This window comes from Vibrio sp. AIC-3 (assembly GCF_013114515.1).
GTDB classification, from domain to species: domain Bacteria; phylum Pseudomonadota; class Gammaproteobacteria; order Enterobacterales; family Vibrionaceae; genus Vibrio; species Vibrio crassostreae_C.
The window spans coordinates 57672-115342 of sequence record NZ_VTXG01000011.1 but is presented as its reverse complement, the minus strand read 5'-3'; the positions used below and the strand labels follow the sequence as shown (position 1 = coordinate 115342).

Annotated in this window: 55 protein-coding genes (2 of these 55 cut by a window edge); 23 read left to right on the top strand and 32 right to left on the bottom strand. The window is 42.6% G+C overall.

Annotation, left to right across the window (positions count from 1 at the left end; translation table 11 throughout):
* On the top strand, positions 1-245 hold the end of the coding sequence (locus F0229_RS10285; protein WP_017062741.1) for a LysR family transcriptional regulator. The gene continues 652 nt to the left of window position 1, outside the view; the window shows 245 of its 897 coding nt (coding positions 653-897); its start codon lies off the left edge, out of view; the stop codon is at positions 243-245.
* Positions 246-387: 142 nt separating this feature from the next.
* Positions 388-2232 (top strand): bifunctional diguanylate cyclase/phosphodiesterase, encoded by a 1845-nt coding sequence (locus tag F0229_RS10280; protein WP_065583705.1) that lies wholly within the window; start codon positions 388-390, stop codon positions 2230-2232.
* A gap of 106 nt (positions 2233-2338) precedes the next feature.
* Here F0229_RS10280 and F0229_RS10275 read toward each other — a convergent pair whose 3' ends face one another.
* The 3 genes from F0229_RS10275 to F0229_RS10265 form a co-directional block, all read right to left on the bottom strand.
* The gene (locus F0229_RS10275) at positions 2339-3649 is read right to left on the bottom strand and encodes a peptidoglycan DD-metalloendopeptidase family protein (RefSeq protein WP_171732763.1); all 1311 of its coding nucleotides are present in this window, start codon (positions 3647-3649) and stop codon (positions 2339-2341) included.
* A 276-nt stretch (positions 3650-3925) separates the two neighbouring features.
* On the bottom strand, positions 3926-4225 hold the full coding sequence (locus tag F0229_RS10270; RefSeq protein ID WP_009845720.1) for an isoamylase early set domain-containing protein: 300 nt from the start codon (positions 4223-4225) through the stop codon (positions 3926-3928).
* Between the two features lie 124 nt (positions 4226-4349).
* Complete coding sequence (locus F0229_RS10265; RefSeq protein WP_017064322.1) at positions 4350-5003, bottom strand: hypothetical protein; 654 nt, start codon at positions 5001-5003, stop codon at positions 4350-4352.
* 32 nt (positions 5004-5035) lie between these two features.
* Between F0229_RS10265 and F0229_RS10260 the strand changes: the two genes are divergently transcribed.
* The 4 genes from F0229_RS10260 to F0229_RS10245 all read left to right on the top strand — a co-directional run bounded on the left by F0229_RS10260 (position 5036) and on the right by F0229_RS10245 (position 10274).
* The gene (locus tag F0229_RS10260; RefSeq protein ID WP_170926836.1) at positions 5036-5518 is read left to right on the top strand and encodes a GFA family protein; all 483 of its coding nucleotides are present in this window, start codon (positions 5036-5038) and stop codon (positions 5516-5518) included.
* 175 nt (positions 5519-5693) lie between these two features.
* Positions 5694-6368 carry a YoaK family protein gene (locus F0229_RS10255; RefSeq protein ID WP_017062746.1) on the top strand — a complete coding sequence of 225 codons (675 nt, stop codon included), beginning with the start codon at positions 5694-5696 and terminating at the stop codon, positions 6366-6368.
* A gap of 228 nt (positions 6369-6596) precedes the next feature.
* Positions 6597-7967 carry a YjiH family protein gene (locus F0229_RS10250; protein ID WP_017067418.1) on the top strand — a complete coding sequence of 457 codons (1371 nt, stop codon included), beginning with the start codon at positions 6597-6599 and terminating at the stop codon, positions 7965-7967.
* Positions 7968-8402: 435 nt separating this feature from the next.
* On the top strand, positions 8403-10274 hold the full coding sequence (locus F0229_RS10245) for a methyl-accepting chemotaxis protein (RefSeq protein WP_017062748.1): 1872 nt from the start codon (positions 8403-8405) through the stop codon (positions 10272-10274).
* A gap of 128 nt (positions 10275-10402) precedes the next feature.
* On the opposite strand, the gene F0229_RS10240 is transcribed toward F0229_RS10245, so the two are convergent.
* From F0229_RS10240 to ppiC, 3 genes are all read right to left on the bottom strand, one after another.
* Positions 10403-11809 carry an alpha-amylase family glycosyl hydrolase gene (locus F0229_RS10240; RefSeq protein ID WP_017062749.1) on the bottom strand — a complete coding sequence of 469 codons (1407 nt, stop codon included), beginning with the start codon at positions 11807-11809 and terminating at the stop codon, positions 10403-10405.
* Positions 11810-12364: 555 nt separating this feature from the next.
* Entirely contained in the window at positions 12365-13486 is a 1122-nt protein-coding gene (locus F0229_RS10235) for a nitroreductase family protein (RefSeq protein ID WP_171732762.1), read from the bottom strand.
* Positions 13487-13847: 361 nt separating this feature from the next.
* On the bottom strand, positions 13848-14129 hold the full coding sequence (gene ppiC, locus F0229_RS10230; RefSeq protein ID WP_367613538.1) for a peptidylprolyl isomerase PpiC: 282 nt from the start codon (positions 14127-14129) through the stop codon (positions 13848-13850).
* 281 nt (positions 14130-14410) lie between these two features.
* On the opposite strand from ppiC, the gene F0229_RS10225 reads away from it, so the two are divergent.
* Positions 14411-15325 (top strand): chemotaxis protein, encoded by a 915-nt coding sequence (locus tag F0229_RS10225; protein WP_017062751.1) that lies wholly within the window; start codon positions 14411-14413, stop codon positions 15323-15325.
* A gap of 94 nt (positions 15326-15419) precedes the next feature.
* Here F0229_RS10225 and F0229_RS10220 read toward each other — a convergent pair whose 3' ends face one another.
* From F0229_RS10220 to hutW, 4 genes are all read right to left on the bottom strand, one after another.
* A complete protein-coding gene (locus F0229_RS10220; RefSeq protein ID WP_017062752.1) occupies positions 15420-15980 on the bottom strand; it encodes an ATP:cob(I)alamin adenosyltransferase in 561 nt (186 codons plus the stop codon).
* A 113-nt stretch (positions 15981-16093) separates the two neighbouring features.
* A complete protein-coding gene (gene hutZ / locus F0229_RS10215) occupies positions 16094-16624 on the bottom strand; it encodes a heme utilization protein HutZ (RefSeq protein WP_004731858.1) in 531 nt (176 codons plus the stop codon).
* Between the two features lie 155 nt (positions 16625-16779).
* Complete coding sequence (hutX, locus tag F0229_RS10210; RefSeq protein WP_171732760.1) at positions 16780-17301, bottom strand: heme utilization cystosolic carrier protein HutX; 522 nt, start codon at positions 17299-17301, stop codon at positions 16780-16782.
* Between the two features lie 48 nt (positions 17302-17349).
* Positions 17350-18765 carry a heme anaerobic degradation radical SAM methyltransferase ChuW/HutW gene (gene hutW, locus F0229_RS10205; protein ID WP_171732759.1) on the bottom strand — a complete coding sequence of 472 codons (1416 nt, stop codon included), beginning with the start codon at positions 18763-18765 and terminating at the stop codon, positions 17350-17352.
* Positions 18766-18926: 161 nt separating this feature from the next.
* Between hutW and F0229_RS10200 the strand changes: the two genes are divergently transcribed.
* The 6 genes from F0229_RS10200 to F0229_RS10175 all read left to right on the top strand — a co-directional run bounded on the left by F0229_RS10200 (position 18927) and on the right by F0229_RS10175 (position 23791).
* Positions 18927-19718 carry a TonB family protein gene (locus F0229_RS10200; RefSeq protein ID WP_171732758.1) on the top strand — a complete coding sequence of 264 codons (792 nt, stop codon included), beginning with the start codon at positions 18927-18929 and terminating at the stop codon, positions 19716-19718.
* Positions 19719-19720: 2 nt separating this feature from the next.
* A complete protein-coding gene (locus F0229_RS10195) occupies positions 19721-20422 on the top strand; it encodes a MotA/TolQ/ExbB proton channel family protein (protein ID WP_017062755.1) in 702 nt (233 codons plus the stop codon).
* Positions 20419-20832: a biopolymer transporter ExbD gene (locus F0229_RS10190; RefSeq protein ID WP_017062756.1), complete on the top strand. Its 414-nt coding sequence runs from the start codon at positions 20419-20421 to the stop codon at positions 20830-20832. The genes F0229_RS10195 and F0229_RS10190 overlap by 4 nt, the downstream gene beginning before the upstream one ends.
* 148 nt (positions 20833-20980) lie before the next feature.
* Positions 20981-21868, top strand: coding sequence for a hemin ABC transporter substrate-binding protein (locus F0229_RS10185; protein WP_171732757.1), 888 nt, complete (start codon positions 20981-20983; stop codon positions 21866-21868).
* A gap of 103 nt (positions 21869-21971) precedes the next feature.
* The gene (locus F0229_RS10180) at positions 21972-23009 is read left to right on the top strand and encodes an iron ABC transporter permease (protein ID WP_017064312.1); all 1038 of its coding nucleotides are present in this window, start codon (positions 21972-21974) and stop codon (positions 23007-23009) included.
* Entirely contained in the window at positions 23009-23791 is a 783-nt protein-coding gene (locus F0229_RS10175; RefSeq protein ID WP_171732756.1) for a heme ABC transporter ATP-binding protein, read from the top strand. Before F0229_RS10180 ends, F0229_RS10175 begins: the two co-directional genes overlap by 1 nt.
* Before the next feature lie 395 nt (positions 23792-24186).
* On the opposite strand, the gene F0229_RS10170 is transcribed toward F0229_RS10175, so the two are convergent.
* The gene (locus tag F0229_RS10170; protein WP_004731875.1) at positions 24187-24648 is read right to left on the bottom strand and encodes a TetR/AcrR family transcriptional regulator; all 462 of its coding nucleotides are present in this window, start codon (positions 24646-24648) and stop codon (positions 24187-24189) included.
* Between the two features lie 541 nt (positions 24649-25189).
* On the opposite strand from F0229_RS10170, the gene F0229_RS10165 reads away from it, so the two are divergent.
* Positions 25190-25489 (top strand): YfcZ/YiiS family protein, encoded by a 300-nt coding sequence (locus F0229_RS10165; protein ID WP_017062761.1) that lies wholly within the window; start codon positions 25190-25192, stop codon positions 25487-25489.
* Positions 25490-25525: 36 nt separating this feature from the next.
* On the opposite strand, the gene F0229_RS10160 is transcribed toward F0229_RS10165, so the two are convergent.
* The gene (locus tag F0229_RS10160; protein WP_017064310.1) at positions 25526-25822 is read right to left on the bottom strand and encodes a YnjH family protein; all 297 of its coding nucleotides are present in this window, start codon (positions 25820-25822) and stop codon (positions 25526-25528) included.
* A gap of 103 nt (positions 25823-25925) precedes the next feature.
* Between F0229_RS10160 and F0229_RS10155 the strand changes: the two genes are divergently transcribed.
* Complete coding sequence (locus tag F0229_RS10155; protein WP_017064309.1) at positions 25926-26525, top strand: hypothetical protein; 600 nt, start codon at positions 25926-25928, stop codon at positions 26523-26525.
* A gap of 149 nt (positions 26526-26674) precedes the next feature.
* Here F0229_RS10155 and F0229_RS10150 read toward each other — a convergent pair whose 3' ends face one another.
* Positions 26675-27781, bottom strand: coding sequence for a 1-acyl-sn-glycerol-3-phosphate acyltransferase (locus F0229_RS10150; RefSeq protein WP_017062764.1), 1107 nt, complete (start codon positions 27779-27781; stop codon positions 26675-26677).
* 175 nt (positions 27782-27956) lie between these two features.
* Here F0229_RS10150 and F0229_RS10145 point away from each other — a divergent pair, with 175 nt between their 5' ends.
* On the top strand, positions 27957-28583 hold the full coding sequence (locus F0229_RS10145) for an AraC family transcriptional regulator (RefSeq protein WP_171732755.1): 627 nt from the start codon (positions 27957-27959) through the stop codon (positions 28581-28583).
* Between the two features lie 133 nt (positions 28584-28716).
* Here F0229_RS10145 and F0229_RS10140 read toward each other — a convergent pair whose 3' ends face one another.
* Complete coding sequence (locus F0229_RS10140) at positions 28717-29202, bottom strand: hypothetical protein (RefSeq protein WP_017064306.1); 486 nt, start codon at positions 29200-29202, stop codon at positions 28717-28719.
* A 27-nt stretch (positions 29203-29229) separates the two neighbouring features.
* A complete protein-coding gene (locus tag F0229_RS10135; protein ID WP_017064305.1) occupies positions 29230-29751 on the bottom strand; it encodes a nicotinate-nicotinamide nucleotide adenylyltransferase in 522 nt (173 codons plus the stop codon).
* A gap of 109 nt (positions 29752-29860) precedes the next feature.
* Between F0229_RS10135 and nadE the strand changes: the two genes are divergently transcribed.
* The gene (gene nadE, locus F0229_RS10130; protein WP_017062768.1) at positions 29861-30691 is read left to right on the top strand and encodes an ammonia-dependent NAD(+) synthetase; all 831 of its coding nucleotides are present in this window, start codon (positions 29861-29863) and stop codon (positions 30689-30691) included.
* Between the two features lie 106 nt (positions 30692-30797).
* On the opposite strand, the gene F0229_RS10125 is transcribed toward nadE, so the two are convergent.
* Complete coding sequence (locus F0229_RS10125) at positions 30798-32669, bottom strand: hybrid-cluster NAD(P)-dependent oxidoreductase (RefSeq protein WP_171732754.1); 1872 nt, start codon at positions 32667-32669, stop codon at positions 30798-30800.
* A gap of 209 nt (positions 32670-32878) precedes the next feature.
* Positions 32879-33643 (bottom strand): EAL domain-containing protein, encoded by a 765-nt coding sequence (locus tag F0229_RS10120; RefSeq protein WP_017062770.1) that lies wholly within the window; start codon positions 33641-33643, stop codon positions 32879-32881.
* 269 nt (positions 33644-33912) lie between these two features.
* On the opposite strand from F0229_RS10120, the gene F0229_RS10115 reads away from it, so the two are divergent.
* Both F0229_RS10115 and F0229_RS10110 read left to right on the top strand, forming a co-directional pair.
* Positions 33913-34878, top strand: a complete 966-nt coding sequence (locus tag F0229_RS10115; RefSeq protein WP_171732753.1) for a helix-turn-helix domain-containing protein — start codon at positions 33913-33915, stop codon at positions 34876-34878.
* 96 nt (positions 34879-34974) lie between these two features.
* Positions 34975-35985 (top strand): helix-turn-helix domain-containing protein, encoded by a 1011-nt coding sequence (locus F0229_RS10110; RefSeq protein ID WP_108110722.1) that lies wholly within the window; start codon positions 34975-34977, stop codon positions 35983-35985.
* 255 nt (positions 35986-36240) lie between these two features.
* On the opposite strand, the gene F0229_RS10105 is transcribed toward F0229_RS10110, so the two are convergent.
* From F0229_RS10105 to F0229_RS10075, 7 genes are all read right to left on the bottom strand, one after another.
* Entirely contained in the window at positions 36241-36504 is a 264-nt protein-coding gene (locus F0229_RS10105) for a hypothetical protein (RefSeq protein ID WP_017062773.1), read from the bottom strand.
* A 533-nt stretch (positions 36505-37037) separates the two neighbouring features.
* A complete protein-coding gene (locus F0229_RS10100) occupies positions 37038-37778 on the bottom strand; it encodes a LysM peptidoglycan-binding domain-containing protein (protein WP_171732752.1) in 741 nt (246 codons plus the stop codon).
* Complete coding sequence (locus F0229_RS10095; RefSeq protein ID WP_017059956.1) at positions 37775-38902, bottom strand: hypothetical protein; 1128 nt, start codon at positions 38900-38902, stop codon at positions 37775-37777. The genes F0229_RS10100 and F0229_RS10095 overlap by 4 nt, the downstream gene beginning before the upstream one ends.
* A complete protein-coding gene (locus tag F0229_RS10090) occupies positions 38859-39563 on the bottom strand; it encodes a hypothetical protein (protein ID WP_229647381.1) in 705 nt (234 codons plus the stop codon). Before F0229_RS10090 ends, F0229_RS10095 begins: the two co-directional genes overlap by 44 nt.
* Before the next feature lie 13 nt (positions 39564-39576).
* Complete coding sequence (locus F0229_RS10085; protein WP_171732751.1) at positions 39577-42378, bottom strand: CS1-pili formation C-terminal domain-containing protein; 2802 nt, start codon at positions 42376-42378, stop codon at positions 39577-39579.
* Entirely contained in the window at positions 42378-42911 is a 534-nt protein-coding gene (locus F0229_RS10080) for a hypothetical protein (RefSeq protein ID WP_017059959.1), read from the bottom strand. The genes F0229_RS10085 and F0229_RS10080 overlap by 1 nt, the downstream gene beginning before the upstream one ends.
* A 60-nt stretch (positions 42912-42971) precedes the next feature.
* The gene (locus F0229_RS10075) at positions 42972-43502 is read right to left on the bottom strand and encodes a hypothetical protein (RefSeq protein WP_171732750.1); all 531 of its coding nucleotides are present in this window, start codon (positions 43500-43502) and stop codon (positions 42972-42974) included.
* A gap of 467 nt (positions 43503-43969) precedes the next feature.
* On the opposite strand from F0229_RS10075, the gene F0229_RS10070 reads away from it, so the two are divergent.
* The 3 genes from F0229_RS10070 (at position 43970) to pyrC (ending at position 47621) form a co-directional block, all read left to right on the top strand.
* On the top strand, positions 43970-45955 hold the full coding sequence (locus F0229_RS10070) for a DUF823 domain-containing adhesin (RefSeq protein WP_253820985.1): 1986 nt from the start codon (positions 43970-43972) through the stop codon (positions 45953-45955).
* 286 nt (positions 45956-46241) lie between these two features.
* Positions 46242-46400: a YqaE/Pmp3 family membrane protein gene (locus F0229_RS10065; RefSeq protein WP_017059962.1), complete on the top strand. Its 159-nt coding sequence runs from the start codon at positions 46242-46244 to the stop codon at positions 46398-46400.
* Positions 46401-46592: 192 nt separating this feature from the next.
* Positions 46593-47621 carry a dihydroorotase gene (gene pyrC, locus F0229_RS10060; RefSeq protein WP_017059963.1) on the top strand — a complete coding sequence of 343 codons (1029 nt, stop codon included), beginning with the start codon at positions 46593-46595 and terminating at the stop codon, positions 47619-47621.
* 117 nt (positions 47622-47738) lie between these two features.
* Here pyrC and F0229_RS10055 read toward each other — a convergent pair whose 3' ends face one another.
* Positions 47739-48644 carry a DUF808 domain-containing protein gene (locus F0229_RS10055; RefSeq protein ID WP_017059964.1) on the bottom strand — a complete coding sequence of 302 codons (906 nt, stop codon included), beginning with the start codon at positions 48642-48644 and terminating at the stop codon, positions 47739-47741.
* Between the two features lie 175 nt (positions 48645-48819).
* Here F0229_RS10055 and F0229_RS10050 point away from each other — a divergent pair, with 175 nt between their 5' ends.
* Positions 48820-49746 (top strand): M14 family metallocarboxypeptidase, encoded by a 927-nt coding sequence (locus F0229_RS10050; RefSeq protein ID WP_017064294.1) that lies wholly within the window; start codon positions 48820-48822, stop codon positions 49744-49746.
* 205 nt (positions 49747-49951) lie between these two features.
* Here F0229_RS10050 and F0229_RS10045 read toward each other — a convergent pair whose 3' ends face one another.
* The 7 genes from F0229_RS10045 to F0229_RS10015 all read right to left on the bottom strand — a co-directional run.
* Positions 49952-51559 (bottom strand): BCCT family transporter, encoded by a 1608-nt coding sequence (locus F0229_RS10045; RefSeq protein WP_171732749.1) that lies wholly within the window; start codon positions 51557-51559, stop codon positions 49952-49954.
* 485 nt (positions 51560-52044) lie between these two features.
* Positions 52045-52617, bottom strand: coding sequence for a malate synthase (locus tag F0229_RS10040; RefSeq protein WP_017059967.1), 573 nt, complete (start codon positions 52615-52617; stop codon positions 52045-52047).
* A gap of 247 nt (positions 52618-52864) precedes the next feature.
* The gene (locus tag F0229_RS10035; protein ID WP_171732748.1) at positions 52865-53785 is read right to left on the bottom strand and encodes a cache domain-containing protein; all 921 of its coding nucleotides are present in this window, start codon (positions 53783-53785) and stop codon (positions 52865-52867) included.
* Between the two features lie 11 nt (positions 53786-53796).
* Positions 53797-55137, bottom strand: a complete 1341-nt coding sequence (locus tag F0229_RS10030) for a TRAP transporter large permease (protein WP_008215725.1) — start codon at positions 55135-55137, stop codon at positions 53797-53799.
* 37 nt (positions 55138-55174) lie between these two features.
* Positions 55175-55717, bottom strand: coding sequence for a TRAP transporter small permease (locus tag F0229_RS10025; RefSeq protein ID WP_017064289.1), 543 nt, complete (start codon positions 55715-55717; stop codon positions 55175-55177).
* A gap of 164 nt (positions 55718-55881) precedes the next feature.
* Positions 55882-56883, bottom strand: coding sequence for a TRAP transporter substrate-binding protein (locus F0229_RS10020; protein ID WP_017059971.1), 1002 nt, complete (start codon positions 56881-56883; stop codon positions 55882-55884).
* 117 nt (positions 56884-57000) lie between these two features.
* Positions 57001-57671: the final stretch of an FAD-binding oxidoreductase gene (locus F0229_RS10015; RefSeq protein WP_171732747.1), read on the bottom strand. Its footprint extends 796 nt past the window's final position; 671 of the gene's 1467 nt are visible here — the last part of the coding sequence; its start codon lies beyond the right edge, outside the window; it ends in the stop codon at positions 57001-57003.

The following is a 57671-nucleotide window of genomic DNA, read 5'->3' as shown; positions in this document are numbered from 1 at the left end:
CCAATCCAGAGGCTTTGTTTCATGCTGCGAAGCGAGGAATGGGCGTACTGTTAACCATCAAAGCGATGATCAAAGAGGATCTAAAGCAAGGGACATTAGTTCCAGTATTGCCAAATATTACCGCCGACGAAGTGATGGTTTACGCGTACTACCCTAAGCTTGATTACTCGCACACGCGAACCAAGCTCTTTTTGGACCATCTGAAAGACAGGCTAGACAAAGAGCGTAGCACGCAAGCTCTGTGAAATAAGTCACATTTTAATTTGAAAAGTTATACAACACGGCCAATAATAAACTTGACGCATATAGGTTATACAAGTTCGCACATATACAAGATAATACGTATACCGCTTACACAGTGAATCTGGTTAACTAGGGGTGGTGGCTATGACTCAACATACGCACAATAGCATGATAGACACAGAGCGCATTGGCCGTTTGCTGAAATTGGAAGGTATCGACCTTTTAGAGTCAGCTGTGCTTACTTTACATCAGACCTTTGATACTCAATACACTAGCATCATTGAGAAGAAGTACTTCCCTGACCAAACCGTTCCTTTGGTGATCGCCCATTCTGATCATGTATTACATGACAAAATCAATGCGCGCCATGGTCACATCTACCAACAAGCCGTCAATCAAAGACACCCAGATTGCTCATTTGCTCAGTACATCGTCCAGTCATTGCCAACATCGGCATTTAGGCAGGAAATCACCTCACAAAACTCCATCGCGATCCCGACTCGAACTCAAAGTGGCGAAGTGATGGGCGTGCTGTTTTCAACGTTCACCTCGCCTCTTAGCCCTGATCAGCAACAAGACGTGGTAAAGCACCATCAATTGTTCGCCGACATCATCATCCACACCTTGCGTGAAATGTGGTTTAACGATCGTTCCGAACAACTTGTAAATCAGCTTAGTTATGAGGTGTCACACGACAGCCTAACCGGGTTACTCAACCGAAGCTGTTTATCAGATACCTTAGAGTCGATTACTCAACAGAGCGTCACTCCGTTTACATTGGCTTTACTCGATATCAATAGCTTCAAAGCCATTAATGACATGCACGGCAATTATATTGGCGATAAAGTACTTCAATTTGTCGCAGAAACCTTGCGGAGAACCTTACCCGAAAGCAACCTGACTTTCCGGACTGCTGGCAACGAGTTCGCCTTCATCACCTACCATTCTGATCCGATAGCCGTGTGCGAACAAATACTGGCCAAAATTAAGCAGGGCTACAGTAGCGTTGATATCAAGATAGATTTCGACGTCAGCATCGGTATTGCCAGTTCGGATGGAGACAACAAAGACGTTGAGCAAATCATCTTCAATACCAGCTTGGCGCTTAAAGAGTGTAAACACAGCCAAGATACTCATATTCAATGTTATGACACTCACTTAAGAGTTCGTTACCAAAGAAAAACCGAGCTAGTCGCAGCGCTACGAAGTGAGCTGGAAAACCCAATTTCACAAAGCTATATCCCCGACAGCAATGGAATGTACGTAGTGGTACAGCCGATTGTGGGTCAAGGTGAAACGCAATGGGAATATTTCGAGGTACTGACTCGCTGGAAAACCGCCAGACATGGAGACATCTCACCCGTAGAGTTTATTCAAGTGGCAGAAGAGTCAGGGCTGATTGTCGAATTAGGTGAACGCATTATTGAATTGGTGTGCCGCGCTAAAACCACACTAGAGCAAGGCTTGGGCTACAAGGTTAAACTTGGAATCAACTGCTCTGCGCACGAGCTTACTGATTCGAAACGTTATATATCCTACCTGACTCGAACCATTGAACAGCACCATTTTAAGGCGAATGAGTTTGTTATCGAGTTAACCGAAACCGTTCTGTTATCGCCAACACAAGAGACAAAATCCGCGCTTAACTTTCTGAGAGGACAAGGCTTCACGATTGCACTCGACGACTTTGGTACAGGCTACTCCAGTTTGAACTACATCCACAGCTACCCTATCGATTGCATTAAAATTGATGCGACCTTTATTCGAGACTTGTTAACTAGTTCGACCTCAGAGAGCGTAGTATGGCTGATTGTTCAACTGGCCCATAGACTCGATGTATCTTTGGTTGCGGAAGGTGTTGAGAAGCGTGAGCAATTAGAAAAGCTGCACGCGATGGGATGTGACAAGATCCAAGGTTACCTCTACTCACCTCCAATGCGGCCTGAAGCTATCGTTAGCTATGTCGCGCACTCAGAGCCTTTAGTTTAAACCCTTACCGAACCTTCTATTGAGAACTAAAAAGCCGCAAGAGCATCACTTAACACTGACTGTGCTTTGTGATGCTCTTGCGGCTTTAAAACAGTTTAATGGCTAGCTACTTACTAGCATTATTAACCATTGCTAGATTGCGCGTTTCTAACGCTGCCTTCAATAGCTTGTCGGCTTCATCTCTCGCGGCTGTGAATGTCGCTTTTTCCTTTTTAGGCACAGAATCGGCCATTGGGATATTCGCTTTCATCGCATCAACAGGGCGACCACGTTCGATCAGTTCATAGTGCAAGTGAGCACCTGTCACTCGACCCGTTTTACCCGATAGGCCAATACGTTGACCACGAGATACCGTTTGTCCTTTACGAACAAGGATCTTGCTTAAGTGTAAGTAGCGCGTTTTATAAGTGCTACCGTGTTGAATCACCACATAGTTACCCGCATAAGGGTGTTTACGCGTCATGATCACTTTGCCATCACCCGTTGCTTGAACAGGTGTGCCAATTGGTGTCGCGAAATCCGTACCGTTGTGCGGTGAAATGCGGCCAGTCACAGGGTGTAAGCGCTTAGGGTTAAACTGAGAACTTTGGCGCCAGCTACTGCTCACTGGGTAACGTTGGAAAGCACGTTGTAAGCTATCGCCATTAGCATCGTAATATTGTCCGTCAGTGTGTAAGTATGCTGAAACAACGCGGTTACGATTCATGATCTTAATTGCTTCAATTTCACGTTTTCCGGTTGCAACACCATCAACATATTGCGCTTTTTGAAGCACTTCAAACTGATCGCCAGCACGTAGGTCTCGGCTAAAGTTCAGCTTATCTTTAAGAAGAGTCACAATATGGTCAATCTCAAGACTGCTCAGGCCAACCTTGTTCGCCGACATTGAGAAGCTGCCTTGAATATCACCCACTAAAGGTTTTTGCTTCCATTCACCAGGAATAGAGATGTCTTCGAATTCGTAGCTGCCGTCATCAAGCAGTCGGTAAACCACTTTGTCCGCGACGCTAAATTGAAGTTCCATTTTAGAAAGGTCGCCGGTCGCTTCATCACGCCAAAAGCGTAATGTATTACCCGGACGAAGCGTATCTAAAGCAAGGAAGTTCAAATCAGTTTCCATCACGCTCATCATCGATTTGTAAGAAAATCCAAGCTGAGTGAAGATGCTACTCAAGTTATCGCCAGATTGAATTTGATACTCAAATGTCGGCGGCTCAATAACGGTAACAGAAGATGGTGACAGAATTGACTCAATAACGGTTGAGTCGGGCAAATCAAGATCGATCGTTTTCGTCAGATCCGATTGTGACGATTGCAAAGCAACACCAATCGCAGCAATAAGTGGCAGTCCCAAAATAGCTACTTTTTTTACAGGTGAAAGCTCAGCAAACGGAGAGGGAAATATTTTTGAATACACGGTAAACAGGTCTTTCTACGATATAAAGGCATAGGATATGCTTTTCAAACGCATAAATCATCAATGCATTGTCATAATATGATGTGAATCTTCCCAACTTAGCCTAAGTCATTGAGTTGCCGTAGATGAAGAGCCACTAGATAAGAAATAAAATTAACCGCTAAATTTAAAAATAAAAAAGCAGAAACGGCTAGTTTCTGCTTTCTATTGGTTGACGTTATTCCGTTTCGAATAATTAATAAACGAAGCGAATTAGTCGCTGGTTTTAAGAAAAGATTATGCGTTTACCGTCGACACTAGGCAGTTGTCTTCACCAAATTCATTTGGGATGTAACGATCGGCATTCGCATCGTTCACCCATTGTTGGTCATCAACTAGGTAGCGGAATTGAAACTCGCCATCTTTAGGTAGACGAGTTTTAAACTTGTAAACCTTCCCTTTGGCCAGTTTTTTCATTGGGGTGGCTTTCCAATCAAGAAAGTCAGCAACGATGGATACAGAGTTCGCTTCCTGAGCTTCTAGCTCGAAGGTCACTTCAACTTCATCTTTCGTCTTAAAAAAACGTTTATTAATCATTCGCAAGCTCCATTTGTAAAAATAAGCGGACACAAAGCTAAGTGTGTCTAAATTTCATTCATCTAACTAAGATAATATGTAATTTGGCTCACATAAACAACAGATCCTTACATTCACGAAAACGTTATTGCTTACCAATTGATTGCGTATCAAAAGAAAAACTCATTAACACCTTTTCAGAAGGGGGTTCTGCAAATGATTGTTCCGCAGAATGCTGAGTAAAGCCGATAAAACCTTCCCCAGTAAGTTTATTCTGTGATTGCGAACCTGGCTGCTGAGCTACCTCCAATGTCTGAATTTGTATACGATCACCCAGTAAAAGTTGGTCGACTAACACCACACGGCTTCGTTGCTGGTCATGCTTAAACAGGCCTAGATAATAGAAAACACCGCTGCCTTGGTTAGATATCCACATCGGCGCGACAAAGAAACTCGCCTTGCCCAACGTGGCGGCTGAAAGATTATTGGTGTCTACCGTTACCACACCGCGCTCAACACCTGAGTCATAGCGTCCAAACGCGATGGCTCTAGGCTCATCAACTTCATTGATAAAAGCGTAGGCGTTAGTCTCAGGAACTTTAATTGTCCATGGATTGGTCGTCTTCAAATCAAAAACGGTTTCTACGACTGGGTCATAACTCACTTGAGAAGAAGGAAACTTCGCCAAGATCTCTTCATCACTTAAGCTAAAGCGATAAATACCCGCTACTATCACCACAACCAGCATGACAATTGGAATCAGTAGAATCAGAGGGATAGGTAAGATTTTCTTTTTCATGGGCAATTATATTCTTTTGTTTTCATCCAGTTGTGCAGACCATAAAGGGCTTTAGTATAATTATCAATACAGGGTTAACCAGAAGTGGAGCATGGATGGATATCAATCATATTAAAGATAGAAATATCAGAAGTTGCGAATGCCGCTGTGGAGCAGTCAACCTAGTATGCCGAGGTGAACCTCAACGTACATCTGTCTGCCATTGCTATGAGTGTCAGAAACGCACCGGAAGTGTGTTCGGCGTTCAGGCTCGGTTCCCAATAGAACAAGTTACACTCAGCGGTGAAGTGACCTCTTTTTCACGCATCAGCGATACGGGTAATGAAGTCACCTATCAGTTTTGTCCCAAGTGTGGCACCACCATGCTTTTGCAGTCGGTTGCCGCCGCTGATTTTTATATCGTCCCGCTCGGATTATTTAAAGAGCAAGACTTCCCACTGCCGAGCTTTTCGGTTTATGAAGAACGCAAACACGGTTGGGTTAAGTTCGACCACCAAATGAGCCATTACAACTAGTTCGTCAATGAGCGTTATCTTTATCTCGTTATTGACCGTTATCTTTATATAGCAACAGTATTAAAACAAACTGCAATACTGTTGCCTAAGATCAAATATCAACGCTTCACAGCGCTAGCGTATCTTTTGTCTAGCGTTATAATCTTGCTCCTCTATTTAACCCAGGGTGAACCACATGATTTCTAAGTTACCTCGCTGGGTTGAATACGGCGCCCTTTTGTTAGCTGGTCTTGCTGGCAGTGTTAATGCTATCGGCTTACTTGGCTTCCAACATCAAGCTATCTCCCATATCTCCGGCACCATGTCTTTGCTAGGCAGTAGCCTGCTTACACCGACCTCGGCTTCTGTTCACCTCCTATTGGTGATCATGAGTTTCATGTTAGGTGCGGCGTTCAGCGGGTTCTTTATTGAAAACCAAGCATTGAAGTTAGGACGCCGTTACGGTGTTGCACTATGTATTGAGGGTGGATTGCTGTTTTTGGCGCTGTGGACACTGTTGCAAGGCTATACTTCAGGTCAGTATTTCGCTTCAGCCGCGTGTGGTTTGCAGAACGCGATGATCACCACTTACAGCGGGGCAATCATTCGAACAACACACATGAGCGGGATCATTACCGATCTTGGGATCATGATTGGCGCTCGCTTAAAGGGGATGCCTTTTGACCGCCGTAAAGCCAAACTGCTAATTTTCATTGTGGTTGGCTTCCTGTTTGGCGGCTTAATTGGCGCTTGTCTGTTCCAACGCTTCGAAATCTTGGCATTGGCTTTCCCTGCCTCTTTTGCTTTCATTATTGCGTTTAGCTACTGGTTATACTTGACCTATCGAACTGAAACCCCAGTCAATTTATAAATACCTGGCAATATAACCTCAAACTACGTAACATCCGCAACACTTTATTCTAAACTCTTAATACGTTGCAGAATAACCAGTATGAATATTTAGCGATATTTGATGAATAGTATTGCAAGCGATATTAATACTGGGTAATCTTGCACCCAATGAGAAAATACGGACGTTTAGTGAATAAAAATGCCAAGGATGTGGCTTTTTTACGTGTAGAAATTCGAGAACAATAACATGTCTAACAACAAGAATACTGCTCAAACAGAGAAATCTAAAGGCAGTTTCTGGGTTTTCTTAATCCCATCATTGATTGGTTTATTCCTTTTCATGGCGCCAATCAGCTATCAAGGTGATCTAACCATCCCTGTAGCTATCTTAGCCAAATCAATTCAAGCGGTTTTCGGTGAATATCTAGTCCCTATCATCACTGCGATCGTTGCTTTCATGTCTGTAGCTTCAGTTTTAAGCACCATTTTTAAGCCTACATTCATTACATCAAATTCATTTTTAAACGGCCTTTTCAACCCATCTCCACTGTGGTTGCTGGTTCGTTTAATTGGTGGGGCTGCAGCCGTTATGGCTTTCTTCCAAGTTGGCCCTGAGGTTATTTGGGAAGAAAATACTGGTGGTCTGGTTCTAGAAGGCCTGCTTCCGACACTGTTCTCAGTATTCATCTTTGCTGGTTTGCTACTTCCGCTTCTACTTAACTTTGGTCTACTAGAGCTGTTTGGCACGCTACTAAGTAAAATCATGCGTCCAATCTTCAACCTACCAGGCCGCAGTGCTATTGACTGTATGGCTTCTTGGTTGGGTGACGGCAGTGTTGGTATCCTGCTTACAAGCAAACAGTACGAGAAGAAATTCTACACTCAGCGTGAAGCTGCGGTTGTTGGTACGACTTTCTCAGCAGTATCTATCACATTCAGTCTTGTGGTTATTGCTCAGGTAGAACTAGAGCACCTGTTCCTACCTTTCTACGCAGCAATCTGTTTAGCGGGTATTGTGGCAGCGGTGATCATCCCTCGCCTTCCACCACTAAGCATGAAGAAAGATACTTTCATTGATGGCAGCAAGCCGCACAAAGACGCTGACGCGATCCCAGCAGGTCACTCAACGTTCTCTTGGGGTCTTGAGCTAGCGGTAAATAAAGCATCTCAAGTAAAGTCAGCTAAATCTGTATTTGGCGAAGGCGTTCGTAACGCCGTAGATATGGTATTTGGCGTACTGCCTGTTGTTATGGGTTTAGGTACAATGGCACTGGTTATTGCGGAATACACGTCTGTGTTCTCAATCCTAGGTCAGCCTTTCATTCCATTCCTAGAGCTACTTGGTGTTCCTGAAGCGGTTGCAGCATCTGAAACGATTGTTGTTGGTTTTGCGGACATGTTTATCCCAGCAATCCTTGCGGCTTCTATCGACAACGAGATGACTCGCTTTGTTATTGCAGCAATGTCGGTAACTCAGCTGATCTACATGTCTGAGGTGGGCGCTCTACTTCTAGGCAGTAAGATTCCAGTGAACATCTTAGAACTGTTTATTATCTTTATTCTACGTACGTTAATTACGCTTCCAGTTATCGCTGGTGTAGCGCATCTAATATTCTAAATTAGATACTACTTATGTAACTCAATAAAGATTCAGTTTATAAAGCCTCACTTTTGTGGGGCTTTTTATTTGCGAAAATATATACACAGTATTATTTGGAGTTCAATTAATTTATAAGCTCTGCATGTCATTTGATTTCATATCGTTTGTTCACCCCGCCTCTTTTTAATAGAAAACTGAACGCATAACTATCAAATTAATACATTCTTAATTCCTCCTTAAACTCCGTCTAGCCCCATTCCCCAACTCATTGAACTAAATACTAAAAGCAACAAATATGCGCTTTAGTGAATTTTGCATTGTTTAGGTTGTTGTATTTTTGTAGTCTATTTTGTGAAATTACATTCAAGTAAAATCCAATCTAGTCGATATATATAATTACAAAAACACGATTAACTTTAGTCTTCGCAAAGCCTGTGAGAAGGGGAAAACTCAATGAAATTTAGCCATAAGGTGGTTGCTGCATCATCAGCCTTGCTGCTAGTGACAGTATCATTGCTTTCAATACAACAACTTTACACTGTAAGAAGTGCAGTAGAAAACCACGTCAATGCGAGCCTGAAAGAGATGGTCTCGGGCGTGAAAAATACCGTCGTATCGGAGATGAACGCCAAGAAAGCGTTGGCTCAATCGACGACTGAAGTCATCGAGATCAACCCTGAAGATCGCGCTTACGTTAAAGAAATCTTAGAAAAGCCAAAGCTTAAAAACAGCTTCCTAGCGGTTGGTTTTGGTTATGAAGCAAACGGTTTCGTTATTGAAAATGATGATGGTTGGGATGCCGGTCCAGACTACGACCCACGAATTCGTCCTTGGTACATTGATGCTAAATCCAAAAACAGTTTAGTTGTTACCGCTCCTTATGTGGATGCATCAAGTAAGAAAGTCATCATATCAGTAGGTACTCCAGTTAAAGACAACGGCCGCTTTACTGCGGGTATGTTCTACGACCTAGAATTGACGAACCTTGCTACCTTGGTCAACCAAGTGAACTTGTTTGATGCGGGTTACCTGTTCCTAGTAACAGCCGACGGCACCACGATTGCTCACCCAAATGCGAAAAACAACGGTGAAACGCTATCAAGCTACATGCCACAAGCGACTATTCGTGAAGGCTCTCAAGAAATTGAAGTCGACGGCAAAATGTTCCTAGTTAATTTCACCCACATCCCTAGTGAAGATTGGTACATCGGTGCCATCCTGGATGAAGAGATCGCTTTCCAAACCGTTGAAGAGTTGAAGAACAGCTCAATGATCTACTCTTTGATTGCGGTAATTCTCAGCATCATTGCTCTAACAGTTCTAATTCGCGTGTTAATGCGTCCACTGGATGCGCTTAACCAAGCCATTCAAGATGTGGCGAGCGGTCAAGGTGATTTAACTAAGCGCCTAGATACCAACACAGACCAAGAGTTCTCTGACCTAGCGAAAGGTTTCAACACCTTTACTGAAAACCTGCAAAATCAGATCATTCAATCGAAAGCGATTGGTGTTGAAATTAAGCGTGGTACTGAAATCACGGTTAAAGGTGCAGGCGAATCAGCGAAAGCGATGAATACCCAACTGGAAGAGCTTGAACAGTTAGCGACTGCAATGAACGAGATGGCGGTTACTGCAACTGAAGTTGCAAACAATGCTCAAGGCGCAGCAGCGGCAGCCCGTGAAGCAGACGAAGCAACGCTAGACGGCACATCTGTCGTAAGTGACACCACTCAAGCGATTGATAACCTTTCAGCACGTATCGACCAAGCGGTTGCCGAAGTACAAGTACTTGAATCAGCAACAGCCAACATCGAAACAATTCTAAAAGTAATCAACGATATTGCAGACCAAACCAACCTACTGGCATTGAATGCGGCTATTGAAGCGGCGCGTGCTGGTGAATCAGGCCGTGGTTTCGCAGTCGTTGCCGATGAAGTTCGTACTCTGGCACAACGTACTCAAGAATCAACTACGGAAATCCGCAACATGATCGAGCAGCTCCAAGCGGGTGCAAGCTCAGTATCGAACGCGATGAACCAAAGTAAAGACACAGCCACTGACGCCGTTGAACGCGCTCAGCAAGCGAACTCTTCACTTGATCGTATCCGTGACGCGATTCAACGCATCTCAGATATGAACATCCAGATTGCTTCAGCGGCAGAAGAGCAGAGCTTAGTAGCGGAAGAGATCAATAACAACACTGTTAAGATCAAAGACCTTTCAACACAAGTATCAACAGCGGCCCAAGAAGCGAATACCGCAATGCAGCAGCAAACTGACAATGTTCGCCAACAAGACGAGCTATTGAATAAGTTTACGGTTTAACCAAGGTTTGGCTCAGTTGCCGTTTGGCTGAGTCGCCATTTGGTTTAGTTACCGAGCAATAGCTTAAAATAAAAAGCCCCGATTACTGATTGCCAGTAAGCGGGGCTTCTCTTTCTAGTCTATCCAAGTTAACTCGTGACAGGCTTCAATTCATTCGTCGTTAACATCATGCATTGGTTCGATTCCACCTTGATGGTTAAATCCTTACCAACACATTCAAACACATCATCCGACAGTAAATCGGTTACCGCACCAGTCCAATTTAATGAGGCTGTTTTGCTTCGCTTCGACTTGTTGATCACCACAATGCCTTTATCGCCACGGACAAACACCAACAAATCATCATTCGCTTCAACCACACGCATCGCTTCGCCATGAACATGGTTATGGAATTGAATCATGCTTTTCATGTAAGGCGCTTGCCAGTCGTTAAGCCAACGAGGCTGACCGCTCTTGTCCAGAATACCGCTGGTGCTCAGTTCACTGTAAACAAGCGGCACACCGCCGTCTCGACCAAGAATGAAAGCATGAGCCAATCGCTCATCCACTTCATCCATCACATGCTCCAAAAACACCTCGTTATTGGGAATATCATGAGTGACCGCAAACGTGATCGCTCGCATATTCGACAGAGCCTGACCAAAACAGTATGGGTTAATCAAAGACTTAAAGCTGCCCTGCTCTTCAAATGCTTTGAAGATGGTGTTGAACAACGGGAAATCGTAAGCGCCTAAGCGAGTGTGTTTAAGATAAGGCTCAAGGAACAGCTCATACTCTTCTTCTGTCGCGCCGCCATCGGTAATGATCTCACCGAAGATGTGCATTTCTTCGCAGATGTCATCCGTCCACACCTTGCGTAGGTGTGCCAGTGTCATATGCTTTGCCGCATCAATGCGAAATCCTTTCACACCAATCTCTTTCAGTGCTTTTAGGTAGGCTCTTTGCTGTGCCACCACATTATCGTTATCAAGCAGCGTTGGCAGGCCAGGGTCGCTCGCGCCACCGGTAATACGCCCGTTTTGCACTTCCCAAGTGTCTTTCCAGTTCTTGATGCCAAACGCCTCCACGAAGTCGTTCTCATCAAATAGAGGCTCAGAAAGGTCACCAAACAAACGTATGGATTCATAATAGTCAGCATCTTTTTGATAAGACGCCATGTCTTGCTGATTGGGATACGTTAGATCACCGCGGATACCCGATTCGTTGGCCATGTGGTTAAACACCACATCCACATAAGTACGAAGCCCATGTCGCTTTAACGTGTCGACCATCGCTTTAAAATCTTGTGTGTCACCCAACTGATTATCGATCACACGATAGTCTTGGGGCTGATAGCGTTGCCACCATTGAGTGCCAGAATTTCGATCGCAACCTTTAGGGCCGCGCAGCGATTTCATCGCCGGTGATACTAAAACAGATTTATAACCCAACTCTTGGATCAGTGGGGCGTTCTTCATTACGTCAGCGTAGCACCAGTCAAAGGCATGCAATATGACATCTGTCGCTGGTTTGCTTAACATAGCTGAACTCTCCATGTTGTTCTCCTACCAAACTCGTTTACAGCTTTTTAGAAAAGGCAAAGGCTAAAAGGCAAAGCTGCATAAATTTCCTTAAGAATGGCATTTATTATATGAGTTACTCATTAAAAACCCTCCTCCTCCCAACGATTAGTCACGGCGGATAGTTAAGGGCGTAGCGCTAATTATCGCATAACGTCCGGGATGAACACTCAACCGTATTGCTTTAAAACGCGCAAAAAAGTCACAAAAAAGGAGCGTATATACGCTCCTTTTATTCAATCTATCACATATTTATTGCTAAGTTCTGTAAAGAACCTTAGTACATGTTCATTTCAATGCACTATCTCGACGCTTGATGCGAAGATAATGTTTAAGACGCTCGAAAGTCATCTTACTATGTCTACGCAGACTGTAAGTCATCATGTCCTGTAAAGGATCTTGTTTAATGCTCAACCAAAGCCTAGTAGAAGATTGGCGCGTGTGCCATTAACAATGGGTGGCACTTTATTTTGTTCTTTGCTTACCTCAAAAAGTCTATTAAATATCAATAAAATCAACAGATAACGGGGTTCAGTTAACGACCCAGCTGATGTCGTAGCGTGGCAACTCAGGAGCATCAGTAATAAGCGGCAGAACTTTAAAATAACCGCGCTTATTCAACGCTGCACAACCTATTTCCCAGTTAGCACACCAGATTCCAAGCGCAACCGGAGCATAATACCGCGAGTTAATGGACGCGTAAAAATCAAAACGGGTGAGGTTTTTTTCATCATTGTCCTGTTCTGTTATTGCTATACAGCGTGTAGTTTGTCCATTGTATGATGACGGCGCCCACTGACAAACCTCATAACACCGTCCATAAGCACCAAAGGGGTTAGTTTGAGTATCCAAAGGCTTATTGAATAAAAGATCAGAAAAAAACAGTTCTGATAACGGTAAGCGTTTACGCGTTAAACGATTAAATAAACGGATGAATAATGGCTTATACATAGATTCATAGCCGATGGCACAAACACAAATAACATGATCTTTTGTTGGGTCGATTTTATTACCTAGATGTTGCACTATACTTTTGTTATCAGCCCCAGGTCCTATCCAACAAGTTGCAATCCCCATACGAGTCGCTTCAATCACAACTTTTTGTAAACTCCGACCAACATCAATAACGGATAAACGGTTATATTCCTTCGGCGCAATGGCCACTAAAAATTCATGAGCACCAACAACTGGCCAAACGGTTAATGGTGCCTTGATATATTCGAGTCGAATCGTTTTTTGCCCAAGTAGTTGGTTTTCTCGAGTATGGAACTGAACGAATTTGAGTAATTCAGCATGATGTTCCGATGTTAAATTACGTGATTGAAATGAACGACAAGATTGACGTGAGCGCATTAAATCAAACGCATCAAGATGATTTTTATTAGGCGGTAATTTTTCAGCAGGGTGTAATCCATATTTAACCATGACAATGGATCCAACCAAAGCAACGCTTAATAATGCCGCTAAACCAAGAGGCAACCAAAACAGCAAAGCTTGCCAATGCCCAATTAACCAACCAACTCCAGCAATGAGTAATAGTAAAAAAATCCAAATTGCATGAATAATGTATTGTAACCAACCACTAAACTGAAGCTTCAGTTTAAGCTTCCATATTCTGCTATCTTCAAATGACCATTGTTTTTCTAATGGCATATAAATATCCTATTCATGTAAATCTTTTTGAATCAAGTCAACTTGGCATAGTAAGCTAGACAGCCATTGATAATCAATAACATATCGACCTTCTCAACTATGTACAAGTGAACATGCTTAATTAAGTAGCCCGTGGCGTTTGGTGATGTGCTTGGAAGGTTGATATTCGTGATACTTGAGTATTTTCGGCTTAACTTACCGTTTTTGAGCCGTCATTATGCAACCATTTAAAGATGATCGTTATTGAGAGTTTAGCTTTAGTAACATGTTCATTTCAATGCACTATCTCGACGCTTGATGCGAAGATAATGTTTAAGATGCTCGAAAGTCGTCTTACTATGTCTACGCAGACTTTAAATCATCATGTCCTGTAAAGGATCTTAACCACATGCCAACCAAATTTTGTTTTCACAAGGTGTGGTACAAGCGTCTCGCCAGAGAAACAAACCTTATCAAACTGAGGCACCATTTGACCTTTTTTGAACTCACCTAGGTCGCCGCCCTTTTTACCAGATGGACAGGTTGAATGTTTCTTCGCTAGCGTTTGAAATTTAGCGCCCTTTTTAAGCTGCGTCATGATGTCTTCTGCTAGTTCTTTATGCTTCACCAAAATATGAAGCGCTGCTGCTGTTCTTGCCATGATAATTCTCAGTTTGTTGCTGCCAGTTTACTTACGACGATTACTTAGAACATCGCGAATGAACTGACTGTTGTAAATCTGTTTGCCGCTAACGGCTTATCGACATAAATTCATCGACAGTCAGCGTTTAGCGTGATTTTAACCCAAGAACCGCTATTCTTCACTCTATAACCGAAAACAACTGCCTTAAAGGCCATTAAAAACCGCATCGCGACTTGCTGCGGCTTCCATTTCCCTTTAAATTAATCCTTATAAATTAAGCGCGTATTAAGTAGGAGCCACTTATGGCCAAACCGATCAGTAAAGCGAGTCAGTCACAGGGAATGTTGATGTTCAAGTTGTCCCTCACTCAAAGTTTTGCGATTGGCACGCTTAAGGTCAGAGAAATCGTCCCTTTTCAGCCGATGACTCAGATCCCCTACTCCCATCATCACGTGATTGGTACAGTGACTATCCGCGACCTTACAGTTCCTGTGATTGATATGTCCGCTGCGATTGGCTTCCGTCCGATAACACCCGCTGAATACCAAGATTGTGTACTCATCGTTACTGACTGTTTGAGAACAGTTGTGGCGTTCTTGGTTCGTTCAATTGATAAAATCATTGAATGCGACTGGAAGAGCATTGAATCTCCACCCACCAGTGTGGGTCGCAATGTGTTTGTAACGGGTATTACACGTTTTGAAGACCGTATTGTGCAAATGCTCGATGTGGAACTGCTGCTTTCTAAGATCTACCCAGCTTATGAGAATGCTCATATCCCGATGCTGACCGATGTAGAAAGGGAACGCCTCAAAGCATTGAACATCTTATTAGTGGATGACTCTTTGATTGCACGTAAACAGTTATCTGATGCCTTAGACAGTATCAACATCCCTTACAGCATATGTAACAACGGCTTAGATGCCATCGACCTAATGCGACGCCAAGCCAGCGCTGGCAATGCCATTGATCTTCTGGTGAGTGATATCGAGATGCCGGGATTAGATGGTTATGAGCTTGCATTTGAAGTGCAAAACGACAGCGCTTTAAGTCACGCTTACTGTATTTTGCATACCTCACTGTCCAGTGAGATCTGTGTCGACCGTGCTAATCAGGTGGGGGCGCATGAAGCGCTTGAGAAGTTCAACGCGGGTGAATTAATCGAAGCTATGCTACGCGGCGCAAAAGTCTTAAACGGCGCCTCTACGGCTGCTTAGGCTCTGTTATAGAAGCTAAACCTGGCATAGTGCTCAATGGTTTAGCTTCTTAGTCTCTTCTTTCTTCAAATCTTAATAAGAATAGAGCTAACCGTTAGTCTTTGTTTTCTGGCATAGACTTTTTCGGCATAGAGTAGCTCTTACTCACAAATTCCACTTCCTCGACTTCATTCACATGATTGGTAAAAGAGGCCAATGCATAGAGAGTGTTCGCGACTAGGTTGGCGTATTTAAAAAGAATCGGGTCTGGCGACTTTTTGCTTTCATGATGTTCAATACTCACCAAAGCTCGCACAACTTTCTTAGCCTGACAACGACACAAGTGAAGTTCACTAGACACTCGGTGTCCACCGGGTAAGACAAAGCCTTTAACCCCCCCTTCTAACTGCTCACGGATACGATGATAATCTTGCTTGAGCTCGACCAATTCAGACTCGGTGATGGCAAGCTTACCGCGCACAGAGCCATTCAAATGGTAGATGTTTGGCTGCAAGCGTTGCAGGATCTCACGAACCTGAGGCTCTAGCTCTAAAGACAACACCAATCCAACTCGGCAACAAAGTTCATCCGACAAAATCTCAAAATCACAGATAGGACTGTCTTCATAGATAAACGGATAACAAAACTCGTCCCAATCTCGACTTACTGGTTTCACGTACCGATCCTTACACATAAATAGTCATCAAACGCCAATATACCAAACTCTTTGATTTAGACATAAAAAAGCCCTCACATTGGAGGGCTCCTGAAGAAATCGGTTAAACGAGATTATTCGTTAGACACTTTTTTGTGGCCTTCTTGTAGGTGAACGAAATCCACCAGATCGTCGCCTGACACTTGGTATGCTTGACCAAAGCCTTTAACGAATAGGCCGTTCTCTGCTTTAAGGTTGAATAGAGAGAAGTCTTGAAGTTGGCTCAAACCATCAATGATTTCACCAAAACGCTCTTGCATCTGGCCAATCACTTGAGTCCAAAGTTCCGTTTCACGCTCCACAACACTTGCTTGAGCATCAAACGTTAAACGTTTACGTGCGTAAAGTTGCTTCGAGCTCTCTTCGTCTTCAATCATCATCAAAGAGACCTGAGGGTTCGCTTTCAAGTTGCGAGCATGACGAGCAATATCAGAAATTAGAACAAAGTAACCTTCTTGGTTCTGAACGAAAGGTGCGTAACTTACGTTCGGGCGACCTTCTTCATCAACCGTTGCAAGTTGAAGGGTACGGCGCTCTTGGCGAAACTCTTTGATTTCTGGACCTAGGCGACCTTGTAGACGTTCTTGTTTTACTTGCTGTTCCATGGGTAATTCCTTTCTTCACTTTCTCTGATTTATTATTTTTGCCCAAGGTTGAGCGATCATTAGCGAACTAAACGATCCTCGAGCATTGATGTCTTGTTTAAGCCAGTTGGCAACCCTATGTAAGATTGCTGCTGATTATTTACTGTAAATTGAACTTAAGCTTGTTCTTTTAGCGCTTTGAAGCGTTCTACTTGGTCGGCAATAAGCTCACGCTTTTGGTTGCGGCCTAGGTAAATCTTAAAAATGTTCTCACCGGTTTCACTGAAGAAGCCGAAGTAATGACTTTCACGACCCATGAACGCCTTGCTCACCAAACCGATATGTTTAACGTTATCAAGTTTAAGGTGACCATGAAGCTCGCCCTCTTTGCCCATTAGGTTGTAGTAACCACGCGCTACCTTACCTTTCGGGAATGGCGCTTTAACTTCAAAGATAGAACCAAATGAATGCACGATAGTGGTCACAGGGCCCCAACCCACTAAACCTTCTAGAATCTCTTGAGCACGGCTGCCATCTAGCATTACCGCCATGTCGTTTGGAAAAGCAGCAACCACTTCAACCTCTGAAACACCTAGCTTCTCAGCAATTGCTGTTGGCAGTAGTTTTGGCTCTTCTTCTAAAATTAGAGCTACGCGTTGTTCTAGAGTTTCTGTCATTTCTAATGTTGTATCTGTCATTGAATATGTTCCGTATAAACGAGTAAGTTATAAACTAAAAATTCGATATTAAGCGTGCTTCAAACTTGCATGCGGGTGTACGCCCGAACCTGACGCTTTAGGCGCTGGGTGCATAGCTTGGTATTCAGCGTTAAGCACTTGAATCACACTCTGCGCTAGGCTTACCGCCCAAAAGCTGCCAGCAATAGTCAGGCTCAGATAATCTTCCGAAAGCTCAACTAAACCGTTATTTTCCCAATGTGCGAACAAAGGTTTTAGGTAGTCGAACGTATCTTGCCCCATAAATCTCGGTAGCGTACTTCTTCTAACAACACCAGAATCGAAACCTGCCTTTAATGTTGAGAAGATAGGCTCTAATGAGCTTTGCTTAGTCATCATGGCAATAGGTAATTGACCTTGCTTTATAGACTCCATGTAGCTGTCTAAAGTTCGATGCTGCATCACACCATGACCGCCGATGTTGCCACCAGCGCCACAACCAATGGGTAGAACTTCGGCATAAGTTTTCGCTAAGCTGTTGTAAATGCTGCGTTCGCGGTTATCACGAGTCCAGTGGTTTACGCTCAGTTGCTTGACCTTATTTTTTGCCATGAACTCCACACCCGCCAAATACATGCTCGCCTTATCTGGCGTATTCGCAGGCGGTGGGATTTTTCCTTTCTCAACAAGATTAAGCATAGGTGCATTGCCCGCAACAATCAGTTGGTAGAGGTCAATGCCGTGTGCGCCAGTAGACATGTAGTCTTCTAAATCTTGTTGGAACACTTCCATAGATTGGTGTGGTAATCCGTATAACAGATCAAGAACGATTGGCGCTTGCTCGGTGCGGGTGCGGCTTAGTGAACTGATACGTTCTAGCACAACCTCTCGGTCATCTAGGCGCTTAGCACTACGTCGAACCTGAGTATTGAAACTTTGAATACCGAACGAGAAACGATTGAAGCCACCTTCAAGCGCACGATCAAACATCTCGTCACCAAATCGATTGATGCGCCCTTCCAATGTCATCTCAACATCGTTTGCTAGTGGGAAATATTGACGAATCGCTTTACCCAGCTGCTCAACTTGTTGAGACGACAAATCGGTGGGAGTTCCGCCACCAATATAGACGGCGTGAAATAGTCCAGACTGAGCCCAAGGTGTTTTGGCTTTCTGCTTTAGCTCGACCATCAGTGCATCGAAATACTCATCCACCAATTTACGGCTTGCGGCATTTTGGAAGAAATTGCAAAACGTACAACGCACACGACAAAAAGGAATGTGGATATACAAGCAACGCTTATCCTGTTTTTTCCCTTCACTCAGCATCAGTTCGTCAAAGAGTTCTAACTTCTTACTGGGGTCGACCGGAATTGAACTTCCTCCGGCGTGTGCAGAATGCTTTTTCGCAAACGCAAAACGAAGCGGATCAGGGCTAGAAACGCCCAAGATTGATTCGTCAAATTTATAAATATTAAGACTCATATAATCTCTCTAAACACTTACATAGCAAAGTCTGGAAGACTATTCGCTAAAAACTGAGAGAATCATAAATACACGTAAATGATAATGCAATTGATAATTGATCTTATTTAGATTATAAGCAATAATCCGATACAGAATTTTGATTTGGTAAAGGATTGATTGTGAACGTTCCTAGATATGTTATTGCAGGCGGTGCATCGTTAGTGATTCATGCCGCGTTGTTGTTTGTCGCTCAAGAATCCAAAGTATTTGCGATGCCTGCAGGTAGCCAATCGAACACGGTATCGATCAACTTCACTCCTAAGAGCGTTCCTTCACAAGCTCAGCAAAAAACAATCACAGAGCCAGTTAAACCTGAGCCAATAAAAGAAACCGTCTCACAAGCCGAACCAAAAACGGTTGAGCCAAAGCAAGCTAAGCCAATCCCAAAGAAAAAAGCGATCACCAATAAACCTCAACCAAAGAAAGTTGAGAAAAAAGTGATTGAGCAAAAGGTTGTCGAGAAGAAGCCGGTTCAAAAGAAACCAGTAACTGAGAAAAAGGTAGTTAAGAAAGAACGCCCAAAACCAGCCACTCAACCAGAGAAACTGGCCGACAAGAAAGTCGATAAGAATATGGACGAGTCTGCCAACCAGCCTCAGGAAGTAAATCAAGGCGTATCAAACCAAGAGCCGGTTTGGGTCACTAAACCTTCGTTCTCTGCGCGTCCTACCCCACCGAATTACCCTCGCCAAGCAAGACGCCGTGGCGTTGAGGGTGTCGCAACGTATGAGATCTGGCTAGACGCTGAAGGCAAACAAATTAAACAAGCATTAGTAAATTCATCAGGCGCGCTAATGCTCGATAACGCCGCATTAGATGCCATTAAACAATGGAAATTCTCACCTCACACTGTCAATGGTCGAGCGATTGCTCACCGAGTACAAATACCTGTTCGTTTTAGGTTGGATTAATCATGCAACAAATCAGTTACTTACAAGATCAACTTGGCTTAATGACTTGGCCTCTTCTTATCTGCTCAGCATTAACAGCAATGATCATCGCTGAACGTGTCTTCCAAGTCATGCTCAGCATTGGTGTGGGCAAACGTGCTATTCGTCGTGAGCTTAACCAAATTTCACCAACCAACAGTAAAGAGATTGAAGCGCTTGCTCAGTCGATTTCAGGTAAACGCCCGCTACTGTACAAGGGCGTGTCAATGTTGCTTGCTCACCACTCTTTCTCAAAAGGGCTACGTGAAGATGCTGCTGGAATCTGGCTACAAGAAAAACGCCACCAGCTTCATGCCGGTTTAAGACTGCTTGGTTTGATCGGCGTGATAAGCCCACTCATCGGCTTGCTTGGTACGGTACTTGGTCTTATTGAGATGTTTAAAGGCGTTGCCGCGACAACAGGCAGCATCACGCCTAATGATTTGGCAGATGGTCTTGGATTAGCAATGCGAACCACTGCAGCAGGTTTAATGATTGCGCTTCCAGCTATTTCTGGTGCTCAGCTACTCGGGCTATGGGCCGATCGAGTGCTAGCTCAATTGGAGCATACATTGAACTATGTGAATGTGTGGCTAGAAGGCATGTCGATTCAAACCAATCAGTCTGATGATACTCAAGGTAAGCCTGTCAACAAAACCTCTATCGGTGATGTGAGTCAAGCATGATTAAAACGCCCCACTCATCTCACACACAGAGCCTAGCGCCAGACTTAACACCGCTGCTCGACATCATTTTTATCGTGATGGTTTTTCTATTGCTTACGGCATCGGTAAAGCTGGAATCGCTAGAAGTTGAGCTGCCAAGCTCGGATGTTAAAAACGTTTCTGAAGTCCACAAGGATTCAATTAGCGTCAATATTTTAGACCGCGAACCCTACTGGGCAATTAACGGCCAAGAATACATCGACTGGGAAAATTTCAAGATTGCCCTGTTAGAAGAGACTGGTTCAACGGATAAAAAACCGATCATCATTGGCGCAGATAAAGCCGCTAACGTGGAGAACCTAGTGAAGTTGCTTTCATTCCTTCAAGAAAACGGAATACCAGCGACTCAATTGCTCACGGACGATGGCTAGAGCGACACTCAATTTTCACGAGGTTTGGCTTCTGGTTGATAAAACTAAACAAGCAGACTAAGCCTCTCTATCGATTCGAACTCACAATGCGAACGGACTGCTCACTGAGTATCTTCGCGATACAAAAAGAAAATATAAAGAACTTATTATGAACAACTTAAACGTGCTCAATAAATTAAAGACCAAGACACCTCTTCTTTCATTAGCTGCAATCAGCCTGGCACTTAGCGCACCCGCAATGACCAACGACGCTGAACAACCTCGAATCATCAGTGCTGGCAGTGCCGTTACTGAATTGGTTTTGGCATTAGGTGCCGAAGAGCAGTTAGTCGCGATTGATGTGACCAGCCACTTCCCTCAAGGAGAAAACCTGCCAAAGATTGGTTATCACCGAAACCTGTCTGCGGAAGGCTTACTCGCCCTAGAGCCAACCACATTGATTGGCTCGGATGAAATGGGACCAGACAACGCTATCTCTCAATTAAAATCGGCAGGCGTCGATGTAGAGATTGTTAACACTGAAGCAAACGTGGAAGGGCTATTAAAGCGTATCGACCAAATCGCAAAGATCACCCATACCGAAGACCACTCGCAGCAAGTGAAAACCGATGTGAATCAAAAGATCGCAGCACTGAAAGCGAACCAAGTACCAAGCAACGAAGCGAAGAAAGTTCTATTCCTGTTGCTGCATGAAGGTCGCCCTGCCAACGTTGCTGGCGGTGAAACATCACCAAACGCAATCATCGAGTTAGCTGGCGGTATCAACCCTGCCGCTCAGAGCTTAACGTCTTACAAGCCACTTTCAATGGAATCACTCGTTGAGATGCAACCTGATGTCATTTTAGTAAGCGGCCGTAGTTATCAAAAAATGGGCGGCGCAGATGCCATCCTGAAATCACTGCCTATGCTAGCGGCAACGCCTGCAGGTATGAACAAGCAAATCATTACCGTAAATGGCAGTGCTTTGGTTGGGGGGCTTGGCCTAGAAAGCCTCTCTGAAGCAAAGCGTCTAAACGCACTTATCTACCCGCTATAACTCAACCACCCTATTTCTGCTATCGCTAATTCGCTTCCCTCACCAACTGACTCACGCTGTTGTTGAAGGAGGTCGAAGTTAGCGATAGATATTGAGGCCCTTTATGTTGTTACGCTCCGTCCCACTGAAAACGTCGATGTTAGCTCTAGGTGCAACCCTAGCTTTTGTCGCGCTGTACTCGATAACTGTTGGGCCAATGAACATTAGCTTAGCGGACAGCGCCACAAGCTTAATTAAACCAAACAATGACTTAGCACCTCACATCAACTTAGTGATTCAAGAGATCCGCTTACCTAGAACCATCTTGTGCATGCTGATTGGTGCGATCCTCGCCTTGTGTGGTGCAGTGATGCAGGGTTTGTTTCGAAACCCACTTGCAGAACCTGGCATCATAGGTGTGTCTGCGGGCGCAGCATTAGGTGCTGCACTGGCTATCGTTTTGTTCTCTGAGCTATCGCTTCAATACCCTGCTTTCATGAACTTTGCTGCGGTTCCTGTGTTCGCTTTTCTTGGCGGCGCTTTAACCACGCTGCTGGTGTATAAGCTGGGTACAGGTAAATTCGGCACCTCTGTCACCATCATGTTGTTGGCGGGTGTGGCGATCAGTGCGCTCTCTGGCGCAGGTATTGGCTTCTTGAATTTCATTGCTGATGACCAAATGCTGCGCGATCTTTCATTGTGGTCGATGGGTTCATTGGCGGGCGCTAAGTGGTCAGGAATTTTGCTGGCAGCTGTCACGCTCGTTGGCTTGTTTGTTGTTTTCTACCGCCAAGCGATGTCTCTAAATGCTCTATTACTGGGCGAGTCAGAAGCGCAACACCTTGGTATCCCAGTTCAAAAGCTGAAACGAAAGCTGATTCTACTGACGGCTGCGGGCGTTGGTATCACAGTTAGCCTGTCTGGCATGATTGGTTTTATTGGATTGGTTATCCCACATTTAGGTCGCATGTTGGCAGGCCCTGACCACCGAGTTCTGTTGCCACTATCAGCGGTACTAGGCGCACTGCTGCTAACCGCCGCAGACATGTTCTCACGTGTGGTACTTGCTCCGGCAGAGCTACCTGTAGGTATTGTCACTGCGATTATCGGCGCCCCATTCTTCTTATATCTACTATTTCAACAGAAAGGGAGAATCCTTTAATGTTTCCTTCAGCTTTAAAAGCGACCGATATCGAAGTGAAGTTCGGCAGTAAAGTGATATTAGATGGCGTTTCTATTGAGATTGAAGCGGGAAAGGTAACTACACTGCTTGGACCAAATGGCGCAGGTAAAAGCACGCTGCTTAAAGCTTTATGCCAAGAGATATCAAGCAACGGCGATATCCAGTATTTTGGACACAGCAAAGACAAGTGGCCTTCTCACAAGTTAGCTAAGCACCTTGCTATGCTTCCTCAACACAGCACCTTGACCTTCCCATTCTTGGCACATGAAGTTGTCGAGCTTGGTGGGATTCCTCTGCAAGAATCCAACAAAAAACTAACTAGCATTGCTAGCCAAAAAATGGATGTTGCTGATGTGACTCACCTGAGTGAAAGGCTTTACCCTTCACTATCAGGCGGTGAAAAGCAGCGAGTGCACTTGGCTCGAGTGTTAACTCAGCTTCACCACTCTGGTGACCAATGTATTTTGATGCTTGATGAACCAACCTCTGCACTGGATCTTGCCCACCAGCACAACACCTTAAAGATTGCGAGAGAATTAGCCGATAACCACAATGCCGCGGTTATCGTGGTTTTGCATGATCTCAACTTAGCCGCGCAGTATTCCGATCGATTGGTGGTATTGAAAGATGGCAATTTGGCGTGTGATGGCAAGCCTTGGGATGCACTGAAACCTTCGATGATAGAAGATGTGTATGGTTACAAAAGTATCGTAGAAAAACACCCAACCATGAGCTTCCCTCAGGTTCACCCCGCACAATAAGTCCGATTAAGGAGCGACTCGTTTTGAGTATTCGTTCTTGATAACAATGACGTAATCCTAAGCCTCGATTTGTTCGGGGCTTTTTATTGGCTCACAGCCACTATCTCGGCTTAAACTCAATTTTATTAATAACCACAGCAGCAAGCACCAAAACGACTCACCTTGAGCATTTGAGGCTCTAGAAATGAACACTACCCGTTAGGGTTACTTAGCTTTTAACACTGAAGAGTAAAACAAGCCGCGAGCGTAAGCATATAAAAAGAAAGGAAATAACATCATTCAGCATCAATCAACAAGACTGCGACATCGATGTGGGATTGAGAGAAAAACGTACAAGAAGTGAAACGGCAGGCACAAAAAAAGCCCCCGTAGGAGCTTCTTTTATTGAGTGCTGATTATTGGCTCATACGAATCAATGATTTACCAATCAGCCACTCTAGTTCTTTACCGCTAGTATCGCCAAACTGAGTTTCAGTCAGCTTGTATAGACGATCAATACCGTTTGCAGCGAACTCATGTGCGCTCTCAGCAGTAACGATATGATGGAAAAGTAAACGTAAGATTGCTAGGAACTCAGCGTCTTCAAGTGCTGCAACCCAGCTAGCTGAAAATGCGTCAAGGCCATTTTCGAAGTCAATGTGTTCCATGAACATCTTGAAAATACGACCGTCTAGAGCAGCAGTAAAATCCGTTTTCTTTGGAAAGTGATGACTTATACCTGTACGAGAAACACCCGTTTGTTGACTCAACGTCGTGTATGACATCTTGTCGTAACCCAATCTTAGTAGCTGGTCTACAACGGCATCCATGATTTTCTGGATCGTGATTTCTGTATCTTCTTTACTACGCTTTGGCATATTCAGGCTCTTCTCTTTGTAAATCCATCTAACTCAATCAAATGAAGTCAGAATGAAGTCAGAATGAAAATCGTTATCAGCATTATGTGAGCAAGGTATTTTTTCGCAAGTATTTATAACTAAATTCACACAAATACTATGTACGAACAATTTTACAGTGATGCCTCTTTGGACACTTTGTCTAATTATTCTTCGAAAATCACCTTACAATCCTAAGTCGATAAGTTTAAATAACGACTTAGAATATGAAATACCCAACGAAAAATTCATTGTATAAATACCTATCAAGCGATAGATAGTCTTATAAAATCATTCCTGGCGCAACTAAGTGAATGATATTCTGACATATTAATAACATTCCTTTTCAACAAAACGTGAGGTAAATCACATACATATTTGCCGGCGCGAATATAGATATTCATCAAACACCTTAACAAACAACATAGCATACCAGTATAAATTAGTTCAAAGGTTTTAATTTTTGTAGATACAGTTCAAATTGCTCGTTAGAATAACCTCAGACTTTGTAAGAGGATTATTTATGAGCCAAGATATTGGTAACAACGATGTATGTGAGGCTTGCGGCTGTGCAGGCGAAATCGGGTTCATCATTAAAGAAGGCGACGATGTTGCTGAAGTAACGGTTTACGGAAACTCAAAAGCACTGATTGAAGCTGAGTTTGCTAAGTATGTTGAACTTGCTAAACAAGTGTCTAGCAACGTTGAGTTCGAAGCATCAGAGATGACTGAAGAAAGCACAGAGTTGCACGCTCGCTTTAAATTTGAAGTTAGCGCTGAGAAGATTATTTTTGAACTTAAGACTCGCTCTCTAGCGCGTTAATATAAGCATTTATATGCTTATTAAAAGACGAGTGAATTACTCGTCTTTTTTTAATTGAACCCAAGCCAGTGACCCATTTTTCTCAAAATCGTTTTCTGCAGCGCACTGAATCACTACGCCCCCCACCTCTAACACTGCCCCAATGCTATAAGCCTTGTCATCGTAATAACAAACTCGTTGCTGTTGACCGCCTTGTGTCACCACCACCGCAGCTTTACCGGGCGTTGAAATTACTTTATTGGCACTCGCAGACATTGAGCCAAACAATGAAGCGGCTATCAGAAAGACCTTAATAATTCGTATATTTACTCTAATCATTGATTTACCTATCATCTTTGCTCCATTCCTCGTTAATCTACCGCCAAATGGGTAAAACACTATGCGAGATTAATTTTTCCATTATAGTGTAAGCGTCTATCGTAATAAGAAGCCTGTTATGCTCAGAATAATTGCACTTATTATTGGTTCCTTAACCATAACAAATGTCAGTGCTGAACCACTCGATCACTATCAAATATTGAACCATCTCGATAATTACGGAAACTTATATCTACGAAATAAGCCTTATAGATCACTTCCAACTGGCTTGGTGGTAGATGGTAATCTCAATATAGAGAATACTGCGATCACACGCCTACCCAAAGGGTTAGAAGTGAACGGCAGCCTTAAAGGCTCTAACAGCCAACTCGCTCGAGTCCCGAGCGGGGTTAAGATAAAAGGTTACGTCGACTTGATTGGCAGCCAAATCACCAGCTGGCCAAGAGGTGTAAGAGTGGGCGGCTTTATCAACCTCACCGACACTCCACTGGAAAGGCTACCGAATGGCTTTAGAGTAAAAGGCGATCTGAGCGTGATCCGCACTCCTTTAACCGAGTTACCCAACGGGATCGTGATTGACGGCGACCTTTATATAGGCGGTTCTGGGATTACAACATTCCCCGAGACCATGACAGTCAAAGGCAACATCTATCTGGGCGGTAACACTGTAACCACATGGCCAACCAATCTAGAGCTCGGTGGCGCAGTCGCTCGCTAATTCAAGCTATTGCTCTAATGCTCTAATGCTCTAATACGTTAATGCTCGATCGCAGCAACAAATGGTGATTCAGAAACAAAAAAGGAGCCCAAGGCTCCTTTTTCAATTCAATCAAGTTGCTAATCAACTAGCAAGCTAACTAACGCTCGTTAACCAATGTTCTTCACTGGGTTGGCGTAGCTATCGATCAAGTACTGACGCGCACCTTGTGGCAGGCTCGACAGTTTAGCTTCAAACTCTTGTTTAACGGCCGCTGTAATCGACTCATCTTCTTTTTCTGCTGCCAGCAAGTTTACTGGGAACAGTTTGTAGTTATCGTGGATCTGACGATCGATCTCTTCAGCAAGCGCTTCAGGCGTATCAAAATCTTGGTCGATAACCTGACCGAAACCAACGTGAACGCGTCCTTTATCACCGATGATGCCTTGAATGATACTTTCGATATCTTCAAACTCACCCTTTTCGTAACTGCCGTTTACGTCTTTTTCGAAAAGCTCTATCGCTTTAGCCGTGTCACATGGGTCGTTCTCGTAAGAAATAGCCACAGGAACAATCTTCAATGACTTCACGTATTCAGGGAAAGCAATTTTTTGCTTACGTCCTTCAACGTGGAACATTTTCAAAATTGCTGGCTCAGTAAAATCGTTACCGTCTTTCGCACGACCTTCCTTTTGAGCGATCCAGATTGAGTTGCCCGTTTCTAGAGAGTGCTTAATGTAAGAAGACAACTGCCCTAGCGCTTTCATCATCTCACGCGGTCCTTTCAAAGAACGCTTTACGATGAAGCTCTTGTTTAAACGCATCAATTCAGTCGCACATGGCTTTTTCAACAGGTTGTCTCCGATAGCGATACGACAAGTCTGATGATTATTTTGATGCAGAGCGTAATTTACTAACGCAGGATCCATAGCAATGTCACGATGGTTTGATACAAACAGATAAGCTTGGTTCGCATCCAGTGACTCGATACCAGTGTACGTCACACCGTTAGTGGTTTTCGCTAACGTGTCGCGTAAGTACTTTTTCACTTCAATCTGAATGGATTCAACGCTAGTCAGCTTGCTCCACTTCATTTTTAAGTACACACGCAAAATCGGGCTCATTAATGCTTTGAACCAAGACGCATGGTTTGAAAAACGGTAGTGCAAGATTGCACTGATAAATTCTTCATCATTAATAAGACGGTTTAGTGCCGCTGGAATTTCATCATCGCCGTAAGGACGAATATCAACATATGGATCGGTTGGAGAGGTCATTTTTTAATTCATATAATAAAAAGCTGGCTCATTCTACGCGTTGTTTTGACTTCTCGCAGCTACAGAGCCCATACTTTTGACAAGGTCAGACCAGAAACATTGAAAATCCCCTGTTATTGTTGGCATTCTTTAAAATTAACGGTAATCTTGACGCCCCAAAATTAAGGTACTATCTATGAACTTCGCTATTGAATATACATCGGCTTACTTTTCACACTTGGTGATCACACCACGCAAGAAAGTACTTAAACATAGCCTTGTATCGGTTCAAAGTGGCTTGGTTTTGATTAAGTTAGGCAAACAAGAGTATGCCGTTGAACCAGGACAAAGCGTCTGGATTCCACACGACTGCCTAACGTCACTGACCTACTTTCCAAACACTCAGGTTAACCGTGTCGATTTTTCTGTTCGTTTGACGGATTCATTCCCAAGACAAGCGGGTTACATTACGCAAACCAACCTCTCTTCGGCACTACTAGAAAAGCTAGAACAAACCAAAGCTCGCGCTTCTAATGCCAATACTACGGAACAAGCGTTTAAAGATATGCTTTCTGTATTGAAGCAAGAAGTGTTGTCGTTTAAACCCCTGCTTTGCGAAAGTGCTCTTTCTCAGCGATTCAATCAATGGAACATTGATGACTCAAACTTGCCACAAGAGCACACTCTGGTGATGGTGATGCGAGAAGCGAAGAAGCGCATGCAGTCAGGTCAAAAACGTTCACTTGTGATTGATGATCTGTTCTCAGGTAAAGAAGAAGAGTTCGAGCAACTGTGTATGCTTGTTTTTGGTGAAGATTTATAGCTTGGCGGAAAGTGAGTGCTGGTATTAAAACTCGCAAGCCAGATACTAAAAAGCCGCAAAAACTGAGTTTTTGCGGCTTTTTTAATTTTTACTATTTAGACGTAGATAGCAATCTATCTGTGTATCTGCCTGTCTAAAATGGCAACTCAACCTGCATCATTAGGTCGGCGTCACGTGAGTCGTGCCAACGATAATCAAAGCGCATACGCGGCTGCCCTTCGACTTTCTCGCCAAAACCGATGCTGAGTTGAAGACCATGATTCATCAACCACTCTTCAGTCGACATATCATACTGCTCATCTTCAAGGTCTTCTGGAAACCACATACCCAAGCCAACATAGTTTGACTCAATGCTTTGTGTCAGCAATGGCGAGTCTTTGGTTTGAAGAACCCAGTCAGACCAATAGTCCGGTGTGCTTTCCGGTTCATCATCGCTCAGCCCACTGATTTCCATCATACGTTGGCCAAAAGACTCAATGCTGGTCGAGAAATCTAGACAATTGTCATCTTCATCAGAAGTCAGCATGATTGAATCTAAGCTAAAAAAATCACACTCAGCATACGCAGGCATACTACATGCTGCCATGATCAACGTCGCTGGTATCGCGCTCTTTAGCATAGTCCTCTGACCTCTTGATTAGTGAACTTACATTATCTGATACAGTCCACTATCTTGCAACATCTTTGTAACTGACTTTGTACTCAGTTTTGCCACATCGCTTCCACTTATCAGTGCATTACGTATGTCTGTACTGCGAATTTTCACTTTTTCAGGGCAAGCCATTACAGACCACTGCTCAGTAATCTCATCTGATTTATAGAAAGATGAGAACTTAAAGAAGTTATCTGGGCCAATAACAAACGTCAGTTCAGCGTCACGATGTAACTTTTGCAGTTCACTGAGTACAGCAAAAGTCGTCACGCTTTCGCCGGGTGTAAATAAGCTCTTTTCGATCAACGAAAGCTCAACTTGATCCAGTGAAAGATCACTGATAAATGCATTAACTAACTGACATCTCGTATCAAAGTCTAGCATCTCTTTTCCCCAAGCATGGGCAATACTTGGAACGAGTAGAATTTTGTCAAAGTGAGCCAACGAATCAATCACACTTTTATGCCCTAGGCTCGGTGGATTAAACGCACTACCGAAAATGGCTATTTTTTCCATTGTTTATTACTGCCTTCTCTTTCTAAGCTTGTGCAAAGAGGTTTTTAAATCGGATGATTTAGGTATGATAACACTAGATTTTTAATTTGCTTGCAGGAAAGGAATACGAATGGAACAGTTAATTCGTGACGAAATGCGCGTACTACCTTCAATTGACCCTCACTTCGAAGTGACTCGTCGTGTGGACTTTATTAAAACGAAACTTCAGCAGTCAGGCTGCAAGTCTCTGATCCTTGGTATCAGTGGCGGTGTAGACTCAACGACCTGTGGCCGCTTGGCACAAATGGCCGTGGATAGCCTGAATGAAAACTCTGGCAGCAACGACTACCAATTCATTGCGGTTCGCCTACCTTACGGCGAACAAAAAGATGAAGATGAAGCACAACTTGCTCTCTCTTTCATCCAGCCTTCTCAATCTGTTTCTGTAAACATCAAAGCGGGTGTTGATGGGCTTCACGCAGCATCTCACGTTGCACTTGAAGGTACAGGTTTACTACCAACAGACTCAGCAAAAATCGACTTTGTTAAAGGTAATGTGAAAGCTCGCGCTCGCATGATCGCGCAATACGAAATTGCAGGTTACGTTGGTGGTCTTGTGATTGGTACTGACCACTCAGCAGAAAACATCACTGGCTTCTACACCAAACACGGTGACGGTGCATGTGATTTAGCGCCTTTGTTTGGCCTGAACAAGCGTCAAGTTCGTGAACTTGCAGCAACGCTAGGTGCGCCAGAGCTATTGGTTAAGAAAGTGCCTACTGCCGACCTAGAAGAGCTTGATCCACAGAAAGCCGACGAAGCAGCATTGAACCTTTCTTACGACCAAATCGATGATTTCCTTGAAGGTAAAGAAGTCCCTCAAGACGTGTCAGACCGCTTAGTAGGCATCTACAAAGCAACACAGCACAAGCGTCAACCGATCCCAACGATCTACGATTAATTGTTTGAATTAATCTTAGAATCAAAAAGGCCGGAAGTTCATTTCAGTGAACTTCCGGCCTTTTCTATTCAATGTGCTTTTCTTTCTAGCCTTCCGACCTACCGAGTTAGTCTACAACTTCGATATCAGTTTGAGGCACACTGCAACACGCCAGTATTTGCCCCATGTTGCGTTCATGCTCTTGCAACGCCGGTACATCAGGTTGATGAACTTGCCCAGACTCAAGGGTCACTTTACAAGCACCACAGAAACCCGCGCGACAGCTTGATGCGATAGACACACCTGCCGACTCAGCTTGCTCTAGTAGTGTTGATTGGTTGTTGCCTTCGAACAGGTAGCCGTTAACGCTCAACTGCAGTTGCTTCACCGCTTCTTCCGTTGATTGAGCAACACCAAACGCTTCTTGATGATAATGCTGAGGATTCAGCCCCATTTGAATCAGCAATTTCTTGGCATTATCCATAAAGCCGTCAGGGCCACACACGAATGCTTGGCGCTTATGAAGGTCCTCAATTTTGGCGACATGAGACACACTCAAACGCCCAGACAAACCATCCCACTCTTTGGTTGGTTGGCTTAATGAATAGATCACACGAAGACCCGCGTGCTCACTGGCGATCTTATCAATCTCAGCTTGATAAGGGATATCTTCTTCGCTGCTGCATTGATGATAGAACACCACATCATCAATCTGACCATGGTCGGCTAAGTAACGAAGCATCGACAACATAGGGGTGATGCCGCTTCCCGCTGATAACAGCAGTAATGGATGTGTTGGGTTATCTTCTAAGTAGAATGCGCCATCTGGATTCTGAGCAACTAGCGTGTCACCGACTTGGAAGTGATCATTGAGCCAGTTTGAGATTTGACCATCGTCCACTCGCTTCACGGAAATCGCCAAACGACCTGCGCGTGAAGGGCTAGAAGATAACGTGTAACGACGAGACACTTTCTCGCCATTAATCACCATTTCAATCGGTAGATGCTGCCCCGGCTGATAGCTTGGTAATAAATTGTTCTCTTTCGCTGGCTCTAGCCAAAAGGTTGTGAAGTCGCGAGCGATCTCTTCACGCTCGACGCAAGTTAAGTGCAGTGACTCGACCCAAGAGTCTTCGTAGTGTTCTTTCTCTTTGGTTTCAAGTACCTCAACCACATCACCCGCTTTCACCAGACCTTCATTTTTCGCCACAAGGTTCTGACCAAAGAAAACGCCACCACGTTCATTGGCTCTGAACGTAGAAAAGGTATTGAGTGGCTCTTTTGTTGCTCTGAATTCGCCGCTCTCAACATCGACTGTCGTTAGGATACAGCGCTCACAAGGCTTCACCGCTTCGAATTCAACCTCACCAATTCGAATGCGCTTCCAACCATCTTCAGCAAACGCTTCAGTGTTTGAGACGACAAAATTGGTGCGGAACTGATCCATGGAATGCGTTTCAGGACTACGGCGATTCAACTCATCAAGCGAAGCTTGGCTGATGATTAACATCGGGTAACCATCGGCGAAACTGACATTCTGACCAAGCTTTTCTCGAACACGATTAGATTGCTCACCACAGAACAGAAGTTCTACGCGAACACCAAGCACATCGCTAAACCAATCATCCGCCTCGTCGTTGGTGGTATACGCAGTGAAGCTATCTTTCCACACTGTTGCAGGCGCTTCTTGCATCTTGAAGTTTGCATATTTTAGGCGCAGCGGTTCTTTGCCTTCGTAAGTAAAAATCAAACCGTCTGGCTGCAAGCTAGAAGACACCTTGACCATTTTAGGGTACTTACGCGCCGTCACCATTGAGCCGTCAGCCAAGGCCAACATAAAACGTCTGTCGAAGGTAAGGCCCTGTTTTTCGACCCAAGCAGAAGAGAGTGCAATCCCACCTACTGATTTAACCGGAAACACATTAATTTGAGATAAGGAGGGCTGTTGACCTGAAAGCTCTTGCTCCAAAGCCTTTTGATCCAAAGGTGACTGCGACATAACGATTCCAATGTTTTGTTGTTTGTCCCAATGCTAACAAATGGTTATAAATAGATAAACTGGCAGGCATTAAACACTTGATACTAAGTAGGCATGATTAAACTAATAGAATGGCATTATGTTCCGGCAAACCTAAAACTCTTGAAACTAACGATGATGCTTTACACACTAAAAGTAACCCGAATTTATTCACGCTATTTTTAAGTAGATCAGCAATATGCTGCACCTTGTTTCGACAATTGACTCAATGAGCCAGGTTTGCCTAAGTGATAGCCCTGAAAATAATCTATGCCCTGCGATTGTGCAAAACGTAAATCTTCATGGTTTTCTATACCTTCAGATAACAATTCAATCTGATACTTCCGAGCTAAAAATCTAAGACGCTCCCAAAAGGTCGAATTATCACTCCGGTTTCTCATTAACGACCGATCTATTTTCACTATGTTCGGTTTAACAACCCTAATCAGTGCTTCACCAGTGTTATAACCACTGCCATAGTCGTCTATCGCGATTTTAATTCCAAGACCACGACATACTCCAAACTGGGACATCATCCTTTTCTCGTCAATGCCAACCGGGTATTGTTCATTCTCAGTAAGCTCAATCCATAAGGTTATACCTAACTTGTTGCATGCTTGCCAAATTGGGGAAATATCACGTAGAAAAGTGAAACTTAAAACGTGATCAGGGGAGATATTAATAGTCAGAAAATCAATCATTTTCTTCTGAGACAATAATTCCTCGGACACTCTTAACAAGAATATTTGAGTAAACCATGCAATCTTCTTAGAGTCTAACAGACAGCGAATTGACGATTCAACATCGTGCCCTTTTTCCCAACGTAACAAAACCTCAGCACCGACAGTTCCATTGCCATTAGTTATCGGTTGAAAAACAGGATAAAACAATCCCTGATTAACATCGTCAATAAGTGCTTCGGCTTGTAAATTTTCAGACAACATATTCGTATTCATAAACAAACCTCTTTTTGTGATTAATCCATACTACAGATCAATAACTAGCAAGGATTAGCATGAACAAATCATATGTAGCTTTACATGCCTACTTCTTAACCGTGAAGACAAACTGCATAAGTAGTTAAACGAACTCCTGTACAAATACACAATGCCGTTTCAAAACGGTAATCTCGAGTCTGTTACTTTTAGATAGGTTATTAAAAACGCCATAAACTATCATAGATGACTATACTTCAATTAGATCAAATTACGCTTAGGGATAATGTATGTTTGGTGACTATTTAAAGGAATTGAGAGTCTCACTAGGTCTTACTCAGAGTGAGCTTGCTGTTAAGTTAAACCTTGCAAATGAAGAGTTTCGCTCTGTAGACGTGGTAACTCTCAGTCGTTGGGAACGAGGAAAAACCAAACCAACACTTGCAAAATGCCTAAGAATCTTGCGTTGTTTACAGGTTGACCTGAGTGACTTTTATGAATTAATACCTAATCCAAACGAAACAAAGCTACTAGACGAGATTGAACAACTTCGTTTTAATAACAGGGTAACGAAGCTTTCATCATTAAGTTATGAAGAGCCACAAGAGCCACAAGAGCCACAATCAGCTTTAATTACTGAGATGCCACTTCTTTTGAAAGATGATGACGAGATACTATCTAGCCTTAAAATCTTTTACGAAACAGCCATCCATACACCGAAGGGTTTTTTCGACATTAATCTATATGACTACCAACAAAACAAACGAGCTATTTTAAAAAGATTTATAACAGAAAGCGGGCAGTTGGTAGGTCACTCACTTAGTTTTATATTCGAAAGTGACTATTTTGACAAAGTTACTCATTCAAAAATCATTGATATCGACCTGACAAAATCTGTCAGTTATAAAAATTCGACTAAGTTATCGGTTTGTAATTATAATCGTTACTCTTCTAATTTCCAGATATTTCGATGTATGTTAGTTTCTCAATTTATAAACCTAATTCACTATTCAAATGTTCAACGTTATTATTTCTTTAATGCATGGCCTGAAAGCGGACAAATTTTAGAGCAACTTGGATTTAAGAAAATAGCATTTGATATTGAGTCAGAAAAAGGAGGTTTTAAATTAGGCAACCGCTCATTCGAACATTGCTTATACGAAATTGATACAGCGACACTTCTTTCTCAACCCGAAATAATAACCCTCATAAAAACAACCCAGTGGGATAACCAATACTCAATCAAAAATCATTAGGCATAGCCAAACAGCCTTTAAATTAAGATGCCTACCATCTTAAGTTTCTACACATAATAATACTTCGCCTTATGCAAAAGATTGGAGAAAACTACTGTGTTTGGCGAATACTTAAAAAAATATCGAATCGCGAATGAACTAACACAAAGTCAAGCAGCTACAAAGCTCAACTTACTCGGAGGAGATCTATCGAATATTGATACCGTTACACTTAGTCGATGGGAAAGAGGAACAACTAAACCAACTCTTAGCCGTAGTATTCGTGTTTTGCGAGAATTTACCAACGATCTTGAGCCTTATCTATCTAAAGTTAGTCATTTACAACATCAAGACCCTAGTTCTAAAAATAGAGTTGATCAATTCAATACTCTGATGGAAGAGAAATACCGTAGTTTAAATAACTTGATCGCCAGAGCAAATTATCAGTCAACATCGATGATCGAACACAATCCTGTTTGTGAATATCCGATTGGAAATTCTAATGATAGTGAGATTGTAAATTCTGTACTTGTTTTTCATGAGAAAACCTCTGATGAGAATATTAAGCATGGACTCTATAAAATCGATTTTTTAAACTATTGCAATGAAAAACGTTTCATTGCCTATAAATATGTCGACAGCGTCACAGGGGAGCTATTAGGACATAACATAGGCACTATATTCACGACTGAAGGTATGATCTCCGAAATTGAAACACTTTCTCAAAAGTCGATTGATGAAATAGATTTAAGAAAAACCGTTCCTTATAATAAAAGCCGAAAATTAGCTTATTTTGCGGTGAGCCAGCATTCGCTGTACGAGCGACCTTTTCGTCTACAATTAAATAGAGAATTCAGGTTTCTAGCAAAACACGCTAACATTACCGACTACTACACAACAGTTGCTATAAAGAGCTCAGCAGAAGTACTCGAAAAAATGGGATTTTCTGTTGTTTCGTACGAGAAAAAATCAACCAACGGTGCAATCAAAATTGGTAAACACTATTATTCTAAAGCTTTAATGCACATAAAAACAAGCCAGCTATTTACTCAACCCGAGTTCTTGAACTTGCTTACAGGCTGTCAAACCTGTTCAAACCCATGCTCAATTAGCTCTCAGTGTTGCTAAGCGGTCTCTTTCCGCGCACATTAACAGGAGTACCAATCCATCGAAAGATAGTTCTGATGGATGAACTCCTGCTTGCTTCAATCTTTCAAAACACAGCTCTACAGTTTTGACATTCGTATTCGATATTATTGAACCAATATACCTCATTATTTTCCCACTTAAATTATCAGCACAATCTATATACTATGTAATTAAGCGATTGAGTATCAAAGCATATGGTAAAAAGTTAGAATCTAATATGCTATGTTCGCTTGACTACATGTCAACCTCACGAACAATTACATCATCTACTTCATTGTTTAGTAATGTTACATAACTGCTCTGAGTCATGCCTCTTACAGCTTTCGTGTTTTGCATGCCATCCACATTCGTTAGACTTTTGTCAGAATAAATTGCTCGTATATCTCCATCGACTCGGCCTGAAAACGTGACATCATCAGCACTAATAGAAGCAATCGCTGAGGTTGCAAAAAATAAAAACGAACATAAAACGACCTTAATATTGACAAACGACTTCATAAACACCTCAAATGTAATTGGTTACATATGAGAGTTTAGCTTATTCGCAGGAAAAAAGAAGTCTAATGCCTACCAGCCACTCTTGCATCCGTGATGTTAGATTTGTAAACATTAATTTGTTCAGAAAAGTCCATTCATAATAATCATAATATAGCATGGATACAGCTACATCAATTCACCAGACTTATACATATTATGCGCTGGTTAGCTATTTGATGGCAGTTAAACCTTAGGGAGAGACCGAAGAGTAAAACGCTAATACATATCTTGCAAGTCTTCATAGTAGTTTAATGGTTTTACATTAAGAGAATTAAATTTTATCTAACTTCGTAATATTTAATACCTGAACCTAAGATCTGGAATGTAAACCATGATTCTTGGCAACACTTGATTATTCACATCAACGTAAGCTATGTAAGCTCATAGATGAATAGTTAGACAGATTTAATCGAGTGCAAAAAAAAAGCATCACCATACCTTATAAGAAATAGGTCTAGTAATACTTTAATATTGATCAGGTTACCGGTAAGAGCTTATTCTAATACTTGGCCAGGAATGATCAAATCAGGATTTTCAATATCATTACTCTCAATGATCTCTTCTAAATCGAAGCCGAACTTTCTACGTAGTTCATATAACCAATCACCTTCTTGTACGACATAAGGTAATGTCGGCTTAACAGCAACTTCGGATATACTGTTAGACATAGTATCGAAATCACAGTCCATATCATCTGGGTCAGATGTGCAATCCGGAGCTTTTGTAATTTCAAGCGAAGAAGGGCGAGGTTCAACTTGATCAGACTCAATCTTACGCTTGCTGTCATTGAAATAATAAGATAATCCAACCACGGCTTCTCGTTGATTTTGCCCAAAATCATCATTCAACGTTTGATTAAGTGCGATACTCGCACCGAAATATTCATTCAAAGCATACTGAGCAAGGTACTCTATTGTTGGGTATTTGTCTTCGATTCCAACTCCTACCTTTAAATCAAGAGTATCACCATCATGTATACTATAGAGCAAATCAAGGTCAGGTATGTACTCTGAATCACCCAATAACTTGTAGTGCTTTATACCTAGATTCAATTGAAGTCGGTTATATTGGTAGAGAAAATAAAAAGATTGAGAATTTTCATACATATCTCCATCAAAATTATAGCCATAGTTTGCCCCTACCCCCAAAATATGAGCAGTTGGCTTCTCAGCAACCGATGCACCGCTGGTTAGTACTAGAAACATAAAACAAATATTATTAATTAGTCGGTTCACAGGTTCACCTCATAAACAACATTAAACGACCCTTGGTAATTACCTGAACTGAGTGCATTTCCATCGACATCAAAACTAACATCGTATGCTACATCAACTTTGTTACTACCTTCTCCATTCACTGTAATCACTTCTGAATCAGGAAAAGATGCGGTATTAAGTACTCCGTCTTGGACAATCACCTTGTCAGGGCTTTCGCAGCCAATGGCACACGTGATTGTGTAGGGTATCTTTTCTAGCGAGTTATCAATATTTGTAAGCTCATAGTCACCTGACGTAGGGCTAAATGTCATAATAACGCCTGTAGGTAAAGTCCCTAACAAGCTAACATCATACCTCGTTGTACCAGAGATCCTTTTTGTTGCAGTATCATACTGGGGTTCAATATTCCCGTCTCCAAGTACCGTTAATGATTCAAGGATCGCAGCTTGATAATCAATCGTGATAATTAACGTCTCCGGCACTCTGGTATAAGTCATCGTACCGGTTTGACTTGTAAAAAAGTAAGTGGGTGAAAGGTTAATTGATGCCGTAAAAGTTCCAGATCCAACAGGGGCTGCGAACACATCATTACTGATATTAGGCAAAGCGAAAGCAGGTCGATAAAACTTAAAAGGCTCTATTCGGCTTGTTGCTGTGTAACCCATTCGCGACACACACAAAGTCGACTCTTGGCCCACTTTCGCACTCGAACCACTTATATTTGTAGCTGCACACTCATTGGCAACTCCCATTCCCACATTTGACCCGTAGTCTTTTGATGTGAAATAACTAGCCGAGCTACCCAAATTGTACTCAACGCCTAACAACTCCAGGCTGGTGTTAAAACTTTCGCCTGTAGAATGATTAACAAAGCTAACGTTATTAACTGGTTGGTTATCCATCGTTGCGGGATACCACTCTGCCGTTGGTTGCTCTTGCGCTATCGTCCATGCAGATGGAGATATAGCTTCACTACCGAAATAACTATTTGGCGCCGCATTGTTCCAAACCACAGAGTTGTTTGCTGTAATCGTTCCGTATACATCTGCAGCATGGCTACTATCTAAAGCCGTGAATAATAGCGCTATACTAATTAGGCTATTTCTTTTTAATAGTGATATTTTTGTTATAACTGTAATCATGGTTGGCTACCTTAACGGATAACGAATCGACATTTTGCAGGCCTTCTGCTAATTTTATGGTTTTCTTTCGACCAGATAGTATTGTATTAGTTTGTTTACATTTGTTACTAACAGAATTCGGTTTACAGTTATCAAACTGCATGTAGAAAAATGTGTTACCATTATTTTCCACATAAACTTCTGAACCGTTATATTTAACTTTGTAGTCAACATTAGTATTTTTTGCAGGTACAATATAATAAGGAGCATAACCATAATTAATACCAATTATACTTTCTTTTTTATCTCCATCGATAACGCTAGGCATGAAAGTCACTTGATAAACTTTGTCCTTCTCTAAATCATCACAATTAACCTGACATAAATTCTTTACTGATACACGACGTCTTTCCCCCGGATTTAATATCAGTTTATTGGGTAATAGCGCAAGATCCCATAAAGGTAAATTATCTTTTGTTAGCTCTACCTTTTCTAACTCTCCGTTTTCAACCTTTACTTGGCTAACGTTACCTTTTATATATTCAGGTTCAGTTTTCGAACTAGTCAGAGTAAAAACTCCATTACCATCTTCTCCAGCTATAAGAAGCATTTTATCTATGCTAAATGCATGGCTAAAAGAGGTCGTCATTAATAGTATCGAAGTAAATATTACACGTTGCATAATTTTCTCTATGTTAGTTATAAGCATATGGCGTCATCTCCATATGAACTGCATAATTAATGAGTTCATCAACATACAGTTTGTTTGCCGTAGTTAGTTGCTCAGGAGACTTAGCGAATATATACAAATAACCGCCAAGCTTTTTGTTTATAATTTCAACACCTGAGTTGTTCAGTTTGTTCTGATAGTTCAATACAATATTACTATCCTTGTATTGCCCTAAGTAGTAATAATAAACACCATCAACTAGGGCTATCTGATAACCTTCACTATTTTCTTCGAATGATGGCATACAGAAGTTATTACCTAAATTCAAATTATTAACCGATGATAACTCCGGTATTACACATTGATTTGCCTTAGATATAATTTTGTAAGGTTGTTTATCTTTCACCTTAAATTGATACACACCTTCAACAAGCTTGTCAGTAGAAACACAACCTCCACCGATACATTCAACTCCGTCTATTGGATTTCCATTTATATCACTAAACGTCGATATAAATGATTTCAACTCAGACAACGACGTATCCAAACGGATAACAGTTCCTGGATAACTAGTAGCCGACGTATAAGACTCACCATTGTTGTAAAAATCAGAGGCTTCCGTATCAAGCTTGAATTCATATTCATAGAACTCTTTTAATGGATATACCGTCAAAGCATCTCCACTAACATAAGCATTGCTTTGTTTTCCATTCTGCTCGGAGTTAACTACCGCCAAGAATTTTCCATCCGAAGACAGTTCCCCTGTATCATTATTCGAAATAAAATAAGAAGATGACTTTTCACTCGTAAACTCTATTCCTTGAGAAGTTATGATATTACTTGTACCAATATATGCAGAAACACTTGTATTACTACTTGAATTGATATAGGCATAAGAGTTTGAGTCAATATGTTTATTCTTATAATTTGCAGACAATGATAAATCGGCACTGCTTTGGTCTTCAGTAGAATCTTGATAATAAAGTCCCGCAGAGCTTGATACATTTAGATTGTTTCTGTTAATTAGACTACTTGAGACTGTATCTCTATGCGATAGCGCAACATCACCACTATCATCTATTTGTGCTTGTGTACTATGTGTGTATGTGTTTTCCTGGCCTATTGGAATAATTATTGAGGCCATAACACCATAATTTATATCGCTCGATTCACTTGCTGATAACTCTAAGTTCACCTTTGAGTCAAGTGGTAATGATGATATCTGCACGCCACTTCTTGCAGACCAACTTTCTGATTCATTATTATAACCATTACTAAAATCTTTATATTGGTTTTTTGTTAATATACCCGATATATATGATGATATATTTCTCGTTAAGTACTTGTTGTAATTTACTGATAATGATGTATAGTTCGAGTTACTGAATAAAAGTTGAGACAAACTAATATCTCCAATACTATTATCATTTTCACTATCAAATTTTGTGTAAGATACACTTAAGTTATAAATCCCCACATCAAAATTATAAAAACTAGATCCATCGTCAAATAATCCTGTTACTGCCGATATTCTGGACACTTCCCCTAAAGATAAGTGACCACCAACATAATTATAATTATCTTCCCCTGTAATAAACGAACCTGCACCCAGTGCAAAAAAATCCGTAACTTGATAGCTCAATTTCCCATTGGTGAACATTGGACTTTCATAATTATCATAAGCAAAGTTGATGGATTTCTGGTCAAAATCGTCCTCTAGTCCCGTATTCGTCAGGTCTCTTGATAAATAACCGGCTGTAATATGATAATCTAGTTCGCCGGTTTTAATCGACGAAGAGCTTGTATTGACTATCAACCTATCTTCTGTGTAAAACTCTTCACTGCCATCAAATATTCGAATTGTCGCAGTATAAGTACCAGATGGTAGCTCGTTATAGTCAAAGTATTCTTGCCCTGCATCCACATTACGACTTAATAGAACACGGCCTCTATCATCATTAATTTCTAGTCGACCAGCTCTTGAAATGTTCAAATATACTCGTCTAGAATTAGGAGATGATTTTTTTACTAGCTCTCTCGTCGATCCAATCGACAACATGTAACCAGAAGTTTTGCTGCCATTTTCTAAAAACTGAGTACTATTCCAAGAGCGTTCTTGGTATTTATACCCGACAGAGAAACGAGTATTACCACCAATATAGTTATACGATGAGTCATCCGAACTGAAACCATTGACATCACTAAAGTTTAGATCATTATGCAAATAGCCATACTTGCCAAAACCTGCATAATTTTCATGTTGATAAGAATAAGACGATGTATAATCAGTGTTGTCGCTATAAGAACCAGATAGATTCAAACCATGTGACATAATGATCGCGTTTTGATCGATCTCTTCTTTTACAAATTTTATTTCTGACTCTTCTATTATCTCAGTTAAGAATTGTGAGTTAACATGAATAATCAATGATTGGCTATCTGGCACATAAACAAAATCATATAAATCAGGTAGTAGACCACATTCACTTCGATAACCTTTACAATCTAGGCTCGATTCAACCCCATTCACCAGTGTTGTTGCCATCGCATCGCTAACATCTTTCTCAATACCAAGCTCATTCGCCAATGCTTGTGCTACAAGTTGTTTTTGTGAAGTGGGAATTCTTACTTCATCACCCGAGATGAAAGCTTCCGAATAGAATAATTTGTTGTTATCAGCCGAGAGAATTAGTGGCATTCTTATCAACTTCTCTTCAAACATATCTTCAAATCCATCTGGAATATTTGCGATGGATTTTGAACTATATATTATGGCCAAGAAAAATATGATAATTAAGTTTAAACCAAACCAAAGTCTAATAAACATTATAGTTGAAGCTCCACATTGAACGTAATACGACCATTGCAATCTAATGGCTCATCACTCGGTATATTTTTATTTGTCACTAATTCAAATTCATTGGTAGAGTTTTCATATTCAGTATTTTTAATATTATTAAATTCAAAGTTTGGTATATCTGAAATATCAGAGTAATGTTTTCTATCGATATAGAGATCGACAAAATCATCATACATAGTCTCACCGCTATCGTTGAAAACACATTTAGAAGTGAACTCTGATATGTTATAACTGTATTCAAACGAATCCCCAGAGCTTGTTGGTATATTCGTTCTAATATAAGAATAAAAACGCCCATTTAGAAAGGTTTCGTTCTCACCATCATACTTCAGTGCAATAAACTCATCAGATAAATCTACATTTATAGAATAGTCATACAAATTCGCTCTATTTATTTTTGTATTTACTGGAAATGAATAGCTTTCATAGCCAAAGCTATTGAAACTAAAAATAACAAGCAATAATAGAAAGAAATAATTTATATAGATATTCATTTTCATCAGCCTCGAAAAACAAGGCACTTAATTAATTAAGTGCCTGTCAAATAATGAGATTTTTTCTTATGGCAAAGTTGCAATCATATCAACGTTAACGATAACTTCTGTACCAGCAATATCATCTGGACTTGAGTGTGCTGTATCGTTAGCAACATACAGTTGAATCGTATCGCCTGTTGAAAGTTGAGTTGAAGCTAAGTATTCAGCTGCAGTAAGTTCCGTCGCTGAAAGGTTATCGCCGACGACAATGTTAGGCTGTACTTCACCCATTAAAGCTGGAAGCACATTTACTTGTGATACCGTCCAGTTAGCTGGAGTTAAAGCCCCAAGCACAGCCCCCGTGTAGTCATGCGCTTCCAAAACAACAGGTTTAGTTGTTTCGAACGTACCGTCAGCGTTCACCTGTAACGTACCAACAAAAGAAGCAGAGTCTTCACTACCGCCCGCACCAGTAACAAGGATGTCACCGTTGGTTACAAAACCAGGAACAAAGCCGCTGAATACTGCAGAACCAGTAGAGGTATCGCCAGGTGCAGAAAAAGCTGGAACAGATGTAATTGCAGATAGCAGTGTAATAAGTGTTAGTTTTTTCACTTTTATTTCCTTCGATATATTCATAATATGATTAGTTAGCCCCTTGCTAACTTCGGGTGTATGATATGCAATAAATAAACGTTTTTGTTAGCAAGTAAAGAAAAGTGACCCTCCGATATGCCTAGTGGATATTTGAGCAAGAAAACCATTCACCTAAAAAATAACCTAGGCATTTAATTCCTTAGGTTACTCATTCGCTAATTTAGTAACTGGTATTAGATCCCACCTTCGGTCTTATCTTATAAAAGTAGTTATTCACATGAACAACCCCACTTCAATATAAATACTAGAGACGTATAACAGTTTGAGCTTTAACTTATATCATTGCTAATAGTGCCAGCTGTCAACTAGGCACTCACCAGTGCCAGATACTAGCTCGTGCTAATTTAAAGTGATTTAGCCTTGTTAGAATACGCAAATAAATAATGGGCTGTGCTCTCTTTGCTTAATTCCCATAACATTCACTAATGAGTATTAAATACATGATGAGAATAAGTACATACGCACCTTTTCATAAATTATCCCTGTCAGTAGCGATATCATTGGCGCTGTTTGGGTGTGGTGCATCTAGCGACGAAGCGACTACTAACTCCAAACCCGAATCTCCAACATCAGGAGATACCCTTTACTATGCTCAGGATGTAATTCGTCAAAGCACTCCCACAAATACCTTTTTTGTTGATTTGTCGAATAATATGGAGTCATCTGATGATTCGTCAGTTACATTAACGACAGTTACGTCTTTGAATAATAGCTATGATTGTAATGTTGTATCCCAAAATGCCAATGGCTTCACCATTAGCGCTCAAAGTGCAAAAGTGTGCGACTACCGCTATCGAGTTGGCGCTGCGCTACCTTCTGACATCGCTATGAGCTCCCATAGTAACTATGGAGAGGCGCGTATTAGCGCTACTTCAGCAACATCAGGAGATGGTTTTGCTGAAGCGACAGTTCGTGCGGCTGTCGGTGAGTCAACTGAGCAACTTACACCGATTTCAGGACTAACCTCCTCTTTCACATCTGTACAAATAGATATCGCTAAAGAGCTTGGGAACGCGGGGTACTCTCTAGACACAAGCACATATGCATTAGCAACCACGGTTACATTGCCTAATGGTGATGCGACAAATTCAACTGCTATTGCAAACACATCAACTAATACGATTGATTACACCCCAGGAGATGGCATACCAAGCGGCGTAGAACGCATCCTATATAGCTATAGTGATGGTTCAAGTGTGTTAGCTGGTAGTATTGATATCGCGGTCTCAACAGACACAAACAGTGCACCAACAGCAGAATCTCGTAGGAAAATCAGTTATATAGATCCAGACTCTGGTGACGAGGTAGCTAAAATTCCTTATGGTAAACAATTAAGGTTCAATGTTGCGGATCTTATAAGTGACCCTGACGGTGATACTCTTCATCTCGTTGACATATATAGCTTTGGTGCAACCATCTTAATTCCAAACGATGCCAACAACGATGGTAATCTTTTCAATGATACTGAGTTTGATTTCACTAGTACCCAACCTGGAGAAACATCTGTGTCCTATGTTGTGTCTGATGGAAAAGGGGGCTATGCCACAGGAATTTTGCAAGGTTACGTCGGTAACCCATATGAGCCAATCGTCTCAGTGAATATCTACCTACCACCGTTGATGTACGCAGATACTAAAGATGCTGAAATCATCGCCACACCTCAAGTTGGTAACGGTACTACCGCTTTAAATGGTATCACCACGGCTTCTCACGATTGGCACACTGCTAATTACTTGTGCCAAGCTAGAGGAGCACGATTGCCAACGGCGATGGAACTTCAAAGCCTATATGATGATGGCAATACTAGTGGCCGTTTGTTTACTAATCACAACTGGCCAATTGACGTTAACTACTGGGCTAGTGACCAAGGAACAAGTGGAATTAGCTATCATCGTTCCGTAAACATGGCAGATGGAGTTGTTAGTACAAATGATGTCAATTCGAGTGTTCGATTTACTGCTTGCGTCGATGAAACACCTCCAGGGCATCCAATTAAATTCCTTGGTGATGACATTGGTGATGATTATCTATTTGATACTCGTATCAATGCTCAAGTGACGTTTGGCTGTGGGTTTATTGTAGATTCTATCTCGCAGGTAGGAGGTGCTCATATTGGAGGCACTGGCGGAGCCAAACATACAATAAACGTTTCTGACATAGGTAGAGTTAGAGCTCTCTGGGGACCCACAGAGTTTGGGTCTGGAAACGATATGTCTCGACTCTTTCTATATAATAGATCTGGTGGCTTACTGTTAACCTGTGGTAACAAATCTTACTCAGGTCACTATGCCGATGAATATACTCTAACCGCAGATGAGCAGTTAACAGGCTTTAGGGCCACAGGAGACAGCTACCTAAATGGATTAGAGCTTTGGGTTGATACCGAAAATGGATTAGAGCTTTGGAAATAATCCTAAGACGCTAGCGTTAAACTAGTTATTCGTAACTAGTTTAACGCTAGACTGCACACTATTTATGTTTCAATTTAAACAATTTCAACTCAAACCTCACTATTACATCCAATCTAACTTTAGTCGAACTGGCAGGCATTAAACACTTGATACTAGGCTAGTATCTTGAGATGTTTAGCTTTCTATCTTGATACATTAAGGCAGCAATGCAGTAACACTCTCGAGACGTTCTATAATATGAACACGTTTACCGCATTGAACTTTCATTGAATAAAAAGGATTTATCATGAACAAACTCGTCATTATCATCTTATGTGTACTGCTTCCGCCTGTTGGCGTGTTCTTCGCTCGCGGCGCCGGGAAAGATTTGGTGATTAATATCATTCTTACTTTCTTCTTCTGGGTTCCAGGAATGATCCATGGTCTGTGGGTAGCCACCCGCTAACCCTTATTAACAAATAGATACCGAATAAAATATCCATAAAAACAAGCTCCTAGCCATGAAGAGTTAAAAATAGGATGAAATGAAAGTACTTTTCCACTATCATCCTGTCGCCTAAACGTAAGCGATTGCTTTCACAGATTTCGCTGAGTTTAGGCTCCAACTACATAACACTTCAAATGGTGGGAGCCTTCAATGACACAACTTACGATTACTCGTCCTGACGACTGGCACGTTCATCTACGCGATGGCGAAGTATTAAAAGATACAGTTCGCGATATCAGCCGTTACAATGGTCGAGCGTTAATCATGCCAAATACCATCCCACCGGTAACCGATACCGAAATGGCTCTTGCTTACCGTGAACGCATCATGGCAGAGCAGCCAAGTGAACAATTCCAGCCTCTAATGGCACTTTACCTGACAGACAACACAACACCTGATGAAATTCGTAAAGCGAAAGAATCTGGCGCTGTTGTAGCAGCGAAGCTATACCCTGCTGGCGCGACGACTAACTCTGATTCAGGTGTAACTTCAGCTCAAAAGATTTACCACGTACTCGAAGCAATGCAAGAAGTGGGTATGTTGCTGCTGGTACACGGTGAAGTAACGGCTCACGATGTTGATATCTTTGACCGTGAAAAAGAGTTCCTAGACACAGTTCTAGCACCAATTGTTAACGACTTCCCAAACCTGAAGATCGTTCTAGAGCACATCACGACGGCAGATGCTGCGACTTTCGTTAAGAACGCTAACGAGAACGTAGCGGCAACCATTACTGCTCACCACTTGCTTTATAACCGCAACCACATGTTGGTTGGCGGCATTAAGCCACATTTCTACTGCCTACCTATCCTTAAGCGCAACACACACCAGTTAGCACTTATTGAAGCAGCAACAAGCGGTAGCAAGAAGTTCTTCTTGGGTACAGACTCTGCACCACACGCTAAAGGTGCAAAAGAGTCAGCGTGTGGTTGTGCAGGTTCTTACACAGCGCACGCTGCGGTTGAACTGTACGCTGAAGTATTCGATTTAGAAGGCAAGATTGAGAACCTAGAAGCATTCGCGAGCCACAATGGCCCAGACTTCTACGGTATGCCACGTAACTCAGATACAATTACGCTCGTTAAAGAAGAGTGGAATGTTGCTGAAACGATGCCTTTCGGTTCAGACATCGTTGTGCCAATCCGTGGCGGCGAGGCGATTGCTTGGTCTGTAAAATAAGCACTTGGGCTGTTAAATAAACACCCTCCATTTAGCGAAAAGGGTCACCATAGTAATTATGGTGACCCTTTTTTGTTTCGATAAAAGACTGTCTTATTCCCAGCAGTAATTTAACGATTACTTACCGCGAATTTTTCCGATAGCAGTCCAAATAGCAACGACAATCAATCCAGATAAAACCCCAATCACACCATTTAATAGCGTTGGTACCACCGCAGTCGCAATCGTATGTCCACTGAAGTCCATAATAATCGGTTCAATTAAGTGATGAATTGCTGGAACGTTGTGTACCACAATACCGCCGCCAACCAAGAACATCGCAGCCGTGCCGACAACCGCAAGCATCTTCATTAGCTTTGGTGCAAATGCGACTAACCCATTACCCAATCGGGTTTTAATGGCACTCCCATTTGATGTGCGTTGGAGATAGAAACCTAAATCATCCAGCTTAACGATCCCTGCCACTAAGCCATAAACACCAATCGTCATCACAACCGCTATCAAACTCACCACAAGAATCTGAGTCACGATACTTGTACCCGTTACGGTACCCAGCGCAATTACAATGATTTCCGCAGATAAGATGAAGTCGGTACGAATTGCGCCTGAGACCTTTCGCTTCTCATACTCTTCAACAGATTCACCCGAGCTGCTTTCCTCATCTTTCTCTTCGTGTTGATGAGCATGAGGAAAAAGCTTTTCTAAGATTTTCTCTGCCCCTTCAAAACAAAGAAACAGACCACCAATCACCAGTAGTGGCATGATCAACCAAGGAATGAATGCACTGATCAATAGTGCTGCCGGAACCAAAATCAGCTTGTTTTTAAATGAGCCTTTTGCGACCGCCCATACCACTGGGATTTCTCTTTCAGCAGAAACACCGGATACCTGCTGGGCGTTAAGGGCTAAATCGTCACCTAATACGCCTGCGGTTTTTTTAGCGGCTACCTTAGACATCAATGCGACATCATCCAACACGGTTGCAATGTCATCTAACAGTGTTAGTAAACTTGCTCCAGCCATTTTGTTGTCTCTTTATAAAGAATTGAACCATCAATAAAATGTAACACCATCAATTCACTCATCAAAGTTATGAGTCTGTAAAAAATAAAGTCACAAGTTGTGTTTTCTATTGCTGTCTCTGTTAGACAGGAATAATCTGTCTTAATCTTTCACGAACATAAAAGAAAAAGTATAGATGAAAAGTGAATCTACCTACCCGATTGGTAAGCCAGGGCAAAAATGGCAACAAGCAGAACGTGAAGCATGGTTAGCTCAACGAACGGTTAAGCGTGAATACCAGCAAGAAGTTGTACCAAAGATTAAAGCACTTGCAGACCGCTTTGACATCGAACAATACGGCGCACTGAGCTACGACGAAGCTCGCTTCCCACTCTTCGCTATCAAGAGCAAAAACTGGGACGAGTCAAAGCCGACGATTCTGGTGACAGGTGGTGTTCACGGTTACGAAACCAGTGGCGTGCATGGCGCGATCAAATTCGCTGCGACTCAAGCAGAAAAATACACGGCGCACTTCAACATTGTTGTCGCACCTTGTGTGAGCCCTTGGGGCTACGAAGTGATCAACCGCTGGAATCCAAATGCTGTTGATCCAAACCGCTCTTTCTACGACGGTACGCCAGCAGAAGAATCAGCAAACCTACGAGCTCTAGTAGCGTCTCTGCCAGAAGTATTGGTTCACGTTGACCTGCATGAGACGACTGACTCTGATGAAACTGAATTCCGACCTGCACTCGCAGCTCGTGATGGCATTGAGTACATCGAAGGTATGATCCCAGACGGTTTCTACACTGTTGGCGATACTGAAAACCCACAACCTGAATTCCAAGCTGCTGTCATCGCTTCAGTTGAAAAAGTAACCCACATTGCGCCTGCGGATGACGAAGGCAAGATCATTGGTTCAGACGTCACTCAACACGGCGTGATCAACTACCCAATGAAGAAGCTTGGCTTATGTGGCGGCGTGACTGACTGTAAGTACGGTACAACCACAGAGGTTTACCCAGACAGTGACAAAGTAACAGACGAAGAGTGTAACGATGCTCAAGTTGCTGCTGTTGTTGGTGCTTTGGATTACGTTATTCAGCACGAATTGAACGCGTAAGCGTAAACCCGCTCATAGCTAGAACCGGGCACCTAGACTAATAACTAAGAGCCAAGAACTAAAAGAGCCACAAATGACTACTCACTTGTGGCTCTTTTTTGTTTCTCTTTCGCTGATGTCTTCTACGGCATAAAAAAGCTCCCTTGCACGCGGTGCAAGGGAGCTTTGAATCTGCTGATTAGAGTAAGTTCCTATCTAGAGGTACTTACTTAGTGGCCGGAGTAACCGTTTCTTGCCCTTTACCGACTTCTGTCAGTAGGCCTTTCAACAAGCTCACACAACCAATCAAAAGAATGATCGTAAACGGCAGTGCTGCAATAATCGTAATAGATTGCAGAGCTTGGATTGATTGAGTACCACCAATCCACAGCATCACCATCGCGATAGCACCTGAGATAACCGCCCAAACGACTTTCTGTTTCACTGGCACTTCTAATTTACCACCCGCCGTCATGCCATCGATAACGATAGAACCTGAGTCCAACGTTGTAACGAAGAACACGATGATCAGCGCGACTGCGAGAACAGACAGAATGCTACCGAACGAGTAAGCATCTAGCATGTAAAACAAGCTTAGAGATACGTCTGTAATGCCTTGGTCGAGGCCAAGTTGCCCCACCTGATTAATCACTTGCTCGATAGCTACGCCACCGAAGATAGACATCCAAGCTGAAGTCACCAATGTTGGGATAATCAATACGCAAAGTAGGAATTCACGAACCGTACGGCCTTTAGAAATACGCGCTACGAACATACCGAAGAAAGGTGCATACGCTACCCACCATGCCCAGTAGAACACAGTCCAACCATGCAGCCATGTTGTGTCTTCACGACCCGCACTTTGGCTCAAAGCTACGATATTTTTCACATAGCCCGTTGCCGCCGTTGCCATTGAATCAAGCACAGTTGTGAAGTTCAATACAGCGATAAGACCAAGGAATATGAATGCAATAACCATGTTCAGGTTACTTAGGAACTTAACACCACCGTCCATACCACGTAGTACAGAGATGATCGCCAAGCCCATGATCAGAACGATGATAGATTGCTGAAGGAAGATGTTGTTTTCCAAGCCGAACACGTGGCTAATACCACTTGCTGCTTGTGTACCACCTAAGCCCAATGAAGTCGCAAGGCCAAACAGAGTAACCAGTACGGTTAGTACATCGATTACATCACCAGTTTTGCCCCACACACGCTCACCCAGAATTGGGTAAAACACAGAACGCATTGATAGCGGTAAGCCTTTGTTATAAACAAAGTACGCCAGACAAAGCGCCGTCATGCCATAGATAGCCCATGCATGAAAACCCCAGTGGAATACGGTTGCGCCCAGTGCTAATTCACGACCAGCGGCTGTGAAAGGTTCTGCGTCTAATGGCGTTCCGAACCAGTTCGTGAAGAATGCTGTTGGCTCTGCAACACCCCAGAAGATAAGTCCAATACCCATACCTGCTGCGAATAACATCGCAATCCAAGATGACATTGAATAGTCCGCCGTCGCGTCTTCACCACCTAAACGGATTTTACCCAACGGTGAAAAAGCAAGAACAACAGCAAACGCTAGCATGATGTTAGCTCCCCACATAAACAGGAAGTCAAACTTTGATAGAACAGCACCCTTAATAGAATCAATTGCAGCTTTAGCATCTGCAGGAGGAAGAGCAAGAAGAGTGATGATGAAGAGAAGAGATAAGCCTACTGAGGCTACGAAGACTGTGTTATGGACATCCATGCCCCATTTACTGACGTTATCTTGACCAACTTGATAGTCAGTAGAATCAATACTGTATTTTTTTGATTTAAAACTCATAAATTATGATGTTCGCATATCCGAATCAACGAATATAAGGACGCTCTCCGTATCCAATTACTACTTGATTGGCTCGCCGAACCGCCTAAATAAAAGGCAATAAAAATCACAATAGTTAGTGACAAATGGACTTACTGGCTCAATCCCAAGGCGCACATTATAGCACAGCTCAAAGCATTTTGACTGAGTTTTAGCTCAATAGTCACCCAAACCACCGTTGATAGTGATAGTTAACCCAATAAAAACAGAATAAAATAAAAAATAAAAACCTTCAAATACAACAATTTAAATTAAAATGACGCACCGTAAAATCACATCCAAACTTTTTGCCGATAATTTTAATAATCACCCAATTTACTTATAGCTCTAATAAAAAAGCCCCGCTATAGGGGCGGGGAAAGTTACCAAAGGTAAAAGAGAAATCAGTGCTCAAATGTCAGTGCTGCGTCTCACAGATCAGCACTGCACATTTCAAAGACAGTTCGTTAGATTGCGAAGCAAAAACCTAGGTTATAGTCTTCACCATTTTTCGCAGTGAACTCTTTGTCTTCACTTGATGCATTCGGGCGGCCACTTTCATCGCCTTTTACTAAGCTCACCCAGTGACGGATGCCAGAAGAACGGCTGGCCTCAGTTTGACCAAACGTAGTGCACGTCTCTAATTGGATATCTTGAATATCAACCAACTCCAGGCGGCCAGTGCCTTTACGAGCACCGATTGTCACTTCAACGTGCGTACCGCTTTCATCACGGAATAGGATTGCTGAAGGCTTAGATTTATCACCTGTGTAAGCTACAAAGTGTTTAGCGCGTTTCAAACCTGTGTGTTCACCGTTTTTGAAATAAACCTGAACGTGTCGGTAGTCAATCTCGTAGCTCACTACATCTTCGTGAGAACCAGACTCGAGAGGGAATAGAGTATCAAGCAACTGTTTCGCCATTTTCTGCTTTTCGAGTTGCTTGTCTGCTTTCACCATTTCGACGGCAAAGACAGCTTCAGCAATAAAAGTTGAATGGTTTCTGTGAAGTTCTGTTTTGTCTAGTGTCAGCATATTCATAGTCTATCCCTCGTACGGCTTTAAATTTCATTAAGGTCAAACATCCCAATTGACCCTTTTCAAAATTGTTCTTTACTGTGTGGTTTCCATGTTTTTCATACTACTTGTATTTTTGTCACAATTTCACAACAAAAATTTCACAGTGTGGATTTTACTAAATTGCTTTTTTACACACTCCTATTTTTAGGGGTAAAAAGAGTCGTAAGCCATTAATTTAAATAGACTTACGATCATAGAATATTCATTTTTACGTCTTGTTTGAATTTGTGTAATAACCGACCCCTACTAGCTTATTGTCGATAACACGGTAATACGTGTGCTTGGTTTCGACTTTACTCGACAGCGGGTTCAACCAACGATAAGTGTAAACACCTCGGCCGTTTTCTTTCGCAAGGTTCAACATCTCAGTAAGAATTGGCTTATCGTCAGGGCTTAGAATCTCGCTGTGCGAACGCCCAACTAGCTCAGGAGAGACCCCATGCGCCAGCAACTTTCCAGAGCTCATATCCATCACAAACACATACAAATCCCCTTCTACAAAGCTGCCATCGGCATCATTAAACTCATTTAGGCTCTCTTGTTCTGACTCCACTATCGCGGTCATCGCTCTCGCCAGTAAATTCTTTGCTTCGGCCGCACTGGAACGTTCAGGGTAATAACCGACAGCGACAATCACATCACCCACACGTTCAAAGAAAGTCGTTTTCGGCTCACCCATTCGATCGGTCGGATTGGTCCAGTGATACTTCACTTCACCAAAACCGTTGTGTACTGCTTTGGTGATCATTTCACGGAAAAAAGGATTACCGTAGACGTCTTGCGTATCTAAAACACTGTCACCCACTAACACCATTGACGAGCCGCCGCTGGCAAGGAATTGGCCATCAATGCCCAACGCAAACACATAAAGCTCACCATCGATATATTCAGGGTCACTCATGAAGTCTTTGACGCTATCGTCGCCCTCTTTTTGAACGTGTATCACTGCCTTGGCAAGCAAGGTTTTGGCTCTTCTTTCAGCCTTACTGACCACATGTGGTTCAGAAATATCGAGCACATTGACAGGCTTGGCTTCTTTCTCTATTTCAGAGTGTTCCGCACGTAAACTAATACCACTCACCACTGCAAACACGGCACAACCAATGAGGATGATTCTGGATAAATTCATGGTTATCTCTCCTAATAGCCGACTAAGGACGGTAGCCAAAGCGTAATTTGTGGGAAGAAAGCGATAACGAAAACGCCCACAACAGAAGCAAGAACAAAGGGATGGATCTTCGCGGTGATTTGTTCAACCGTGGAACCCCCTATTCCCGAGGCGACAAAGATATTTTCCCCAAGCGGCGGCGTTGCAAAACCTATCGATAAGGTACACACCACCACGATGCCCACGTGAGTTGGATCAGCGCCCAGCATGTACATGATTGGCAGTAACACTGGCACGATGATCATGATCGCCGCTAAGGTTTCCATAAACATGCCGATGAACAACAACAAGGTAATGGTTAGCGCCCACACCATGTACATGTTGTCGGTAAAACTGAGTAATGATTCAGCCACCACGACCGGAATTTTTTGCTCGATCAACAAGCGTCCAAATACTGTTGCTGCAAAGAGGATCAACAACACACGTCCGGTGATCCATGTCGTGGTCGATAGAGATTTCATCACACTTTTAAACGACAATTCGCGGTGAATAAATACACCCACAAACAGCGAATAAAAAATTGCCACAACCGCTGATTCTGTTGGTGTGAACATACCGCTGTAGATACCACCTAGAATCAAGAATGGCGCCAGTATCGACCATAAACCTCGACGCAAGTAATGCCTTACATCACCAAATGACCAACTTTCAGTGAGCCCTTTATAGCCTTCACGCTTGGCTATGAAATAGTTGGTCAGTACCAATGTCGATGCCATGATGAAACCAGGCACAACGCCTGCGACAAACAGTTTTGGAATCGATAAAGAAGCGAATTGACCATGTTGAGCAATAGCTTCTGGTGGCGCCATTAAGCCCATCGCAGAAATACCAAAGATAACCAAAGGAATGGATGGTGGAATAATAATCCCCAAGCCTCCGGATGCAGCCGTAACGGCCGATGCGTAGCTCTTATCGTAGTCACGCTTGACCATCGCAGGCACCATTAGCATGCCTACCGCAGCGGTGGTTGCAGGGCCTGAACCCGAGATAGCACCAAAGAAAAGACACGCCATTACCGTTGCTGCGCCAAGGCCACCTGTTACGGGACCCGCTAAGCTTTCGGCGATATCCACCAGACGTTTGGAGATACCCGCCGCCTCCATTAATGCACCCGCAAGAACAAAGGCTGGCAGGGCCATTAGCGGGAAGTTACCCACCGAGGTAAACGCGATTTGTACTAAAGCGATGGGATTTTTGTCGAGCAACATATAGGCCGCCATCGAAGCGCCAGCCAGTGATACTGTGATTGGTGCGCCAAGGATTAACAGCGTTAAAAAGCCACCAAATAAAATTAGAGTTAAATAGGATTCCATTATTACATCTCTCTATTACGACTATTCTCTGTGATGACTATTGCGCGGACTTTTGTGCCGTCATTTTGCGCAGCTCTTTGACTTCTGGATCTTCGTTGGTTGCGCCTTTGAATAAACGCTCATAGTTGTTCCAGATAATTCGAATCATCATCAGTGAAAACGCGATAGGTAAAATCATGTAGAAGTACTTCATCGGGATACCTGTAGTCTGAGACTTCCAAAACAGATTCATTTTGTTGAACACGAAGTCGTAGCTGAGGTAAACGAAGTAGCCGTTGAAACAGAGCCATAAGAAGTCAGCGATGGTTTCACTCACGGTCTGCACGATTGGCGGAAAGAATTTAAAGTGAAAGCTCACTCGGTTGTGCGCCGACATCTTGGCCGCAACAACAGCCCCTAGATAGGCAAACCAAACGAACATGTAAGTAGCGACCTCATCCCCCCAAGGGATAGAGTAATCAAAGAACTGACGAGTAAGGATTTGTGTGAACAGCAATAGGACAAAGCTTGCGAGCAGCAGACAACATGTATATTCCTCAATGTTGTTCAGGTGCTTTTTTATTGTTTTAGCGACTGACATATAACCTCCAATGTTAATTTCCACATGACAACCAGTCGCTCACGGTCCTAAAAAGATCAGGTACAGAACAGATCAACGAGTACAGCCATGTAAATGCCCTATCTCACTGTTCTATCGCTAGGTGATTAAGTAGCGCAGAACAGCAGATAGGGCGAATCTAATCGTTACTTTCTACCTAGTAACTCAAGAACGTCGTCTAGCTTGTCTTTGCCTCCAATGCTTGAGTAGAACTTAGGCCAAACTGACTTAGTCACCTTGCTGATCCACTCTTGCTCGTTGTCTGCTGGGTCTGTGAATACCATGCCTTTCGCTTGTAGCTCTTCACGGATCTTGTTTTCCGTATTTTCTAGATAAGCAAAACTGTGCTCTGTCGCTTCCTGACCTGCTTCAAGAATGATTTTTTGCATTTCAGGAGTCTGTTGTTGGAAGACCGTTTCACTCACAATTAGAGGTTCCAAAGAGAAAATGTAGCGAATGTTGGTCACGTACTTTTGTACTTCGTTGAATTTCATCGCGTGGACTGTGATGTAAGGGTTATCTTGTCCATCTACCACGCCTTGTTGCAGGCCAGTGAAAGTCTCAGACCACGCCATTGGCGTTGGGTTTACGCCCCATGCTTGATAAGACGCGATCATGATTTCGTTACGAGGAACACGAATCACTAGCCCTTTCAAATCTTCTGGTGAAGCAACAGGCTTTTTCGAGTTGGTCAAAACCCTAAAGCCAGAATAAGCCCAACCGACAATACGAACACCAGCGTCACGAATCGTGTTATCAACTAAATCTTGGCCTACTTGACCTTGAGTCAGTAGCACTGCTTCTTCTGCGCTTTGAATCACGTAAGGCATGGTCAATAGACCAACGGTTGGAGAGAAAGGCGTCACGTTGTTGATCGCCAGTACAGAGAAGTCGAGAAGACCGATTGCTGCGTCGTTTACGGTGTCTTGCTCATTGCCTAATTGGCCATTCGGGAACAGGTCGATTTTCACTTTACCGTCTGTTTTTTGCTCCATCAGTTCAGAGAATGAGGTCGCTAATTCCCACTGCGTACCACCAGCAGCATCGCCGATAGCCATTTTAAAATTCGCTGCTGCCGCGGTATGAGATAACACCGCTGTTGCTACAATAGTGACACCAGCAATAATTTTATTTTTAATCAATTTCATAGTCTTAACCTTTCCTATCATACAGACGTCCTGCCTGTACTTTGCTCACAAGGTGACCTGGTACAACTTTCCTGGTCGTAATTCTATTTCCCTATTTTGGAAACAATGTTCGGGTAGTTACAGCCTTTCATCCTTTAACGAATACCACTGATAAAGGAACCGCTGCCCTACTCTTCGAAATGGTGCAAACATCTCAGATTCCACCACTTCCCTCACGTTGGGGAACGGAAGTTTTGATTCAAATATTGGTAAGTCGAGCGTGTGACCTTCACCTGCGATCCACTGGGCAAGGCGCTTGCCTGCTTGAGCGGAATACATCACACCATTGCCGCCATACCCTAGTGCGTAGAAGATGGATTGCTTTGGATTCGGCTGATAGATTCTTGGCATCATATCGTGGCTAACATCCACCCACCCCCACCATGAATAATCGATTTTGATCTGATCGAGAGACGGGAATTTTCGGGTTAAATCCGCTCTCAACATGTCTTCGTATTTCTTTTCAGGTGCGTTCTTGCCACTGATGGCACTGCGTGTACCTATCTGCACTCGGTTATCGGGTAACAAACGGTAGTAATGACGCAGGATTCGGGTATCAGTAATCACCTGATTGGTTTTGAAGTTACACGCGGCAATTTCGTCTTGAGTTAGCGGACGCGTCACCATCGAATTAGAAAGTACCGGCAACAAGCGATTCTTAAGCTCTGAATGCAAACCTTGGCTAGTGTATCCACCGGTACAAACCCCAACAGAACGTGCCTTCACAACACCGCCGGGCGTTTTTAGGT

Excerpts from the sequence above, each read along its gene's own strand:
- F0229_RS10150 (WP_017062764.1), bottom strand. The coding sequence starts at position 27,781 with ATGACCTCTCCAACCGATCCATATGTTGATATTCGTCCTTACGGCGAT.
- F0229_RS10280 (WP_065583705.1), top strand. The coding sequence starts at position 388 with ATGACTCAACATACGCACAATAGCATGATAGACACAGAGCGCATTGGC.
- hutZ (WP_004731858.1), bottom strand. The coding sequence starts at position 16,624 with ATGGAACAGCAAGTAAAACAAGAACGTCTACAAGGTCGCCTAGGTCCA.
- F0229_RS10040 (WP_017059967.1), bottom strand. The coding sequence starts at position 52,617 with ATGAATATGCTGACACTAGACAAAACAGAACTTCACAGAAACCATTCA.
- F0229_RS10270 (WP_009845720.1), bottom strand. The coding sequence starts at position 4,225 with ATGATTAATAAACGTTTTTTTAAGACGAAAGATGAAGTTGAAGTGACC.
- F0229_RS10140 (WP_017064306.1), bottom strand. The coding sequence starts at position 29,202 with ATGCTAAAGAGCGCGATACCAGCGACGTTGATCATGGCAGCATGTAGT.
- F0229_RS10105 (WP_017062773.1), bottom strand. The coding sequence starts at position 36,504 with ATGAAGTCGTTTGTCAATATTAAGGTCGTTTTATGTTCGTTTTTATTT.
- F0229_RS10235 (WP_171732762.1), bottom strand. The coding sequence starts at position 13,486 with ATGCCATTAGAAAAACAATGGTCATTTGAAGATAGCAGAATATGGAAG.
- F0229_RS10245 (WP_017062748.1), top strand. The coding sequence starts at position 8,403 with ATGAAATTTAGCCATAAGGTGGTTGCTGCATCATCAGCCTTGCTGCTA.
- F0229_RS10080 (WP_017059959.1), bottom strand. The coding sequence starts at position 42,911 with ATGAAAATGAATATCTATATAAATTATTTCTTTCTATTATTGCTTGTT.
- F0229_RS10025 (WP_017064289.1), bottom strand. The coding sequence starts at position 55,717 with ATGTCAGTCGCTAAAACAATAAAAAAGCACCTGAACAACATTGAGGAA.
- F0229_RS10185 (WP_171732757.1), top strand. The coding sequence starts at position 20,981 with ATGAACAACTTAAACGTGCTCAATAAATTAAAGACCAAGACACCTCTT.
- F0229_RS10195 (WP_017062755.1), top strand. The coding sequence starts at position 19,721 with ATGCAACAAATCAGTTACTTACAAGATCAACTTGGCTTAATGACTTGG.
- F0229_RS10170 (WP_004731875.1), bottom strand. The coding sequence starts at position 24,648 with ATGCCAAAGCGTAGTAAAGAAGATACAGAAATCACGATCCAGAAAATC.
- F0229_RS10115 (WP_171732753.1), top strand. The coding sequence starts at position 33,913 with ATGTTTGGTGACTATTTAAAGGAATTGAGAGTCTCACTAGGTCTTACT.
- F0229_RS10190 (WP_017062756.1), top strand. The coding sequence starts at position 20,419 with ATGATTAAAACGCCCCACTCATCTCACACACAGAGCCTAGCGCCAGAC.
- F0229_RS10085 (WP_171732751.1), bottom strand. The coding sequence starts at position 42,378 with ATGTTTATTAGACTTTGGTTTGGTTTAAACTTAATTATCATATTTTTC.
- pyrC (WP_017059963.1), top strand. The coding sequence starts at position 46,593 with ATGACACAACTTACGATTACTCGTCCTGACGACTGGCACGTTCATCTA.
- F0229_RS10255 (WP_017062746.1), top strand. The coding sequence starts at position 5,694 with ATGATTTCTAAGTTACCTCGCTGGGTTGAATACGGCGCCCTTTTGTTA.
- nadE (WP_017062768.1), top strand. The coding sequence starts at position 29,861 with ATGGAACAGTTAATTCGTGACGAAATGCGCGTACTACCTTCAATTGAC.
- F0229_RS10160 (WP_017064310.1), bottom strand. The coding sequence starts at position 25,822 with ATGATAGGTAAATCAATGATTAGAGTAAATATACGAATTATTAAGGTC.
- F0229_RS10145 (WP_171732755.1), top strand. The coding sequence starts at position 27,957 with ATGAACTTCGCTATTGAATATACATCGGCTTACTTTTCACACTTGGTG.
- hutX (WP_171732760.1), bottom strand. The coding sequence starts at position 17,301 with ATGACAGATACAACATTAGAAATGACAGAAACTCTAGAACAACGCGTA.
- F0229_RS10125 (WP_171732754.1), bottom strand. The coding sequence starts at position 32,669 with ATGTCGCAGTCACCTTTGGATCAAAAGGCTTTGGAGCAAGAGCTTTCA.
- F0229_RS10225 (WP_017062751.1), top strand. The coding sequence starts at position 14,411 with ATGGCCAAACCGATCAGTAAAGCGAGTCAGTCACAGGGAATGTTGATG.
- F0229_RS10165 (WP_017062761.1), top strand. The coding sequence starts at position 25,190 with ATGAGCCAAGATATTGGTAACAACGATGTATGTGAGGCTTGCGGCTGT.
- F0229_RS10070 (WP_253820985.1), top strand. The coding sequence starts at position 43,970 with ATGAGTATTAAATACATGATGAGAATAAGTACATACGCACCTTTTCAT.
- F0229_RS10050 (WP_017064294.1), top strand. The coding sequence starts at position 48,820 with ATGAAAAGTGAATCTACCTACCCGATTGGTAAGCCAGGGCAAAAATGG.
- F0229_RS10095 (WP_017059956.1), bottom strand. The coding sequence starts at position 38,902 with ATGATTACAGTTATAACAAAAATATCACTATTAAAAAGAAATAGCCTA.
- F0229_RS10265 (WP_017064322.1), bottom strand. The coding sequence starts at position 5,003 with ATGAAAAAGAAAATCTTACCTATCCCTCTGATTCTACTGATTCCAATT.
- F0229_RS10240 (WP_017062749.1), bottom strand. The coding sequence starts at position 11,809 with ATGGAGAGTTCAGCTATGTTAAGCAAACCAGCGACAGATGTCATATTG.
- F0229_RS10030 (WP_008215725.1), bottom strand. The coding sequence starts at position 55,137 with ATGGAATCCTATTTAACTCTAATTTTATTTGGTGGCTTTTTAACGCTG.
- F0229_RS10155 (WP_017064309.1), top strand. The coding sequence starts at position 25,926 with ATGCTCAGAATAATTGCACTTATTATTGGTTCCTTAACCATAACAAAT.
- F0229_RS10020 (WP_017059971.1), bottom strand. The coding sequence starts at position 56,883 with ATGAAATTGATTAAAAATAAAATTATTGCTGGTGTCACTATTGTAGCA.
- F0229_RS10180 (WP_017064312.1), top strand. The coding sequence starts at position 21,972 with ATGTTGTTACGCTCCGTCCCACTGAAAACGTCGATGTTAGCTCTAGGT.
- F0229_RS10055 (WP_017059964.1), bottom strand. The coding sequence starts at position 48,644 with ATGGCTGGAGCAAGTTTACTAACACTGTTAGATGACATTGCAACCGTG.
- F0229_RS10175 (WP_171732756.1), top strand. The coding sequence starts at position 23,009 with ATGTTTCCTTCAGCTTTAAAAGCGACCGATATCGAAGTGAAGTTCGGC.
- F0229_RS10250 (WP_017067418.1), top strand. The coding sequence starts at position 6,597 with ATGTCTAACAACAAGAATACTGCTCAAACAGAGAAATCTAAAGGCAGT.
- F0229_RS10135 (WP_017064305.1), bottom strand. The coding sequence starts at position 29,751 with ATGGAAAAAATAGCCATTTTCGGTAGTGCGTTTAATCCACCGAGCCTA.
- hutW (WP_171732759.1), bottom strand. The coding sequence starts at position 18,765 with ATGAGTCTTAATATTTATAAATTTGACGAATCAATCTTGGGCGTTTCT.
- F0229_RS10035 (WP_171732748.1), bottom strand. The coding sequence starts at position 53,785 with ATGAATTTATCCAGAATCATCCTCATTGGTTGTGCCGTGTTTGCAGTG.
- F0229_RS10065 (WP_017059962.1), top strand. The coding sequence starts at position 46,242 with ATGAACAAACTCGTCATTATCATCTTATGTGTACTGCTTCCGCCTGTT.
- F0229_RS10120 (WP_017062770.1), bottom strand. The coding sequence starts at position 33,643 with ATGAATACGAATATGTTGTCTGAAAATTTACAAGCCGAAGCACTTATT.
- F0229_RS10090 (WP_229647381.1), bottom strand. The coding sequence starts at position 39,563 with ATGCAACGTGTAATATTTACTTCGATACTATTAATGACGACCTCTTTT.
- F0229_RS10045 (WP_171732749.1), bottom strand. The coding sequence starts at position 51,559 with ATGAGTTTTAAATCAAAAAAATACAGTATTGATTCTACTGACTATCAA.